Source organism: Polaribacter sp. Hel1_85 (assembly GCF_000766795.1).
GTDB lineage: Bacteria > Bacteroidota > Bacteroidia > Flavobacteriales > Flavobacteriaceae > Polaribacter.
Map to the genome: position 1 here is coordinate 692,057 of NZ_JPDS01000003.1, position 57,671 is coordinate 749,727.

Consider the following 57,671-nt stretch of genomic DNA (forward strand, 5'->3'; position numbering starts at 1 on the left):
AAATCTAAAAGCTAAAGTTCTTAAAAAAAGCATTTTACTTTTAAAGTTTGAAAAACTGAATTCTGAAAAAAATTGAATCTTAAAAATGTGGAGCACTCTCTCGCTCGTCAAAATTTGTAAAAATTGGAAAATTTTAGAAATTTAATAAAAAGGAATTTACTCAAACTCTGAAAAATCAAATTGCGAATTCTTACTCAAATTCTGAATTTAGAAAGTTTGCGGAATTGAGCTAAATACGGAAAATCAAAATTGCGGAATTATAACTCAGAATTTAAATTAAAACCGAAAATTATAAAAACTGAATCTGTTAAAATTATGGGAAAATTAAATACGCTTTTTACAACACTGTGTATAAAAAATTGCTACTTTTAGCTTAACTAAAAGTTGCTCCATTTTTGCAAACTTCAATTTTTCCTGCGGAAAATTTGCCGTTCTCAAAATTCGCAACTTTCCATAACACAAAACCGTTGGCAATAATTAGAACTAAATGAAACCAAAAGTATTCTTATCACATTCAAAAAAGGATAAAGTAATTATCGAAAAAATAGCAAATGACTTAAGAAGTTGTGGTATTGATGTTTGGTATGATGAATGGGAAATACCACCTGGAGAATCTATTAGAAAAAAAATATTTGAAGATGGAATAGTCTCTTGCGATATGTTCTTTGTTTATTTAACAAAAAATTCAATTCCATCATATTGGGTACAAAAAGAATTAGATGGAGCCTTAATTCACGAAATTGAAACTAAAAACAGTTTCTTAGTTCTATTTGTAGATGAAGATGAATCAAGGGAACATTTATCTCTTGACTTGAAAGCGTTAAATATTCCAAAGCTTAATGATGACAATTATTTAATTCCTTTCGGTAAATTAATTTCACGTACTTGGAATGCACATTCTAAAAACCAAGTTAGACTTAAAGAAAGAGATAATAAAATTCAAATATTAGAATTAGAAAAATCAAATGCTGAATTACAGAAAAAAATTCTTCAAATAGAAAAAAGTAGTATAATTGACGTTAATGGATTAAAAAAGGCTTTAGAAAATATTAAATATGAATTTAACGGAGTCGAAACTGACTTACTTAAATTTTTAATTCGTCTCAAAAACAAATTTGCTGATGGAGCTAATTTTTATGTCCTTAATGCAGAATTAAAAGATATATTTTACACAAAAGATTTTCAATGGGATTCACCTACAGTCTCAATAAGTGATAAATATAAGATATCGGATTTCACAGGGGAATTAATATTGAGGGGGATTATTGAAACAAAGACAAGCAACGACCTTGACCAAGTTTATTTGCTGACAAAACAAGGAATTGAATTTATAAATGGATTAAAATAACTATTGCCAACACCGTATAAAATTAATTGCTGGTTTTAGCCAATTTACGAAAGTCCTCGCGGACTTTCTATCTGTGATTTATTTGCTAACTTTAGTGCTTAAAACACGCAACTAATCTTATACAAACACGTTGTGTGTAATGCGAAAAACTGAACTTTCCTGAAATAGGTTGACTAAAAATTAAGCAATTAATTACAGTCACTTATGAAAACAAAAAATGAACACTGGCGAAAAAAAAGCTATCAAAAAGTAACTTTAGAAACCAAACTTTTAGTCGTTGACCAAATTCTTAACGGACAACTATCCAATAACCAAGCTTCAAAAAAATATGATGTTCCTAGAACAACCATTACCTATTGGTTAAGAAAATACAGTACCTTAGTACAACAAAATACAGGTATGAGTAAAAACGATGAAATTAAAAAGCTAAAGGAAAAGATTGAAGAACTTGAGTTTCAAAAAGACTTCCAACAGGACATTATCGCTGATATGGAACTTATTACAGGCGTTGATATGTCAAAAAAGTCATTACCCAAAACATTAGCAAAAGAGATAGAGCTAAAGAAAAAGGCACGTATAAAAGAAAGTGGCTTTATGGATGTTTTGGGGTTAGCAAACAAGCCTTCTACAAAAGACTCAAAGTACAACGAAAACAAGAAGTAGACCATCAAAAACTAATCAAATTAGTTAAGCAATACCGCAAAAAAGTAGGTTCTAAAACTGGTGGAATAAAACTTTATGCTGAGCTTAAAAAAGACTTTATAAACGCTGATATTAAGATAGGTAGAGACAAATTCTATCGATTCCTCAGACTTAATAATCTTTTGATTCCTAAAACTAAAAATTACATCACAACGACAAACTCAAACCACATGTACAAAAAATATAAAAACCTGGTTAAAGACCACGTGCCTACTCGACCTGAACAACTTTGGGTAAGCGATATTACATACATTAAAACCGAGAATGGACATAATTACCTCGCCTTAGTAACAGATGCCTATTCTAAGCAAATTATGGGGTATAAAATAGATAACCATATGAGAACATCGCTTTGCAGTGATGCGCTTGCTATGGCTATTAAAAACAGAAAGTATCACAATCAAAAAATTATTCATCATTCGGATAGAGGTTTTCAATACTGTAACCCTAAATACACAGCATTTGCTGAAGAAAATGGAATTATAATAAGTATGACTGAACAATACGATCCCTATGAAAACGCTGTAGCTGAACGAATTAATAGAACTTTGAAATATGAATATGGTTTAAAACAAAACATTAAAAACACTGAATTAGCACAAAAAATGACAGATCAAGCCGTCTATATTTATAACAATTTGAGAACTCATTTTAGCATAGATCTCAGAAAACCTGCTGAAGTCCATCTAAATCCTAACATCAAATACAAATCCTATCGAAAAAATAATGTAAATTTACCTGAACTTAAGATTTAACAACAGAACTAGTTCAAACTATTTTTTGCCTTCTAAACGGCTAAAAAAAATTGTTTGAACGGTATAAATTAAACTAAAAAAAGGTCAACCTATATCAGTATAATACAAACGAACAATTTCAAAGAAAATTAAGATATTTCGAACGAACCTAACAAAAACTAAACAACTCATTTAAAGAATATTAATAACTAAATTTCTAATATTACCAACAAAAATGAAAAATGAATTTATTCGTTTTATTTTTGGAATAATTAATATAAAATATTTAGAAATTATGAACGATTCTTACAAAAAACCAAACTTATTTTTAGAAAAAAATATAGAAATTTTCTTTCTTAAAAGTGAAAAAAAAATCAAAAACAAAATTAATAAATCCAACTACGATTTTGAAAAAACAGAAATTAAAAAAGAGGTTGAAAGACTAATTGAATGTGAAAATTTAAATGTGCCAAAACTGATTTTAAATGAGAAAAAAGAATCTGAATATGTGGAAAAACTTTTTTTAGGACAAGAATTACCTTCACCTTGTAACTTTATTGAAAATTACCCGTATAATATTGAATTTATAGTTAGGAAAGTTAAATTCAAAGGTAATTCGTCATTTTTTGAATACGGACTTTCGACTATGACAACAATATTTCAAAAAATTGATGTTTATTGTGAACATTTAGAAATTGAACAAACAAATTGGAAAGATGGAATACTAAATAATGAAAAAGGAATTAAGAAATTAAATGAAGATTTCAAAAGAACATTAGATTTATTAGAAACAAATTTAAGAGAATTAAATATTCTCACAAATGAGAAGAAAAAAATGATACGAAAAAATATAAATGAATATATTGAACAGAAAAAACAAAATATATTGAATATTAATATGAATATTGAAAGACTGAATGAATATTAAACACTACACACAACACTGTATAAACTTTATTGCTGGTTTTAGCTCACTTGGGAAATTCCTACGGAATTTCGCCGTTCGTGTTTTATTTACTAAATTCACTGCTTAACCAACGCAACAAAGCTTATACAACAACGTTGCAAGTAATAGCGGAAATCACTCAATCGAAAACAACAATGAAAAATAAAAAAGTATTCTTATTTTTAAGTTTTGGAATATTTATAATTTCATTAACTCAAAAAAGTTATTGTACAAGCGGAGGAACTTGCGAATATTTTTCAGGTTTATTAAGCCTAATATTTGGTTGGATAGGTGTATTTATGCTTCATTTACCAGCTTTTCCTTGGATTGCTAATCCAATACTTTTATTATCTTGGATCACATTTAATAAGAATCAAAAAATTTCATTTATTTCAAGTATTACTGCATTTTTATTAATGCTTTCATTTTTACTAGTTGATGAAATAATTGACAATGAAGGAGGTACTACAGCTAAAGTAATTTTTTATGATTTAGGGTATTGGATGTGGTTATTAAGTTCATTTATTATGTTAATAGGAAATTTTATTACTTATAAAAAATCAGAAAATAAAATAGGTTTAAAACAATTAAAATAAAGAAAGGAAAAAACAAAACTGGAATTTTAGTAACTTATGAAATGTATTTCTTTGCGGAATTTATTACTAAATCGGAACTCAAAATCTTTGAGGAAAATCACGTTGAAGGAATTTACTCAAACTCTGAATTAATAAAAAAACGGGATACACAAAAACTGAAAAAAAACTACTACTTGCAACACCGTATATAATTTATTGCTAGTTCTAGCCTACTTACGAAAATCCTCGCGGATTTTCTATTCGGTTTTTATTTGCTAAATTACGTGCTTAACCACGCAACAAACCATATACAAACACGTTGCAAAAAACTGGGCGAAAAATTAATCCGCAAACAAAAGTTCTTTAAAACAGCTTATTCTTTTAAAGTTTGAAAAACTAAAAAATTGCGAAAAAAACGGAAAAATATATTTGTGGAACACTCTCTCGCGAATCAAAATTCTGAAAGAATTTTGTTCTTTTTTGGAAATTTTAAAATGCTGAAAAAAAGAAAATTAATCTGAATTTATTGTGTTTGAGAAAAAAGAAAAAATGGAATTTATTCTAGCTGGAAAATTAATTTTGTGAAATTTGAACAATTTCGGAATTGAATTTCATTGTGGAATTAAAAATTGAACTCGGAATTTTTAAAAACTGAAAATTGAAAAAACAAAATTTTGGAAAAATAAAAAACACGCATTTTGCAACACTGTGTATAAAAAATTGCTATTTTTAGCTAAAACAAAGTTTGTTGCTTTTTTAATCTTGTCTTAATTTTCCTTCGGAAAATCAGCCAATCTTAAAATCGCAACTTTCCATAACACAAAACCGTTGTGCATAATTTGAGAAAACTCACGAAATGAAAAAAATAATCGGAATTTTATTAATAATCACCTCTATGAATTCCTGTAAGAATGAAGCTATTTGTGTTATAAATGAAAATAACGCTGGAAAAGAAATATATGATTTAGACGAGGCTTCTTGTTTTATAGCATTGAAACTTGACAAAAAAGAATCTGACTTGAATTTGATTCGTGAAGCTTTGATTGCGGAAGAAAACTTTATGAATAATCTTGGACTGATTGCCGAAAACTCGAATTCTGAAACCGAAACTGAATCAGATGTCGAATTAGATATTAATGAACTTGTTGAATATGCTCTGGATAAGGAAAAAGTTGACCTGACAAAAGACGAATTGCTAGAAATCTATGATACTGAAATTGAGTATTTAATGTTTATTGGAGTTGTATCTGAATAAAAAACTATGAGAATTTTAATAATACTTACTTTAATTTTCGGAATTAACTCGTGTAAAGCGCAATCTGAATATAAAGATAAACTCATCGGAAAATGGATTTTAATAGCTGAAACTGACTCTTTTGATGAAGATATTGAGCCACTTACAGAAAATAATTCTGAATCGGAATCTGACTCAAAAACAGAATTGGAAAGTACTTTGACTTTTAATATCGACAAATCGATTTTCATTAACCAACAGGGAAACGAATACAACTCGACTTATAAATTGACTGACTCAATTCTGACAATTGGAAATCGGAATTATATTATAGTCGAAATTGCCAAAAACAAATTAATATACAAAAACAAAGGTGGTTTGTTTGACAAGCGATATGAATATAAGAAAGTGGAATAAAAACTATGCACAACACCGTGTATAATTAATTGCTTTGGCAAGTGCTTATTTGGAAAATTCCTTCGGAATTTTCTCTGGTTCGTATTTGTTTACTAATTTAGTTGCTTAACCACGCAACTAACCATACACAACAACGTTGTACACAATTAAAAATAACTATGAATGAATTGTAAAATATGAAAGAACAAGAAACAAAAGGAGGTAAAACTTCTGGAATTGATAATCCAAAAGTAGATGCTGTTTCTTCAGGTTCAAAAGAGGATACTAAATCAATTTCATCTTTTGATGTTTTTGAAAAATGCTTAATTAGGGCAGAGAATTTATTATCAGTGCATGATTCTACGGAAACTATTAAAGAAATTACCGAAAAACATTATTGCGATTGTTATAGAGCTGCTGTCGTTTTAACAATATCAGCTTTAGATGCATTTGTTAGAAAAATTGTTATATCAGAAATAAGAAAAGTTGTTTCTGACACAAAAAAAACAATTAAACCTGAATTAAAAGATTATTTGAAAAAATTGTTAAACCAAGATAAATTACTTGACGCAGCTAGAAACTATAATTTCTTAGAAAAAGTGGAAAAAGCTGTGAAAGATGATTTTGAGACTAAATCGTTTCAAGGAGAATGGAAAATAACATCATTTCTTAAAATGGTAGGTCATGATAATATCTTTTCATCCGTAGCCGTAAAAGCAAACATAAATGAAAGTAATCTAAAACGAAAATTAAACTTATTTACCAGCAGAAGACATGTTATTGCTCATAGTGGTGATTATAATTTGAATCAAACTCCACACAGTGAAAATGACATAAATAAAAATTATGCAAAAGAGTGTATCGAAATTGTAAGACTGTTTGCATCAAATATTCATGAAATAATTGAACAATAATGAAAAGAGCATATATTATATCGTACGATTTAAATAGCGCAGGTCAAAATTATGAAGATGTTCTTAAAGTAATAAAGGAACATGACGGTTGGGCTAGATTAGGAGGTTCTGCGTACATTGTTATTTCCAAAAAAAGTGCCATTGAAATTAGAGATAGTTTAATGGAAGTCACGGATTCAAATGACCAAATATTTGTTGGAACTGTCAAAGCTCCTTCTGCTTGGTTTGGATTAGGTGATGAAGTATCAGATTGGTTAAAGAAAAACTTAGATTAAAACAGTGTACAACAATGTATAAAAAACATAGGGCTTTTGTGTTAAATCCAAAGTTCTATGTTTTTTTACAAAGTCCGCCAAATATAAAATTTGGCTTAGTACCAAACCGAAACGTATCGCTTGTCACCTGACCTACGTTTATTATACGAGCCGTTGGCAAACATTAAAAAAAAACTGAAATATGATACATAAAACAGATAATCCAATTCTTATAGGGGCAATAGCTCCAATAACAAATCCAGGTTGGATTGAGGCTGGTAATCATCTATTGGCAGGTCTTGAATTTGGCGTTTCTGAATTGAATAAGACAGGAGGCATTAATGGAAGACCGATTGAATTACTAGTACGAGATAGTGCTGCTAATCCTCAAAAAGCTACGGATTTAGTTGACGAACTAGTAGGTTTAGGAGTAATAGCCATTGTTGGTGAATACCATAGTTTTGTTGCTAAAGCTATAGCTAATAGAGCTGATGAACGAAATGTGCCTTTTCTCTGTACATCAGCAGTTATAGATAATCTAATTGAAAAGCCATCAAAATGGATTGCTCGACTTCCTCAAGTTCAATCGAAAGGCTGGAAAGCTTATGCAGAATTTCTTACAAATAATAAGCATACTAATATCGCTTTAGCTACATCTCCAAGTGTTTATTGGGAAGCAGGCACACATATTCTACGTGAACATTTTAATAAACAAGGTGGTTCTATCATTGAATTTGACACACAACGAATTACTCCTACTGACCTATGTGATAAACTTAATGGCAGTAATGCAACTGCTTTGCTTCTTCTTGTAGGGTATCCAGATCCTGCCGTATCTTTGGTTAAAGCCGTACGAAACGATTCTCGACTTGAAAAACTTCTGATTGGAGCTCCTGCAGGACAACCCGAGTTCAATAGTTGGATGAGTGAGTTACAGGAAAACGGTTCGGCAATTCCTTTTTTACGTTATATGCCTGAAAAACTAAACTCACTTGGACTGTATGTGCTAGATAAAGTACGCAAACATTTAGGAGAAGAACCGTCATTTGTAGCTTTGGAAGGTTATGATGCTATTCATATTTTAGCTAATATTATGAGTTTAAATGGAGTCAATCGAAATAGCATTGCCAAATCTTGGTCACAAGTAACTACAAATGGAACACGCGGAGAAATTAAATTATCACAGAATCCTGAGATGAATGTGTGGCAGTGGCAAGAAGCTCCAGTTCAAGTAGTAGATAGAGATCCTTTAAATAAAAATAAATTTAGAGTTCTATATGTGAAATAAAACGATTCTGACTTACTGATAAAAACAAAAAACGTCTGCCAACACCGTATAAAATTAATTGCTAGTTTTAGCCTTATTTACGAAAGTCCTCGCGGACTTTCTATCAGTGATTTTTTTGCTAACTTTAGTGCTTAAACACGCAATTAATCTTATACAACAACGTTGTAATTAATTAAAAAATGAAAAAAGGATGCACAATAGCAATTTTGACAATTTTAGGAATAGGAATAATTCTTATTTCACTTGTCTATTTGGCTCTTCAACCTGAATTTAAAACCGTTGAAATAAATCAGAATATTGGCGGAAAATTAGTCTGTAAAATGGAATATTATCCTGACCTTCATTCTTGGGAATACATTATTAATTATGAATACAAGTCTCAAAATGGGAAAACACTAAATCTTGGTCAAGGAATCTATTCTGGAAGAGAATGGAATGAAGACGAACAATTAATCAAAGTGAATAATTTGTACGTTTTGAAAACTGGAAATTTTCACGGTTCTGACAAAATAATTTATGGAGATTTTAAATCAAAGAAATGGAAAGAATATGAATTTACATCCAATGGAATTGAAAATGACAGCTTATGGAAAACAAAAAACATAAAATCACTATATAATTATTGGCCTCATAGAACTTTTGTGTCAGATATAAAAAATGACCAAATTCTTGTGACATATGAATATCGAATAGATTCAAATAATGCAGATTTAACTGAAAAGAAAATAATTGAATATGAATTAATTGAAAAACCAGTAATTAAAAAAATAACTAATTACAACACCGTGTATAATTAATTGCTTGGTTTTAGCCAATTTACGAAAGTCCTCGCGGACTTTCTATCTGTGTTTTATTTACTAACTTTAGTGCTTAAAACACGCAACTAATCATACACAACAACAAAAGTACACAAGCAACCAGCCGCATATTTTAGCACTTTTGGTTTTTGCCAATGCTCAATTCCAAGGCTCTAAAAACCAAAAGAGCTAAAATTTTCCACCACACCAGAACGAATAAAATAATCTGAATTAAAACTTGATAATCCAAAATGTTTTTATAAATTTGGACAATATTTGTCTAAAACAATTTTGACCAATGAAAACATTAGGAGACACTTTAAAATGTGCGAGAGAGGAAAAAGATTTAATTCTACGAAAAGTTGCGGCTGAAGTAGATATTGATCAATCTTTGATTAGCAAGTTTGAGAAAAACGAAAGAAAACCTACAAAGGAACAAATTGTAAGACTTGCTAAATTTTATGAACTTCCGGAAAGTGAACTTATCATAAATTGGTTTTCAGAAAAAATTGCAGAAGAATTAAAATACACAGAATCGACTTCTGAAATTCTGAAAGTTGCAGAAGAAAAAATTAACTATTATAAGACTCAAGAAAATGGAAAATAAGAAAATTAAAGTTACTGAATTGTTTGCAGGAGTTGGAGGTTTTCGTCTTGGACTTGAAAAAAGCAATTATGAAATTGTTTGGAGTAATCAATGGGAACCATCAACTAAAATGCAACACGCATCAAAAGTTTATGAAGAACGTTTTGGAAAAGAAAATCACTCAAACGAAGATATAAATGAAGTTGTGACGAGAAACGTAGAGGAAATTCCAGATCACGATTTATTAGTTGGCGGATTTCCTTGTCAAGATTATTCTGTTGCAACAACTCTTCATAATTCAAAAGGTTTAAAAGGTAAAAAAGGTGTTCTTTGGTGGTCAATTCATCAAATTTTAGAAAAGAAAAAAAACAAGCCAAAATACTTATTTTTAGAAAATGTTGATAGACTTTTAAAATCGCCAGCAAAACAAAGAGGACGAGATTTTGCAGTAATGTTGCAAAGTTTAAATGACTTGGGTTATGCAGTAGAATGGCGAGTAATAAATGCAGCTGAATATGGAATGCCACAAAGGAGAAGAAGAGTTTTCTTTATTGGTTATCACAAATCAACAGAAATTTACAAAAGACTTCAAAAATCTAAAAAAATAAATTGGCTAACAGAAGAAGGAACTATTGCAAATGCTTTTCCTGTTGCTAAAACAGATTCAATTCAAGAAGTTGAATTAAAAGGGGATTTAGTGGAAATAACTAATGACTTTAATAAAAACGGAAAATTATCGCCTTTTCAAAATACTGGCTTACTTATAAAAGGTAAAGTTTATACAACTAAAACAGTTCCAAATTATGACGGAGAAAGAACTGTTTTAGGAGATGTTTTACAAAATGGAGAAGTAACTTCCGAATTTTTTATTGATGAAAATGACAAGTCAAAATGGGAATATCTAAAAGGTGCTAAAAAAGAGAAGAGAACTACAAAAGAAGGTTTCGAATATAACTACAGCGAAGGCGGAATGATTTATCCAGACGCTTTAGATAATGCTTCAAGAACTATTATAACTGGAGAAGGTGGAAAATCAGCTTCAAGATTTAAACACGTAGTTGTTTCTGATCGAGGTTTAAGAAGGTTAACACCAATAGAATTGGAAAGATTAAATATGTTTCCAGACAATCATACCAAATTGGAAGGAATTACAGATACAAAACGTGCTTTTTTTATGGGAAATGCATTAGTTGTTGGAGTAATTGAAAAAATTGGGGAAGAACTTTATAAACAAATAAATCAATTTGAATATGTATAATGTAAATTCAGCAGATTCAATTATTGATTTTGCTAAATTATTAAAAGGTCAAACTTTACGAGAATCTTGTGGTGTTGAAATTGAAAAACACGGTTATAAGGGAAAAGGAAACTTTGGTCAAATATTAGAAAAATTCTATTTCGGTTACGAGCCAAACTCTGATGCAGAACCTGATTTTAAAGAAGCTGGAATGGAACTTAAATCAAGTCCATTAAAAACTTTAAAAAACGGAGAATTTAGATCAAAAGAAAGACTTGTTTTAAATATTATCAATTATTTAAAAGTACACGAAGAAAATTTTGAAACCAGTTCGTTTTGGAAGAAAAACGCACACTTACTTTTAGTTTTTTATTTACACGACAGAGATTTAGAATTACTTGATTACGTAATTAAATTAGTAGACGGTTGGCAATATCCAAACGAGGATTTGAAAATCATTAAACAAGATTGGGAATTTATCAATCAAAAAATAAAAGACGGAAAAGCACACGAATTGTCGGAAGGAGATACTTTTTATCTTGGAGCTTGTACAAAAGGTTCAACTGCACTAAAATCTTTTAGAGACCAACCATTTAATGAAGAAAAAGCAAAACAAAGAGCATATTCATTAAAACAAGGTTATGTAAATCATATCATTGCAAATATTGCTCAAGAAGAAACTGCCATTTATGGTAAAATAATTGAACGCCCAGAAATTTTAGATAAAGTTCAATCTTTAGAAGAAATAGTAATTTTAAAGTTTCATCCGTTCTATGGAAAACCAGCAGAACAGATTGAAAAAGATTTAAGTTTAGATCTAAATAAAAATGCAAAAAGTTATTTTGCAAACTTAACAAATGCAATTTTAGGACTTAAACTCGGTCAAAAAATAGAAGAATTTGAAAAAGCTGATATTCAAGTAAAAACAATTCGACTTAAAGAAAATAATTTACCAAAAGAAGATATTTCATTTCCAACATTTGAATATCAAGAACTTATTGAAACAGATTGGGAAGATTCAGACTTTAAGAATATTTTAGAAAGTAAGTTTTTCTTTGTGTTCTATCAATTTGAGGGAGAAAATTTAATTTTAAGAAAAGTGAAATTTTGGAATATGCAATATTCAGACATTCTTGAGGTAAAAAATGTTTGGAAAAAAATGGTTGAAACGGTTTCTAAAGGAGAAATAGTGAAAGAAGTAACCGAAAAAGGTATAAGAAAATCATTTTTCCCCAAAAAAACGGAAAATAGAATTAGTCACGTTAGACCACACGCAAGAAACAAAGAAGACACTTATGAATTACCTTTTGCAGATAAATTAACAGGACTAACTGAATTTACTAAACATTGTTTTTGGTTAAATGCAAGTTACGTGAAAGACGAAATATATCTGAAATAAGCCAACGCTAAAAGCCATACACATTTGCAATTCGCTTCAGCCACAACACAAGCCAAAAATTGCAAAAGAGTATGTCTTTGCCAACGCTATCAAGTTTGCGGAAAGAAAAAGCCAGTGTACAACACCGTATAAAATTAATTGCTGGTTTTAGCTTATTTACGAAAGTTCTGGCAGACTTTAAATCTGTGTTTTATTTACTAACTTTATGGCTTGGAAACACGCAACTAATCTTATACAACAACGTTGTAAGCAATAATTAACAACCGAAATCAAGAATGAAAGATCTATTATATTTAATATTAGTTTTTTTAACATTTATAAGTTGTGAAATTTGTCCTTCTGAAAATGAGTTTTTAGGAAAATATTATTCTCAAAAAGAAGGAATTGAAAATTACATTGAAATTAAAAAGAACGGAGAATTTACTCACTTTTATTCAAAAGGAGAATTAATTTTAAAACATTTTGGAACTTGGGAAAAAAGTAAAAATGGTTATTGCTGGTTAGAATTTAACGAGTGGAAAAATTTTGACGAAAATGGAGAAAAATTTGAAATACTTGGGAATAAAATTCTTTATATAAATGGAAAATATCTTGACCATTCTCCTGATGGCGAAACTCTATCAAGTTTTATCAAAATGGAAAAAAAACCATTTATAGTTGGAAATGGAAATGATGTAATTGTAACCTTAAAAATTGAGGAAAATGAAAATATTCAAAAAATTGAATTCTCTTCAAAAAATAATTTAGTTACAATTAACAAAAAACAGGTAAATTCAAATAACGAATTTATTTATAAATTTAAAAATATCGGAGAAGGAACTTATAAAACGTGTATATTTAAATTGAATGATACAATTTGTTTAGAAAGTTATGTTGAAAGAGGTTATGAACCTAAAATGGAATTCAAAAAAGACAGTATAATTATTACAGACTATTTTGGAACTAAATATGAATAAAAAAACTATTGCCAACACCGTACAAAATTAATTGCTTGCTTTTTGCCTACTTACGAAAATCCTCGCGGATTTTCTTTGTCAGTAATTATTTAGTAAATTTAGTTCTTAAACCAAGCAACTAACCTTGTACAAACACGTTGTGTGTAATTTGAACAACATTTTGCTTTTTTACCTACTAATAGGTATTGATTATAATTTCATTACAACTTATTTTTACAAATTAATTAACTAAAATCTATAAAAAATGAAAAAACAATTACTTTTTAACTTAACCTTTTTATTATTTACTATTGGAGTTTTTGCACAAAGCTCTGGTAGTTTCACAGGTACTTTTTTTAGTTCAAATCCTTCGCAAGAATCCACTTATACATTTATATCAGCAGGTAATGGAACTTATACTATAAATTTACAGTTAGATGACTCATCTTCGCTAATTAATAACCAAGCATATATTGGTGCAGTTAATAATTATACTATTGGTGGCAGTGTTAATAATTATGAAACGACTTGTGTTGAAAATGGTGAAACTATTGGAATAATTTTAAATAATGCACAATATCACGGAGCAGATGGGTTAATTAACTACACTCTTTCTTATCAATTTAATCCCACTCTTTATTCATCTGACCCAGAACCTAATGATAATTTTAATGACTCAATCACTATCAATGAAAACACACCAACAGAAGGTTGGTTCAATAATTCAGCAGACCCAAATTTTAGTGGAGAAGACTGGTATAGTTTTACGCCAACAACTAACGGAACATTATTAATAACACTTGAAAACACAAATTCTGTAAATAGTACAGATGGTGCTGGTGCTAACATACTAATAGACAATGCTACACAACAAATTTCTATTGATAATTATACAACTAATGGTTTGACAGAAACATTTACTTATAATAATTTCAACCAACAAAATAATACAATTGGTATTCAAATGTTTGGAGGATGTGAAAGTTATAGAATAACTTGGACTATAGATACAAGTACTTTAAGTTCAGAAAACTTTGATTTAAACAATTCATTCAAAATATATCCAAATCCAGTTCTAGATAATTTAAACTTTACAATCAACAACAACCTAAATATAGAAAAAGTAGAAATCATAGGAATTACAGGAAAATTAATAAAAGTATCGCATTTGATAAATAATTCAATTTCTACTCAAAACTTAAAAAACGGAATTTACTTTGTTAAAATTTATTCAGACAAAGGTATTACGACTAAAAAGATTATAAAATCGGAATAAAAACTACACACAACACCGTATAAAAATAATTGCGGTTTGAACTTTCCTGAAATAGGTTGACTAAAAATTAAGCAATTAATTACAGTCACTTATGAAAACAAAAAATGAACACTGGCGAAAAAAAAGCTATCAAAAAGTAACTTTAGAAACCAAACTTTTAGTCGTTGACCAAATTCTTAACGGACAACTATCCAATAACCAAGCTTCAAAAAAATATGATGTTCCTAGAACAACCATTACCTATTGGTTAAGAAAATACAGTACCTTAGTACAACAAAATACAGGTATGAGTAAAAACGATGAAATTAAAAAGCTAAAGGAAAAGATTGAAGAACTTGAGTTTCAAAAAGACTTCCAACAGGACATTATCGCTGATATGGAACTTATTACAGGCGTTGATATGTCAAAAAAGTCATTACCCAAAACATTAGCAAAAGAGATAGAGCTAAAGAAAAAGGCACGTATAAAAGAAAGTGGCTTTATGGATGTTTTGGGGTTAGCAAACAAGCCTTCTACAAAAGACTCAAAGTACAACGAAAACAAGAAGTAGACCATCAAAAACTAATCAAATTAGTTAAGCAATACCGCAAAAAAGTAGGTTCTAAAACTGGTGGAATAAAACTTTATGCTGAGCTTAAAAAAGACTTTATAAACGCTGATATTAAGATAGGTAGAGACAAATTCTATCGATTCCTCAGACTTAATAATCTTTTGATTCCTAAAACTAAAAATTACATCACAACGACAAACTCAAACCACATGTACAAAAAATATAAAAACCTGGTTAAAGACCACGTGCCTACTCGACCTGAACAACTTTGGGTAAGCGATATTACATACATTAAAACCGAGAATGGACATAATTACCTCGCCTTAGTAACAGATGCCTATTCTAAGCAAATTATGGGGTATAAAATAGATAACCATATGAGAACATCGCTTTGCAGTGATGCGCTTGCTATGGCTATTAAAAACAGAAAGTATCACAATCAAAAAATTATTCATCATTCGGATAGAGGTTTTCAATACTGTAACCCTAAATACACAGCATTTGCTGAAGAAAATGGAATTATAATAAGTATGACTGAACAATACGATCCCTATGAAAACGCTGTAGCTGAACGAATTAATAGAACTTTGAAATATGAATATGGTTTAAAACAAAACATTAAAAACACTGAATTAGCACAAAAAATGACAGATCAAGCCGTCTATATTTATAACAATTTGAGAACTCATTTTAGCATAGATCTCAGAAAACCTGCTGAAGTCCATCTAAATCCTAACATCAAATACAAATCCTATCGAAAAAATAATGTAAATTTACCTGAACTTAAGATTTAACAACAGAACTAGTTCAAACTATTTTTTGCCTTCTAAACGGCTAAAAAAAATTGTTTGAACGGTATAAATTAAACTAAAAAAAGGTCAACCTATATCAGTATAATACAAGAACAGCACAAAATGAACAAAATTGTATTAATAACAGGAGCAAGTAAAGGAATTGGAAAAGCCTTGACTGAAAAAATGTTGAATGAAAATTTCTTTGTTATTGGAACAAGTAGAAGCAGAAAAATTGAAAACTTTGAGCATAAGAATTTTTATCCTTTAAAATTAGACCTATCAAACACGGAAAGTATCAAGAATGCTCACAAAGAGATTTTTGGGAATTTTAAAAATATTGACTTTTTAATTAACAACGCTGGAATTGGACCAGATTTAGACACTTACATTCCAGAAAAAGAATCTTTTAATCTGACTTTTGATGTTAATGTAACTGGAACTGTATTTTTCACAGAACCCTTGATTGAATTCATAAACGAAAACGGAATTATTCTAAATATATCCTCAAAAATGGGTTCTTTAGATGTTTGTGAATTGACTGACTCTGTTGCTTATCGAATGTCGAAAAGTGCTTTAAATATGTACACAAAAATACTGACAAATAGATTGAAAAATAAAATTAGAGTTGCTTCAATTCATCCAGGTTGGGTAAAAACGTCTATAATAGAAAGCAATCTTAAAAATGGTAGATTAACACCTGAACAATCAGCGGAAAATATTTTTGAGTTTTTAACAAACAAATTTGAAAGCGGAACGTTTTGGAATTCTGAAAATGGAACTGAACTATTATGGTAAAAAAAACGATTTGCCAACACCGTATAAAATTAATTGCTAGTTCTAGCATATTTACGAAAGTCCTCGCGGACTTTCTATCTGTAATTTATTTGCTAACTTTAGTGCTTAAAACACGCAACTAATCTTATACAACAACGTTACAAACAATTAAAACGAAAATCAAATTGCATACAAGAAAGAAGTATCTGATTATTTTTTTATTCATAAGTTCAATTTCAATGAATGGACAAAACTCGAATATAAACTTTGGAATAAAAACGGGTTTAAATTACTCAAATTTTAAACTTAACTCAAGTTTAGAAAAAGTTGAATTAATAGAATCCGAGAATGAAATTGGCTTTCAAGTTGGAGGATTTGTCAATTTCAAGATTCATAAAAAGTTTAACATCCAAACTGAATTGTTATTTAATAATCTTAATACTTCTGGATTAATTCAGGAATTTATTAGAACGAGTCCTAATGAAGCTGTTTTACAAAGATTTGAATTAAATCTTAATGAAACAGGAATCAATTTTCCTGTAGTTATTCAATATTTGATTTTTAATAAATTTCATTTAGAAGCTGGAATAGAAATGAAATATATAATTCAACAAAAATTGAAGAAGGAATATCTTCCTGGACCTTTTGAACCTTTAAGTAATGAATCTCTTTACTTTGATTACAACAGTATTAATCTAAATTTAGCGTTAGGAATTAATTACAGAATCTCAAATAAATTTGGAATTAACACAAGATATTACCATAATTTGGATAATAAAAATTCAATAATTATGAGAAATTTTAACTTGGGAATAGAATATCATTTATAAAAAACTGTTTGTAACACCGTATAAAATTTATTGCTGGCTTTTTGTTCACTTACGAAAGTCCTCTCGGACTTTCTTCGTCTGTAATTATTTAGTAACTTTAGTGCTTAAACCACGCAACAAACCTTATACAACAACGTTGTAAAAAACTGGTTGAAAGAAAAATCTAAAAGCTAAAGTTCTTTAAAAAAGCATTTTACTTTTAAAGTTTGAAAAACTGAATTCTGAAAAAAATTGAATCTTAAAAATGTGGAGCACTCTCTCGCTCATTAAAATTTGTGAAAATTGGAAAGTTTTAGAAATTTAATAAAAAGGAATTTACTCAAACTCTGAAAAAACAAAATTGCAGAATTCTTACTCAAATTCTGAATTTAGAAAGTTTGCGGAATTGAGCTAAATACGGAAAATCAAAATTGCGGAATTATTACTCAGAATCTGAATTTAAAAAAAGGAAAAATAATAAAAACTGAATCTTATAAAATTATGGGGAAATTAAATATGCATTTTACAACACCATGTATAAAAAATTGCTATTTTTAGCTTAAACAAAGTTTGTTGCTTTTTTAATCTTGTCTTAATTTTCCTTCGGAAAATCAGCCAATCTTAAAAACGCAACTTTCCATAACACAAAACCGTTGCCAACAATACGAAAAATGAAAATCGGAACTAAAATATTAATCCTTTTCTTGACTTTAAATTTACTTTCCTGCAAAGGAAATGCTCAAGAAACGGAAACCAAAAATCCTAAAACTGAATTTGATTTCTCTAAAATTGAAAAAATTAAAGAGACAAAACTCAAAGGTCTGATTATTAATGATTACGACAGTATTTTCAATTCTGCTCAAAGAAAGGAATTATCTGATATTATTTACGATTACAACATAAAAACAACACGACAAATAGTTGTTGTGACTGTAGATAGTATTTCACCTTATTCTGAAATTCAAAAATACGCAGGTGATTTAATGAATTATTGGGGAATTGGAACTGCCGAAAAAAACAACGGACTGACAATAGTTGTGTGTAATCCTTGCAGACAAATCGGAATTGCCACTGGAACTGGAACTGAATTGATATTGACTGACGAAGTTTGTAAAAAAGTAATTGGCGAAAAAATAATACCTGAATTTAAAAACGGAGAATTTTATAGCGGAATTAAAAAAGGTGTGATAGAATTAATAGAAAAGTGGAAATAAGTACTGTTGGCAACACCGTGTATACTCAATGATACCCAAATGCAGTTTTACTCTGAAAGCTAAAATACCTAAAAAAACCACACCAAAAATAAAACCTAAAACTTTAGGAGAATTTATAAAAAGAGAAAGACAAAAAAGAAATTTATCTCAAGCCACAGCAGCAAAATTCTTTGGAGTAAATGGTATGTGCTTATCAAGTTGGGAGATAAACAAAAAAACAATTCATCCAAAATATTTAGAATCTATAATTGAGTTTTTAGGTTTCATACCAAAGTTAACATCTAACTTCGATAAAATTGGGATGAGAACAAAATTATGGAGAAAACAACATTCGGTTTCAATGGATGATTTTTTATTAATGGTAAATATTCCTAAAGAAGTTATTTTAAAAATAGAACAAGCCAGGTATTGTAAGGTGGATAAAAAAGTAGCTTTAAAAATCAATTTATTTTTGAAAAGAAACACTACTTTTTCCGTAAGGCATCCATAATAATATTGGTAATAGATTTTTGCTTATTCATATCTCCATCTTCTGTTTTATAATTTACTTTCACGCGATAGCCTCGAACACGTTTCTCTTTAACAATTGAAGTCGGAGTTATTGCATCCAAGTATAAAGACAATTCTTTGGAAGGGAAAAAATGGATTTTGGAATATAACTTTTTTGGAATAACTTTTAAGGATTGTTCTTTAATATTTTGCAGATGTTTTTCATCATCAGAAATCATATAAACCAGAGAATAATTACTATCTATGCATTTCTGAATATTTTGAACTTCATATTCTACAGTATTGGTTACTGAAATTTCAATAGCAATACGAATCTCATCTTTTAATAACCCAACATCAACACGCCCACCATTGTTTGCTTCTTCTTCAAGAGTCGCTTTAAAACCACGTTGCACAGCCATAGTGCGAACAAGATATTGCAATGAACGATGTTTGCGAAGTATTACTTGTTCATCAGCTTGCTGGAGATAAACTTCCTTTTGTTTTTCAAAGTTAGTGGATACTTTTTCCTCTTTCTTTGGAATTAACTTCTTCTCTTCTTTTACAATTTTAGGAAGAGATTTTATAGTCTTATTTATTTTATCTTCAGATGTTTCTTCTAAAATTTTAGTAGAAATAGATTTTTCTTTTTCTTTGGATATTTTTGGTTTAGGTAATAAACTATCTAACAACGTTTTTATTTCAGAACGATTTTTGGTGTATTTGCTTCGTGTATTTTGAATGATAAAATCTTTAACTACAGAATTTATTTGATTTGATAATTTTGATGTTGAGAGGCTAAAATCATTTGAACTACTTCCAACACGCATAATTACTTCTCCTGTACCTAAACTTTGCAAATCATTTTGTTCAAAAAAAGAAAAACCAGTTTCTAATTTACGTGCATCATTATCTCCCAATCTAAAACAGATTCGTGTAAAAGGATTTGAAATCACAGAATTCAATACTTTTTGTTCTTCAATTTGAGCAAGTTCTTGGTGTGCTAAAACAAGCCCTATTCCATACTTACGAACTCCAGAGAGCATCGCCGTTATCGAAGGTGTTATAAAATTCTGAAATTCATCCATATAAATATAAAATGGATGCCTTTTTTCTTTAGAGATTTGTTGTCTTGATAATGCTACTTGATTGAATTTAGAAATAAACAATGAGCCTAATAAATACGAATTATCTTCTCCAATCAGTCCTTGCGATAATTTGAGTAAAACGATTTTCTTTTTTTCGATACATTCTTTAAAATCAATACCTTTTTTTTGTGCCAACATATACCTAATAATCTTGGGACGTAAAAAAGTATCAATTCTTGTTAATAAAGGAGCAATACCTTTTTTTACAAGAGGGTACTCGTTTTTCCAATAATAATGAACAGAATTATCATCAATTTTTTCTAAAAAAGCATTTCTAAATTTCTCTTCAATTAAAAAACGTTTAAGTTCTATCAATGTTCCACCATAACTACTTTCTAAAAAAGCATTGATGGCATTGGATAATACAGCAGTCATATTATCTCCCCAAGCTGTGGCGTGACGTTTAAATGAAGAAACTAAATCCGAACTGAGTACTATCTTTTCCGCATCGGTTGTTGCGTGCAGTAGGTTAAATCCGATAGGAAATTCACTGTCTGAAGGATCAATTACAATCACATCTCCTTTTCGATGATTTGGAATTCGAAGTAAAATATCATCACAAATATCACCATGAGGATCAAATAGAGCGATACCATTACCTTTTTCAATATCATCCAACACCATATTGGCAATCAATGTTGATTTTCCAACCCCTGTGGCTCCAACAATATGAACATGTTTGAGGCGTTGTTTTTTGGTTAAATGAACAGCGTATTCTTCTTGTTGGTGTGAATTAATACCAATAAAACAACCTCCAGTATCTTGCAAAACAATTTGAGGTGCTTTTTTCGTCTTTTTATCATTAAAACCTAATTTAGAAGATACAAAACTTTCGTTTGGGTAATGTACAAGCGATACTAATTCATCAGTATTTAAGAGCATTCCTAATCTGTTTGTTTGTCGGTAAAACAGATTTTCTATATGGTGTTGATATTCATATCCTTCATTTGATAATGGAATCAACCGATTAAACTCGGATTTTGAAAAAGTAGAAATGGTTCGGATTATTTCAGAAGCTAAATACTCGGTACGTTCCTTGAACAATGATTGTGTAGCCAAACGTACCACAACTGCAAACAAAGGCTTAGAAACCTTGTTCTTAGCCAACTGAAGCATTTCTGGAGCATCAACAAAGAATGAATTTCCACTAGAGTCAGAAACTGCATTCATCATACTTTTTGACCATGGATTTACAACTCCTTTAAATAAAACCTGATAGACAATAACATCACCTTGTTGCAAGTTTTCAAATGTTGCAAAAATACTTGTTAAAGTATCAATATTAAAGTTTTGGGGAGTATGAATAGATCGCATAGACTCCTCTTCCAAACCAAAATCACAAACAGCAATATTATCATAACCATTAAAAGGGAGGTCTAAGGCATTTACTTCTTTAAATAAAATGGATGAAAAATAGGCTTTACAATGCGAGGTTATTCTCATTTTATCTTTTTCACTGCAAACAATCTGAATGGTAATCTTCTCGAAAGTACCAATAATCTCAAAAGAAATAGAATTTTCAGAATAGTCAAGCATATTCAATAACTCGACAAACAACGTTTTATCAATATATGGTCTTTTTGGAAAGGAAATTTCCAATCCAACCAATACAGGTTTTGAAATTACTTCTTTTGGTAAAAAAGGTTTTTCTATTTCTTCACTTTCTTCTTGCACTTTGGAAGCAAAAAGTGTTGTTAATTGTTTAAAATAGGATAGTGCTCTTCCATCATCATAATCTTGCGAATACGTTTTTATATTTTGATGATGATAAAAATGGGTAAAAGGTGGTTCTATATCCACACAAAAAGGGAAGTGGTAATAACCACGTCCCTTGTAATCAAATTCATAAAAATTAATTGTAGCCTGTTCCGCTAATGATAGCTTCATTCCATTATCGTTTGAAGATATCTTGTAGCGTAGGTTTACGTTCTTGTTCTGATAAGGCTTTTACGCCCTGTGATTTTGTAATATCATCAATTACTTTTAAAACAGCAGCCTGTGCATATGTCATAAACATCGAGGCTGTATCTATTTTATAATAGGTTACAGGATATAGTTTTCTTGCAAGCCATCCTCCAACAAACGGAATCTTTGAAATAATAAGTTGACCTATAGAATTTTTATACAGCAACCACCAAGAAATAAAAAAACCTTTCCCAAAAGGCGCCGCACAAATATCGTATTGATATTCTTTCCAAGTGGCTCTTAAATAACTTCTTCTTGATGAAAATGCATTACCTTCTTTTAAAGAGACTTGTTCAATTTCAATACGTTTAATCCCTTGATTTTGCAATTCTTCTTTAAGTAATTTATAAAATTCCTGTGTTGAAAAATTGAAATTATCAATTAAGGTATTCCATTTTGAATGATGACTTTTAAATGTAGCACTAAAAATAGATTTTAAAATTAGAAATGCTACTAATCCTTGGATTAAGTATGTTCCGTAGCGGGTTAGGTAAAATAGAAATTCGTTCATAATTATATTCTTTTATTCTTAACTAGCGACCAATAGTGCTGTCCAAGAAGAGTTAATACACAATATTTTGATTCCATAGCAGCATGGTACATATGCTCTTTACTGGCACCTACAGGAATTACAAGTCCAACACCTTCATACTTTTGAAGAATAGTAAATTTTCTTGTATTTTCTGTATTAGGGCTTTCGCTTTCTAGCTCAAATGAAGGATTCAATTGAAGTTCAGTTCCTTTTTCTTCGAATAAAGAGGTAATTTGAATTAAATCACTTAATACAACAGGAGGTTGAACAGTTCTTAAAGAAACAAAGTTTTCAATATTTGTTTTAAAAAGGGGTCTTTGTTGCCAAGGTCCAAGTGATTGATCGATATGAGCATATACGCTACCTGGTGTTATTTTACCCATTAAATTAGCAGCACCTCCATTTAAAGCATCAACTAATAATGATGTAAAAACGCCAGAACCATTTTTTTCAGTTGCGTACTGATCTTTTGAAGAAGCAGTCAAAATTGTTGTTCCTTTTGAGAGTAATGAATTGTCAGATTGATAATCCAAACCTGCATATCCACTATGACAAGAATCTAGTATGATAATTTTATTTTTAGCTTTAGATTCATTAGCGATTTTCATTAACTCTTGTATTGGCATACCTTCATCACCTTCTTTACAATCAGAAGTTATTAGATAACCTCCAGTACCTTCAATGTGACCATGCCCCGAAAAATAAAAAACAACTTCATCTTCGCTTTTAAACAGTTCTGTAATCTGTTTTTTTAGAACACTCTTCTTTACAAGGTTATCTTCTCCTGTAGCTGTTAATAATTTTACATCAAAGTTAATTGTTCCGTCTCCATGTCTTTCTAAAACAGTTTTCACAGCATATGCATCGTTGACACAACCATATAGTGAATTTTGATCCTTATAATAATTTATTCCTACTACTAATGCTTTTCTCATAATTTTATGCGTTTGAATTTCTTCTAATTGCTGAAACAATGGATTCAGTGTTCCAATTAACTATTTCTACAGCATTTTCTTGAACTGCTTTAGAAATATTAGTCTGCCCTAAAGGCCTTATGCCTATAATAGGTTTTGGTACAGAAAAACTTTGATTAGCAATTAATATTTCCTTGTTTATCCATTTACTATGAGTCGCATAAACACCTCCCATAATTAAAACCACATGGCATAGTTTTAATCGATTATATATTGCTTCTATTAATTGTTTATCAGTACCATTAGTATGAACTGGATCATCTTTAGGTACAGAAAAATTTTTATAATCAAAATAACTTCTCTGATCTAAAAGTTTGCATAAATCATCATAAGTGTCAGAATATTGCCATGAATGACTAATAAATAAATTTTGGGTTGTCAACATAATTTTTCGTTTTTAATTGTTATTACTTTATATACTCATCCAAGATTTCATTGATTGATCTCCACTAAGCCCCTGAATGTCCAAGTCATTATCATAAAATCTTGTCCCTTGACCTATTTTAGGATAAACAGATAAAAACTCTTGCCCATTAAAGGAGCTTTTTTCATAATCTGTGATTGGTAGAATGGCGCATTTTCCATTTGTATCACCGTCCATAAAACCAAGTTCCCAAGGCATCCATTTTGAAGTTGAAGCATTTTCTGAGGTGGCATAGATTAAAGATTTTGATTGCTTCATTCTCATTCGTATTCTATTTACCGTTGTTTTGCTTACATTCGTTCTTTGCAAATCTGCATCAATAATCCAATCTACATATACAGAGTATCCCTTAGAGCTCAGTTCTGTATACAATCCTTCTATATTTTTTGTCTTTGAAGCTATGTGATAAGAAAATGTCAAAACTTGTTTTATTCTTGTTTTCATTAACGGCATAAGAGAATGTTCTTGTTCCGCTCATACCTCTTTTTGATAAATTTTCTAAATATTCTTTGGTATAAAATTTCATGATATATAATTAATCTGTTAATAGTTCTTTTATAGATACTGTTTTGAATACTATTCGTGAAGTTTTAGGGGTATCTGTTAAAATGACTTTATTACCTCTATGTCTTTTACCAAAAATTTCTTCTTCAAACTTGATAAGATCCATAAAAACTGTTACATCATCTGACCAATCTTTGATAAAAACATCACCTTGTTGTTTGCTTAGAGATAAGTTAGCATCCGCTTTGAGGTTCAATTGACCAGATTGAACTCCTTTAAGACTACTTTGAATTACTAATTCTGATGTTTTGGAGCGTGATTGTGCAATAAAAGCTTTTTTAGCAACAGTAACAGAAGTTACCAAATAAGTGTTTTTCCATAACAAATTTCCCCCTTTATCATTTATTTGTTTTTCTAAGGCACTTAAATCGTTCAGTTCTTTTTTATCACAATCAATTGCTAAAAAATAGATAGCACCTTCATTTGTAAAATTGATTTTTACATTAGCTTTTCCATTTGGTAATTCTTCATTTCCTAAATCAGCATTAGTTCCTACATCAAAATTAAAGTTTACTGCATTTTTACTTGAAAAATGGTAAGTATCTGGTTTTTTAGAAAAGCTAGGTTCTTTATATTCCACACCTAAATTTTGTAATGAAGTAATTTTTTTAAAAGTTCCTAAAGGCCTTGATTTCCCTAAAAAAGAGTTCCCATTTGGGAAGGTGATGATATCACCCACGACAACTTGCTCTCCAGGTAAATACACAGCAATTTTTCCAAGTTCTTTAGCAAGTTCTTTGGAATATAGAATTTGAAGTTTTGACATTGTAGATATGTGTTTTATTTATACAAAGCAAAATTGAGACATCATCTCTATACATATTCCCTTACTTATATTGATTTTTTTATCCTCAAAAATGAGGAGTTAGAATATGTCAATATAATGGCTAAACAAAAAAGCTGATTCTCACGAATCAGCTTTTTTGTTTTATCTTTTTTTAAAAATTAATGATAGCCATTTTCAATAGCAAACTTCACAAGACCTTTTGAGTTTTTAACTCCTGTTTTTTCTAATAAATTTCTTCGGTAGGTTTCTACTGTTGAATGTGCAATATTAAGAGCGTCAGAAATTTTCGGAGTGGTATTACCATTAGCTATTAATTTTAAAACTTCTTTTTCTCGTTTTGTAAGTTGAATTTCTCCATAGACCGTAGAATTTCTTATACTTGAAAATAATGTTTTTGTAACTTCTTCTCCCAAATATTCATTTCCGCTATGTAGTGCTTTGATAGCTCTTACCAATTCTTCTTTTCCTTTGTTTTTCAAAATATACCCATGTGCACCTGCTTCAATAACTCTTCGAATAAAACCAATTTCATTGTGCATAGTTAATATTAAAATTTTAACTTTTGGATAATTACTTTTTATAAATAATGTTAAATCAACACCATCCATCTTAGGCATACTAATATCAAGTACAGCAACATCTACTAGATTATTTTCTAATAAAGGAATTACTTGTTCTCCATTATTTGCTTCCCCAATAATTGAAATTTCATTTTCAGCCTCGATTAATGAACGTAATCCTTCCACCACAATTTCATGATCATCTGCTATAAGTATATTAATCATATTTATTATTTTTTAATGGAATATCAATCGTGATGGTAGTTCCTTTTTCAAGGGTAGAATCTATTTTAAAATCTCCATGCAAACCATCTATTCTAGCATCTATATTTTTTAATCCCATACCTAAGTGTGTTGAATTATTTTTAAAACCAATTCCATTATCTTCCACAATTATATTAAGTCTTTGTTTACCTTTTAATAGTTGAATACTAATTTCAGAGGCTTTTGCATGTTTTAGAATATTGCTAATTAACTCTTGAATAATTCTATAAATAGAAATTTCCAATTCTAAAGGCAATCTATCGTTTAAACCATGGCTTATAAATTCAACTTCTAGCTGTTTGCTTTCTTCTAAAGTTTCTTTTAAATCTTCCAAAACTGCTGTTAATCCAAATTTCGTCAATACTCCTGAAGCCATATCTTGCGATATTTTTCGTACTTCTTCACAAGCCTCATCTAATAATTTGTTTGCTTTATTATATAATTTAGTATTTGAACTTTTCAAACCATCAATATCAATCTCAACAGATTTAAAATGGTTCTTAACCATAGCTAACATACTCCCTAGTCTATCGTGTAAATCTCTTGCGATGCGTTTTCTTTCTTCCTCTTGACCAACCATCATTGCATTCATGGATTTTAACTCCTGTTTTTTTAATAATTCTTCAACTTTCTGCTGTTCAATTTGTTGATTTTTTTCGGCTAACTTTGTTAATTGTTTTTGTCTATTTCCTTTAAGTATAGCAAAAAATAATAGTGAAACTAACACCAATCCTACTAACAAACTATATATTAAAATTGTTTTACGCCAGTTTTCTATTTCTTTTTTTTCAAGGCTTATCTTGGTTATCTCTTTATCCTTTTCAAGTAATTGAACTTGTTGTCGTTTCTCTTCGTAGTTCATTTTTAGACTCATAGCACTTTTATAATCGTTTTCTAAACTATCTCTTAATTCCAAATAAAACTCATTATAATGTATGGCTAGTGAATAATTTTTCAATTTTGAGTATATATCGGATAAGTTATCTAATGTAACCATTCTTTCAAATCTCTGATTAGATATTTCAGCTTCATTCAATGCTTTTTTGTAAAAGATAGATGCTTGATTATAATCATTTTTTTGAAAATAAATATGAGCTATATTGTTATAAATGTTGGCGTTTTTTTTAATTTCCAAAGCTTTTTTATAATTAAATAAAGCCAAATTTAATAATACTTTTTTATGATATATGGTTCCTAGGTTGTTATAGATGCTATTGTCTTTTTCCTTTAAGTTTAATCTTTTTTTTATTTCAATAGATTGATTGTAATATTTTAATGCTTTTTCATGTTCTTTTAATGAAAAAAATGAAAGTCCAATATTGTTGTAGGTTTTTGAAAGCTCATACTGGTCGTTAATATCTTCAAAAATGATTTCACTTTTCTTTAAATAATCGAGTGCTTTTTTATAATTTTGAAGATCAATTTGAAATATACCAATATTTTGGAGCGTAAGTGCTATTGCTTCTTTATTTCCACTTTTCTCCTTTATATTCAAACTTTTTAGTAAGTATTGCATTGCTTGTCTATAGTTTCCAAGACGACGATATAAATCTCCTATATTATTTGAAGTAATGGCAATAATATTTGTTTTATTTAGCAACTTAAATTTTTCTTCTGCTTTAAGCGTATGTGTTAAAGCTTTTGAAAATTCACCTTTTTCAGTATAAATTAGCCCTAATTGATTATAAGTTCTAGCTATTCCATAAACATTATTCCGTTTTATTTCTTTTTTAAGAATTTTTAAATATAATTCTTCAGCTTCTTTAATGTTTTTTTGATATATAGCAATTGCACCTAACCGATTAAGACTGGTAAGTGTTCCATCCAAATATGAAAGGGAATCACTCATCGTTTTAGCATTCCTTGCATATAGGGCAGCCTTTTTTGAATCTGCTTTTCGATACTCCCAAGCAAGCTCATTTAACGTTTTAATTTTTATTGTATCCTTCTGAGTCTCTAAAACTGATATTAGACTGTCTATTACAGTCATATTTTGTCCAAATATATGAACTGAAAAAAATAAGTAAAATATGAATGTCATTTGGAAAGGACACATTTTTAATAGGTTGAATAGATTTCTCATAAAAAAGGCTTTATTTTCCGTAAAGATAATAAAGCCAGAACTTTGCTCTGTTGATAAAGAAATAATACTAGCTCTTCTTTTTTGGATTCTTTTCTTTCTTTTCATTAGGCTTAATTACTTCTCCAGACGAATCTGGAGTTCCAGTAGGTTCTTTAGGCTTTTCTGTAGTACTATCTTCTGTTTCATTGGTGTTTGTAACACCCTTGTTCTTTTCTAATTGTTCATTGTACTCTTTTTTCATTGTATATAGTTTTAAAATTAATATTACAAAGATGAAACAATACATATCTGTAAAATTCGTCATAAACAAGTGTTTTGGCATCCTCATTTTTGAGGAGAAATAAATACTATTTTATATGGAGTTATTTAATAATAATATGAACTCTATTTGTCCTAATTAATTTTCAAAAATGTATAAATCTAGAGCAAAAATATTTATAGGCTCTGCTAGTGAATCCTTGAAAATTGCAAGGTCTATGGAGTATCGATTGAGTAAAAAAGCAGAAGTAACAATCTGGGATGAATACATAGTTTCTCTAGGAGAAACAACTCTTGATATTTTAATTGGAGCAGTAGAGAAATTTGATTTTGCTATTTTCATTTTTTCAAATGATGATATAATCAATAGTCGAGGTAGAGTTTTTCAAGGTCCTAGAGATAATGTAATCTTCGAATTAGGATTATTTATGTCTAAACTGGGAAAAAATAGGGTGTATATTATTAATGCAAAAAAACAATTAAAAATTCCTTCTGATTTAGAGGGAATCACATTTGGTATAATAGACCAAGATAGGGATGATAATAACTTGATCGCCGCGGTTAGTCCTGTATGTACTATTCTTGAAAATCAAATCGATAAGCTTGGGAAAAGGAAAGAGAATATCATTAAATCAATTATCGACCAAAGTTTATTAGTAAATGAACATATTCCAAAATCTCTTCAGAATCATTTTAGCAAAATTGGGATTGATAGGATTGACTATTCTTTTAAAACGGGTTTTTCAATTAAAGAAAGTATTGATACTGTTCAATTATCATTATCTTTTTTAGGAATTGCTGGTATAAAATGGGTCAATGAACGCGAAGTTTTTTCTAATATGATAAAAAGATTAGTGCTTAGAAAAACAAATAATCAGATTCGATTTTTACTTTTAAATCCAGATTCTGATTCTGCAATTTCATTTAATAAAGCAAGAAATTTCCCAATAGAAGTATTTAAAGAAGAAGTTAATAATACGATTCATTTTTTAATAGATATAAGAGAAAAATCAGGTATTGACATTCAAATAAAACTATATGATGAACTTCCTAATTGGAGAATGACAATTATTGATGGGTTTAAAATTGCACTGGGGAACTATTCTCCAATGTCAAAGGATGGTTATAATAGTCCACAATTAATATTTAAAAGCGGAGGGAATTGGAACTTCTCTCATAATTTAATAAGTTATTATGAAGAAAAATGGAATACATCTAAAATTATTTAACACAATTAATTATGAATATAGAAAAAAAAGATATTAATTTTTTAAAAACAGCCTTTATGGTTGAAATAAAAAAATATGCCGAAGCTAGACAAAGAAAAGAAGAAATAGAACTTCCTTTTCTTAATGAATCTAATTTTCAAAGTTTTTCAAAGTTTTCAAACTTAACAAATGATAGTTATTTTATTAGAAATACTATTTTTTCAAATGATTGGCCTTTATTAGTATTCGCTTCAAATTTCATGAAGATGAATAATGATAGAGTTCTATTAGAAAAATTTCCTTTGTTAAAAAAAACAAATGAAATAAAAAGAGGTGGTATTAATCTTTATAAAATAGATGGTTGGTGCACGCATGTGGTTATTGGACTTATGATTTCTAATCAATTACTAGCTAATGGAGAATGGCCAGAAACACTACCGAAAATAAAAGAACCCGACAACTTATTAAGGCTATGTAATACTATTTTTAATAAATTAAGTAAAGATGATTTATTAGTTTTTAGAATTGGTACATTAATTCATGATATTGGGGTCATTGATGGAGTTCCAGAGCACGATATCAAAGGAATAAAATATGTTAAGCGAGCATTAAAAGAATTAGGAATTAATCAAGACTGGTTGGTATCTTCTAAATCGGAATGGCAAATAAATGATTTAGAATTGGCTTTAGAAATATTTGTTGGGCAACACAGTTTACTTAGCAAGTATTATGGCGAATTGGGGTCAAATGAAATTAATGATTTAATTGAAAAGTATATTAAAAGGCAAATATTAAGTTCAAAACTTCAGCATTGGGTAACTAACACTTTAGCTGATACTCTATTTTTATTTATAATTGGTGATATCGCAGCAGTAAATGAAAATTTAATTAATGAAAATAAGATTGAAAGTTTAAAGATTGCAAAAGATGATTTTCAAAAAGCACTAATGAACGACTTAAAATCTAAAGAAAATTATTATAGCTATGGATTAGAAAGGCTAAAAAATTTTCTTGATATCTATGATGTTGATTCAATAGATAAGTTATTATTAGCTTCAAAAACTTCAAAGCACTTTATTGAATTATTGGGATCAATATCAAGGCTTGACTATTTAATTGCTCATTTGAAAAAAATTGAAAACTCCTTAGATCGAATTACTTTTCTAAATAACCTGATAATATATATAGGTGAAAATATTAATACTTCAACAACAATAAAAACTGTAGTGAAATTTGATCCAGATATGCCTACCCAGTATATTGAAAAAATAATCAATGGAAGTAAAGAGGGTTTGAATAAAATTATCACAATAAACATAGCAGATTCTGTCGCTACAATTAAGTTATAGTAATCCTTTTATAATTAAATATTGATATGAGAATTTTACATCTAATAAGCCAAAAACCTGATTTTACAGGAAGTGGTACAATCTATAAGCAATTGTCAAGTCAATCGACAAAAGCCAATCCTCAATTTTTGCTCTACGGAACTAATTATGAAGATGATGTGATGAATTTTAATACTTCTAATGTAGATTGTTTTGTATTTGATATCGATAAATTAGGTTTTAGTATGCCTGGAATGAGTGACTCAATGCCTTATAAAACAAGTAAATTCAAAGATTTAACATTGAATGATTTAACCGAATATAAAAATATAATTTCCAAAAAATTAAATTTTATAATAAATCAATTTAAACCTGATATTATTTGGAGTCATCATCTATGGATACTTAGTTCCATTGCTTCTAAAACCAAGAATAAAATTCCACAGATAGCTTTCTGTCATGGTTCTGATTTACTTCAACATATAAAATGTAAAGAAATATCTAAACACATTAAAAGTAGTTTGTTAAATATTGATGAAATAATCCTGAACTCACCAAATCAAATAAATGATGTTATCAAGATATTTAAACCAAAAACTACAAAGTTTATTGGAATACCTGTGAACGAACATTTATTTAATATTAAAGAAAAAATAATATCAAATGGAATTTATAAAATGGTTTACGCAGGTAAAATAAGTAAAGAGAAAGGAGTCCATTTTTTAATTAAATCGACTATACGATTACTTGAAGAGGGATATAATATTGAATTAATATTATATGGAAAAGGAGAAGCAGTTGAAATGGAAAAAATTAAAAAATTAGCAATAGAATATAAAGGTAATATAATATTTGGAGGATACCTTAGTCAAATAGAACTTTCAAAGGAATTGAATAAAAGTCAAATATTTATACTCCCATCTTTTTATGAAGGTTTAGGGTTAGTTATTGTTGAAGCTCTGTTATGTGGATGTCGAGTTGTATGTAATAGACTTAATAATTTATTTGATATTCTTTCAGAAGAAGTCTTTAGTAGAGGGTATATTGAATATGTTGATATGAATCTTTCAATTAATGACTCTATTCGAGAAAACTATGATGAATACTCTCAGAAATTAGAAAAAATAATTTTAAAACAAATTGAAAAACCTTACTCATTAGAAATTGCTAATGACATTAATAAATCTGTATCTCAATTTACTTTTAAAAGTTATTATCAAAAATTAATAAATATTTCAAAAAACCTTATAAATGAAAATTAATAAAATTTCTAAAGCTGGAGGCTGTGGTTGTAAAATGAGCCCATTGCAATTAAACGAATTTCTAAATGGGTTAACAGAGAATCAAGATTTATTAAATAATAACGAAGATTGTTCAGTAATTTCAATTGATAAAGAGAATTATTTATTAAAATCATTAGATTTTTTTACCCCAGTAGTAGAAGATCCATATACTTATGGTAAAGCAGCAGCTGCAAATGCATTAAGTGATATTTATGCCAAAGGAGGAGAACCTATAATGATTCAATCTATAGTAGGATGGCCTACAGATATTTTAAGTATTAAAACTTTAAGAGAAGTTTTTAAAGGTGCTAATAAAATATGTGAAGAATCTAATTTATCTATTTCTGGAGGTCATACAATAATTTCTAAAGAACCTATTTTTGGATTATCAATTACGGGTATTGTTAAAAAAGTAAATTTCAAACCAAATAATAATTTAAATGATGGTGATTTAATATTTACAACTAAACCAATTGGCACAGGAGTGCTTTCTACTACCCAGAAGTTAGATAAGTTAGATGTTGAGGGTACAAAGATATTATATGAAACAATTTCTAAAAGTAATATTATAGGTATTAAAATTTCAAAATTAGAATATGTAAAATCTGTTACAGATATTACTGGATTTGGATTGTTATGTCATCTTTTAGAAATGACTTCAACAAATAAAGTTAAAATTAAGTTGATGAAAGATAATATTCCCTTTATTCCTGAAAGCTTAAAATATTTAAATTTAGGAATTGAAACGTCTGGAGGTAAAAGAAATAGACAATATTTTGAGAAACATCAACAATCTAATGGTTTTTCGGGTTTATATTTTGATCCTCAATCAAACGGTGGTTTAGCTGTTGTTGTTAATAAAAAAGATAAACTTAAGTTTGTAGATTTTTTAATTAAAAATAATCTATCAAAACATATAAATCCAATAGCATCAGTTATAAATGAAAATAATAAGCTACCCACATTCTCGTTTTATTAAAAGTTCTAATTAATAGGGTTATTCAACGTATTTTTGTTATTGACAAGTATATTTTTGCTACATTTAACAAAAAATATATGAATATAATCTTAACCGGGGTAACTGGTACTCTAGGCTCACAAATTTTATTAGAACTTCTAAAAAACGAAACGATAGAAAAATTTACCCTATTAATTAGGGACAAGAAAAATTTATCCGCACAACAACGGTTTCAACGAATTATTGAAAATGATTTTTTTAGTACTCAAACTAGGATACTCTCTAATTTGAAACAAAGAGTACAAGTATTTAATTCTGATGAATTTTTTAATCCTTCTAAATATTTATTAGAAGAAGAAAATAATTATTTTATTCATTCAGCAGGATATGTTAATTTATCAACGGATATTTCACAAAAGGAATTAATTTTTGAAGAAAACTTTTCATTTGCAAAGAAAATATTCAAGACTTTTCATTTTTACATTAAGAAATTCACTTACATAAGTACAGCATTCGCTATTGGAGATATTGGAGGGAAAATTGAAAACAATTACCACAATAATACAACCCCTAACTACAGGAATGCTTATGAGGAATCAAAACATAAAACCGAAAAACACCTTTTAAAACAAGGGCACAAAAATAATGTTCAAATTCAAATATTAAGACCTAGTGTTATTGGAGGTAATATTATAAATAAACCAATCAACTATATTTCAAAATATATGGTTTACTATTTAGTCGGAAAGTTCTTTTATAAAAACCCTTTGTTAGAAAAGAATGGGATTAGGCTTTCTGTTAATTTTAAATCTGGTCTTAATATTATTCCTGTAGATTATGTTGCAAAAGTTATAACAATCGTTTTTCTTAAAAATATCCAAGAATTAAATATTGTTCATAATAAATGTACCAATTTAGTTACAGGTTTAACGAGAATAATAGAAACTGTTGGATACAAACAATTTTCTTTTTTAGATAATGTATCAACTCATAATATTCAAAACATGAATAAACTGGAGAAATTTTATTACTCTTCAATCGGAAATCATTTATCTCCATACACTTCGTCAAAACCTTATGAATTCAACACTAAAAAATTAGAAGGTATATTACCATTACCTCAATACAATTTAGAAGATTATTTAGAACAAACTATAATATATGCAATGGAAAATAATTTTAGAAATGAGAAATGGTAATTAATACTTCAAAGTTGGTATTCCAAATAAATTGTAAGCATGGATATCATCTAAAGTTAACTCGTTATTTTTAAAAAGTTCTTTTTTCATTTTAGTAATAACAGCACCCAAAGGTTTATTTCTATTCTTAAGAAGATAGCTAGTAATATGTTTATAGTTACTAATTTGGGAATAACCAGAAACTGATAATGAAGTTACTGAACCTTTATTTTTAAGATTTAACAAGTTCTCTGAAAATGAATTTCTTTTATGGTAAGCAAAAGTTCCAGTCCAACAAGATAAATCAATAAGTATAAATAGATTATTATTAGCTAAGGCTTCCATATCTGGTAATTCAACTTTTTTATTATCACTCCAACCAGAAAAAGAAGCATGTCCTGTAAATTGAAAAGTTTTCATATTTACTTTGTTCTCATTTATATAACTAGGAATAAAATTAAAACTCAAAAACTTCTTTAATGCATTTTGTTTTTTATATGATGTATAAGTAACTTTGTCCTTTTTATTTATGTCATTTAAAACAGAAATATCATCATAAATTACATAATTACTTTTATTACTTGTATTCAAAAAAGAAGTTGCTTTTTTAATATAATTATCTAATTCTAAAGATGTTTTAAAAGGTAGTCTAGAGATATTAAAAATAGGACTTGCAGGGTCATTTTTATACGTATAAATATAATCTGTCTCTATTCTAGTATTTCCTTTAAATTGATTGTAATAAAAGGTCGGGATTAAATTATCTTTATTTTCTTTTATATTGGCATCACCTACTAATAGGACATGTTTAGGTTTTATGTAATGTAAATACTCCTTTAAAGCTTTAGAATCTGCTGTAGAATAAAAATATTTATTGTAGATGCTTTGAACATCAATAAAGTTAAAGGACAAATTAGGGCTTATTCTCTTTAGTATTAATTTTAATTCTTTAAGATTATTTTTAAACTCCTTATTGTATAAAACTAAGAAATCTACTTTCTTATAACTCGGATATATAACATCTATAAGATTAACTTCTTCAATATCAATTTTCTTTTGAAGAATTAAATTTGATATTATGTCGTTTTTAGTTACACTTTCTAACTTATTTTTTTTAAAAGTAAAATAATAATAATGCTCATTAATCTCTTTTATAGTTTTAGGTAAAGAGAAAGTATACTTTTCAAATTTCTGATTTAATGCAATTTCATTATCGGCATAAGAGTTTATTTTTATTGATTCAATACCTACATCATGAAATAACGAAACCACTTTTAAAGTAAAAGTCTCACTTTTGATATCATTAACAGGAATACTTAAAAAATAATCCCCATTAGATTTTATACTGTAATGCTTTTCAATATTGTTTATATTGACTATTATAGGGGCATTTGAATTTTTAAAATTATAAAGTTTTAATTCAATTTTATAAGAATGTCCTTTTATTTTTTTCTTAAATCAAAAGTAGCTTTAAATGGTTTCCCATCTGAAATAATATCTGTAAACCAGTGATCACTATTTAATGAATTTGAAAGCGCATATTTATAATATTTTTTACTTTGTATAATTTTCCAAAAAGAAATAACAGGAGATTTTAACTTTCTGACAAAAGAAGATATTTTATAGTTTCCTTTAGAGGGGCAATAAAAATAGGCATAGTTCTTGTGTGTATCCAATTGATAACCTGTATTTTGATAATATAAGTAAATTTTTTCACCTTTCAAATTAGAGGGGACTTTTGCTTTGTAAAAGCCTTCTTTTTCAACATTAAAATAGAAATCATTATTTTTAGAGAAAGTAGAACAATAAGTGCCAATAAATAATAATAAAAAGAGATGTAAAAATTTCATCTTAATTTTTTATGTAAATTACTTTTTTTTGGAGAATAAAAAAATAAATATAATTTTTTGTTAAAATGAATATTTTTTAATATTTTTGGTAAACAAATTTGTTATGACCTTTGTCCTTTCTCTGAAAAGTTGCTAATTAAAATAAGTAAATTTATTAAAACTTAAATTATGAAAAAAAAGTACTACCTAATTTTAGGAGTTGCTGTTTTTTTTCTTGCTTCAGCTTTCACAACCTACATAGCTGTTATTCAAGAATACGAGATCAGTGATGTAAGTGATTTATCATTCCAAGAGCGAGTGGTTTATCACGATGATGAAATTCATTCATTAGAAAATTATTATACAAATGTGACAAGTAACACAGTAATAGTGAATGACTATAATTCTGTGATGACGGAATTTGAAGATGTTATTTTACAACAAAAACAATATATGGTGGATAATAACATTACACTTGAACAAGTTAGAAACAATCCATCTATTCTGCCTGTTAATTTTCAAATTTCAGACTTACAATATTCTAAAATAATTAATATAGTTAATACCGTTAAGCCTGATTCTTCCCCTCAATTAAGTGAATCTTTAACTACGTTAAATGAATACGTTGATTTGGCAAGAGAGCCCAGTATAAAATACTCTCAATTAGAAATATACGAAGATGCTTCTGGTGAAGACTTGTTAAACCCCTATCAATTTAAAGGAAATACATCTAAAAAGAAAGGGTTGAAATCAAAAGAAGCAGTTCGTAAATTAAGAGATTTACTTAAAATACCTTTAAAATTAACCGAAGGGAAAATTTCAGTCTACCCTAACCCTTTTACTGAGTTCTCAAAAATATCTTTTATAAATACTGTAAAGGGGAATGTTTTATTTTCAATTTACGATTTAAATGGAAAAAAAATATTTTCTACTTTAAAAGAGGTAGAACAGGGTACTGTAACAGTTAATTCACAAGATATTTTAAAGGAGAAACTTGCAAAAGGATTATTCATCTTGAAGATTAAAAATTCAGAAGGAAAAGTATTAACCCACAAAATTATATCAAAATGAGAAAGATAATATTATTTTTATGCTTTATGTTTAGTTGTAGTCTGGCTTTTTCTCAATTAAAAAAGAAGGAAAAACTTTCAAAAAAACAACTCTCTGAATATAAAATTGATTATTCTAATAAAATGGAGTTACTGAACTTGAAACACTCTGCTGACTACTTTTTTGATAACAATGTTAATGTATATAAATACAATGAATTAAAAAGTAAAGGAGTTGATTTAATACAAGTTGATAAATCTACAGAAAGGACATATAAAAGTGCTATACTATTTTCTAACACTCAAATCAAAGGAACAGTTGTAAAAAGGGTTTATTTAGACGACAAAGACTCTTTTTTTCGTACTGAAATATCAATAAAAGTTGACAAGTCTTATTATGGAACAAATCTAAAGAAAGGAGAAATAATTAAGCTAAAATTACAATCTGGTAAGATTGGAGATGATTTTTTAAAAGTGTCTAATGAACCTGACTTATTTTTAGGGGAAAGTGTAATATTATATTTAACCTCTACTGATAGTGAGAAATTTAAAAAATCATTAGAAGGAATTAATGAATTTAACAAAAATTACAAATTGAAAGGAAATAAAGATTTAAATATTATTTATTCTAAAAAAAATAGTAAAGTATCCAATTCCTTTGTCTTATATAAAAAATATACTGTAAAAAATAATATTGTTTTTAACAAAAATAAGAGAAAAATTGGTAGTTTAGATGAAGTAGAAAATAATATTGAACTAATTTCTAAAATAAATAGGTTATGAAAAGAAAATTAATTATTTTTTCGGTTGCGTTCATAGCAATTGCAACTTTATGTTCATATGTGTTATTTCCTTACACAATGAAACTTAGAACTGGAACAGGGTATATAGATTTCGAAATTACTGGAGCAATTGGTGTTCCCACTTCGTTTTCAAATTATAATGACTATGGTCCTGTATTGTACAATACTCTTATTAAAGGTGGTGGTGGAGACATCTTAGGTGATAATAATTTACCAAAATTTAATGTAACATACAATACTAGTGCTCCAACTTCCGTAATTGGGAATAATCGTAATGAGTGTGGTGTTGGATATAATTCAGACCCTGATGCAATAATGTTTACTCATAATCTATTTAACGGTTCTTACATATACGAATCAGATATAGTAGTTAATACAAATTTTCATAGTATATCATCTACAGGAGGAACTTATGACACTAATGTTGGATCTAATGAATATGACAGAGTCACCGCATCAAGACATGAAATAGGCCATGTTCAAGGTTTAGACCATAGTCTTAGCAACAGTTTTTTAATGTATGAAACAATTTCTAGAGGAAATAGAAAAACATATGATGGAGATTATAAGGCTGGTTTAAATTGTATTTATTATGATAGCTGTGCTCCTTATACAGGTACTGGTGATATTACTATAGAAACGAAAGCACAAAAATCAAATTCCGATTTAAGACAATTAAGTTGGAAAATCAGTAATAATAATTCAATTTTAGGGTTTAATATTTATTTTTCTAATAAGGAGTTAAATACAGAAAGTACTTATAATAATCAATTAATTAAAACAGAAATTGATTCTAGCAATGAATATAAATTTACTGTTATAAATAACTCTTCAAATACTTACTTTTTAGAGATTGTTTACGAAAGTGGTTTAAGAACTTATAAGAATTTTTAAAATATACATTATGGAAAAAATAAAAAAAGAATATACCTGTCCTAAAATTATTTATCAACAACCATTAGAAACTAGAGCAGGAAGTTCTGGAGGTGGTCCAAGTTAAGTAAGTTACTAAATTCTGAATACAAATAATTAAAACTAAAAAAACATGAACATAGACAAGAAAGTTTACGTTTCTCCAATAGTTTTATATCAACAACCTCTATAAACCAGAGCAGGTAGCTCGGGCAGTCCATTATAGTTAATAATGAGATTAAATTAAGTAAAAAACTCTATTAAATTATTCAAGAGTCAGCAAATGTTGGCTCTTTTTTTATTAATCTAATAAAAAATATGCTGTCAATTTTTAAAAGAAAACTTATAGATGTTTTTAACATTACACCTTCAGATTGGGTATATAGTCATTGTATATCAATCAAAGATTTTACATTTCAAGTGAACACAAATAATGAAAATCTAAACTTTTATTTAAAAGAAACCCTTAAAGAGTTTATAACCAAACAAAATTCTGATTATACTTTTAATTTTTTAAACTTTAAAAAGCATTCAAAATTTATTGATAAAAAAGATAGTTTAGTAATTAAGCATATTAGATTTTTTGATACTTTTTTTTATTACAGACAGCACAAAAACTCAAATTTAATAGATGTTTTATTGCCAAGTAAATTTGAAAATTGGGAAGTTGAGAATTTTTTTAAAATTTTTATTTCTAGTGTATCCCTTAAACATAATTGTTTATTAATTCATGCTAGTGCAATTATAATAGATAATGAAATAGTGTTGTTTTCTGGACAATCAACAGCAGGTAAATCAACAATAGCAGATTTATCAGGTTATCCAATAATCCATGATGATAATATTTTAATTTCTTACCTTGGTAATGAAATCTTTGAAATTGTAACAATACCATTTAAAACACCATATAAAAAACAATTCTTTAAAGGTAAAATTAAAGGTTTTTACAGACTTTTTCAAGATAGACAAACTTATGTAAAAGATATAAATATAGAGAAGCAGCTATCTCATTTAATATTTGGGTTGTGGGCTTTTGATCATTTTAATAATGAAAAAGACAACAACTATAATAATGAAGTTTTAAGTTATTGTATGAAAATTTTATCTTTATTAAAAGTGAAAGAATTGTATTTTACAAAAACAAAAGATTTTTTAGAAAAGATTTAATGCAAGAAATAGTATTACAAATTGCGGGTATAAGAATTCAAATAAAATCTAGTGTTACTGGAATCATTAGTAGATTTAAAGAGTTTTATCATAATTTTATTATTGATGAAGTTGTTGAGATTGATTATCAAATTAATGTGATTATCGAAGAGTTTAATATAGAATTTAAAAACCTAGAAAAAAAAGGATTTAATTTTCAAGGTTATGCTTACAAAAGTGATAATGAAAAATCAACTTTGATAATTCCAACAATTAAAAATTCTTATCAATATACTGAAGAGTTTTTGCTTTTTCTTTTCTCTAAATTATGTATCAAAAAATCTAAGCTAATTTTTCATTCTGCAACTTTAATAGATAAAGATGATAATGCCTATGTTTTTTTTGGTCCCTCTGGAGTAGGTAAAACGACTATTTCTAAAAAACTGATTGATTATGAGGTTTTTTCTGATGATATGGTAGTTTTAGAAAAAAACAATAAAGAATATATTTTACATAAAACTCCTTTTGAAAGGGCTAAAACATATTCAAAACCGAAAAGTGTAAATATAAAAGGATTTTATAGGCTAGTACAGTCTACAAATCTAGAGAAAAGAAAACTAGACAGGGGAAGTGCTTTTAATTGTTTCTTATCAAACTTATGGTTTGATAACTATGAGAAAAATGATTTAGAACCTTATTTTGAAGTCATTAAAGATATTGTAAATAATATTCCTGTTTATGAATTATATAACAGTAAATTAACTAATCAAAACGAAATAATTACTATTTTAAAACACTAATGGAAAAAATTAATTTAACAGAAGATGTACTTGTTCAAATTATTGATGAACAAGCTGTAATAGTCTCTCCTAGTGGAGGGATAATAACTACAGTAAACGAAACTGGGGCTTTTATTCTCCAATTTCTTAAAAACAACAATAATGCTAGTACAGAAAAATTAGTAGAAGCGCTACAAAGTGAATTTGATGCACCAAAAGATATTATAGAAAATGACGTTGTTTCTTTTATTGATATTATGTTAACTAATAAAATAGTAAGTAAAATTTGATATTTAAAATTAATGGAAATAGTATGTGGCCATTATTAAAAGATGGAGATGAAATTTTAGTGTCTAATGATTCATGTGTATTAAAAAAGGGCGATATTATTACTGTTTGTAACAGGTATGGTAGAATTCTAACACATAGAATAATTGATGAAGTTACTTTGGTTACAAAAGGAGATAATAATGTTTATCCCGAAAAAGCTCTTTTAAAAACTTCTTTTGAATTATTAGGAAAGGTAGATTATGTTATTAAAAAAGGAAGAAAAATAAATATAAATAAATACAATACCATTTTTTTAAAATACTCATCTTTTGAGATGAAAACGTATGCTTATATAAAAAAACATATTCCTTTCAATAGCCTTATATATAGTATAAAAAAAATAATGTATCCGATATTTATCTTTACCTTAAAAATATATTATGGAAGAGATTATCAAATTTAAAAAGAGTTTTTTAAAAGGTAGTTTTATTGAGTTTTTTGAAAATTTTAATACTGAAAATAAAGCAAAAAAACTTGAATTTATTATATACCTTAAAAAGATAAATTTAGACTTATTTTTTTATCAGGGTTTAAAAAAAATCAAAAAGGAAAATCATTTAGATGATGAATTACTAAATTTACTAAAACAAGAATTCCTTTTAGAAAAAGGTCGAGATGAATTTTATAAAAATCAATTTCAAGCTATTGTAAATAAAGCTAATTTCCCAATTCTTCTTTTAAAAGGGTGGCGGTTGAGGCAAATTATTGGTTTTGATCTTTATAAAAGAAGTTGTGATATAGATATTCTTGTTAGCGAAAAAGATTTTAAAATAGCTATTTCTTTTTTAAAAAGAGATTTTAATTTTTTTAAAAAGTCAGAATATATTGCTTATGGGCAACAATGTTTGCTTAATGAAAATAGTATGTGTATTGATTTGCATAAAAAACTGATTGCTTTTCAAACATTTGATGCATTTTTTAATTTAAGTGCTAAAGAATTATTAAAAGAATCTTATTTAGCAGAAAGAGAGCCTAATGTTAGCTATTATGTTTTCAATTTAGAAATGGAATTAATTCATCTTTGTATTCACTTTTTACTCCATCATGAGGGTTATGGCTTCATTTTGGTTTATGAGCTTAAGTGTTTATTAAATAACCACCTTTTAAATATCAACAAAGAGAGATTTATTAGTTTAACAGAAAAACATAATTGTTTGTCTATTGTGATTTATAGTCTATTAATTGTTCAAGAATTATGTAAGTTAGACGATGCTGTTAAAAATTGGATTATAAAATTTGTTGAAGAATTCGATTTGAACTTACATATTAGAAAATCCTTTAATAAAGAATTTAGTGAACATTCTTTTTATAAGGATAAAGGTATATCCAATGAAATATTAGAAAAATTATTAATAAACAACTATAAAGATAAAATTTCATTTATAAAGGCAGATATCAATTTTAAAACCTACTGTTTCTTTAAATCTTTGGGCGAAACTATAAAAGTTGTATGATAAAAAAAATACTCTCACATAAGCGTTTTTTTAAATTACTGAAAGAAAGTATGAGTAGTTTTAAAAAACGAATTATTATTTTAGTCTTTCTGATTTTGATGATAACTCTAATTAATATATATCTACCACATTTATTTGGAAGATTAACTAGTCTGTACACTAGCAATAAATTAGAAAATACGTTGATGTTATTAATTATTTCTTTGTATGTTTTAAAACTTATTATTCAATATTTTGTTTCTTTTTACACTAATTATTTTTCTGGATCTATTTCTCTTCAATTGAAATCAACCCTAATAAAACAGTATGTTCAAGCAAATAGTATTCACACGTCATATATTAAGTCTGGAGACTTTCATCAAAGAGTATTTAATGAAACTGGGCTGCTTCAAGGGAAGTTGATTTTTGGAACCATCCATTTTCTTAAAGACATAGTATTTTTTATTTTACTCTTAATTAATATTTTTCTAATTTCACCATTATTATTTTTTGACCTTATATTTTTTTCCTTCCTCCTGTATTTATTTCATAATAAAATTAGTGGTAAAGTAGAACATATAAATCAAGAGAGACAAATTGAAAATGCAGAACTCTCCAGCTTTTTTCTTGAAATATTACAAGGAAAAAACGATATAATTATATTTAACTTATTACAGAAAGTTATTAATTCAGTTCTAGATATTACACAAAAAATAAAAAAACAAATACGTTTAAGTGCAATATATCAAGGATTAGCAGATGTGTTTTTAGAAATATTGATAATTTTTTTTATTGGGTCAGTAATACTCATTTTGCTAATAAAAAGTATGGAACTCCCTACAATTATAACTACTCTTGGGTTTATTATTTTCTTATTATGGCCACTTAAAAGTATTAATTCATACTTAATGTCTTTACACATTGTATTACCATCAATCAAGAGAATAGAACAAGTACTTGAGAAAATGGAAACAACTACATTTGGATCTAGAAAAATAATTGAAACACCAAGAGACACATCTATTTCTATTAAAAATTTATCTTTTAGTTATGGTAATCAACTTATTTTTAACCAATCTAATTTTTATTTTCCGAAAGGAGTCTTTTTAATTTCAGGAAAAAATGGTTCAGGAAAATCCACATTAGCAAACTTAATCTCTGGTATTGTTCCTCACGATGAAGGTGAGATAATTATTGAAGTTCAAAAAAAGTCTAATGCAATAGGGTTAGTTTCTCAAACACCTTTTTTATATAATGATACTATCGCAGAAAATTTGATGATTGATGAGTTAATAACTGCTAAAGAATTAGATGAAATTGTTCAGATATATAGATTGAAAGAAATATTCAAGTTTGATTTGACAAAGAATGTTGGAGAAAATGGAAAAAATCTATCTGGAGGTGAAAAACAAATAATTAGTATCTTAAGAGGGGTTTTAAAAAACCCAAGTATTCTTATATTAGATGAGTTAACCAATAATCTCCCTATTGAAGTATATGAAGTATTTATTAAAAAAATTGTTTCAAGCAGAAAAAATAAAATCACAATTATAATGTCTCATCACAAAATAGATCCTGTTTTTTTTGATAAAGTAATAAAAATTTAAAGTCCTATGAATATATTTTTTGGTAGTCTATTTACGTTAGTTATTCTATCTTTTTGTTTCCTGTTGTTGATAAAAAGTATAAGGTTAAAAAAAATCATCCCACTTGTAATCTTAATTGGGACTATTTGTTTTTATCTACTTTGTTTCTTTAATAAATTTATTTTTCACATAGCTTGGATACTTTTTCTTATTCCACAAATTTTATTTCTACTCTATGTATTCCTCTTTATGATGATTTCTTTATTTAAAAGAAAAGTTACGTCTAACAACAATATTGAGGAAGAGAAAAATATTTATAAGCCTGTTTCTATTGTTGTTGCTGTTCATAATGAAGAAAACGTTGTTACTGATACAATTAATAATCTTTTAAATTTAAACTACCCTAAAGAATATTATGATATAACTTTTATTGATGATTTTTCTAAAGACAAAACAGTTGAAATTCTAAAAAGCTTTAATGATAAAATAAATGTTATTGATAGGTCTCTTGATACAGATTCTAATGTTATGAGAGGAAAGCCAGCAGGAATTAATAAAAATATAGATAAGTTAAAAGGAGAACTTATCTGTGTACTTGATGCGGACTCAATTATAGAGAAAGATTTTCTCAATAAATTAGTCCCAAAATTTGAAGATGAAAACTTAGGGATGGTACAAGCTAGAAATACTTTTTACAATAAGAACTTTAACTTTATTACACGTTTAACATCTTTGGATATTTATTCAATGCAACACACCATTTATATTCCTCTAAGTAGTTTAGGGTTTGGGATGTTTGAAGGAAGGGCTGGTATCTTTAGAAAAGAGGTTTTTAAAAAATTGAATGGTTATGATACTTCATTACCTGGAGAAGACTTTGATTTTGGTTATAGAGTAACTTTGGAGGGGTATAATTCTTATTATGACGATTCTGTATTTTCAAAAGAACAAATAACGGAAACATTTTATGAATGGTTAAAACAAAGAAAGAGATGGTTAGGAAATCATGTATTATCATGTTTTAAAAATTTAAAGCCACTATATGATAATAAAAACTTATCATTTTCTAAAAAAATTGCTGCTTTTTTCTTTATGATAAATTTATTATACGCTTTTACATTTAACTTTTTTGGTCCTTTAATACTTATTAGCGAATTTAAATATACATCATCATATTCTTATATTTTTATTTTATCGTTTAGTTTGACCGTTATTTTCTTTTGTTTTTCTTATATTTTGCGAACAATGAAAATTTGGCTAATCCTGTTAATCCCAGTAATGATAATATATTATTGGATATTTACTATTATTCAAACATGGGTATTTATTAATGAAAAAGTATTAAATTATAAGCTTTCTTATAAAAAAGCATTTCATAGAAAACCTTTAACAAATGAAATATAAAATTATCCCTTTAGTAGTATTTATTAGTTCAATTAACTTGTTTTGCCAAGAGAATCAATGGAGTGTTGGTCTTGAAGGTGTATCAACAACTAAAGGGTTATTTAATTATCCATCAGTTGGTCTTGATTTAGATAATATAAAAATTCAAGCAGGGTTTTTAATTGGAAAAGAATATATAAATAATGAGGCTGTATTAGGTGGTCAGCTAGATGTTATTTACTTCCCGAATAAAAAGAGAGATGATGCTTTCAATTTTATATTTATAGGAAATATTAACTATTTTAGAAATACAACATCGCTCAATTTTTCAGAAGTAACAACAAATTTTATACAAGGAACTTTAGGATATGGTTTTATCTACTCAATTACAAAAAAACTAAACTTTAAAAGTAATATAGGATTAGGTATGCTTTTGGAAAAAAGAGCTTTTAACTTTGATACAAACGCCCCAGTTAATAAGCTAGGATTTTCAGGAATAATCTCAATTGGAATAGTATACAAACTATGAATAAATTAAAATATTTTTTAATATTGTTTTTACTTACTTCTTGTGAAGATTTTTCTCTTTTTCAAAGAGATCAAGAAACTATTCTATTCTCAAAGAACATCAAATCCTCGTCTGTTTTTGATGAAAATATTCTCATTGCTACCTTCAATATGAAACTTGGATTTTGTCAAAACTGTGACCCATTTTCTGGAGAATTAGGAGGTGACCATCAGCAGTTAGATAGAGTTGTAGATATGATAAATCAAATGAGTTTAGATGTTGTTGCTTTTCAAGAAGTTGGATACGAATATGATACTTCAATTATTGAAAACCAAATACGTTACATAGCTGAAAGAACTCAAATGAATTACACTTATGGTATGGGAAGAGCTCTTCAAGGCAGCCATTTGTTTTTAAGAGGATTTATTGGTAATGCTATTTTATCTAAATACGAAATAACTGATATTGATAACCCAGCGATTAGGTACATTGACTATTATAATCAAAATCATTGTTTAAAGGTTAAGTTAAAACTTACAGAATCAAAAGAAATAACAATTTTAAACACACATTTTGAATCTGGAAGTACAGATGATGAAAAAAAATTACAGATTAATAGAATAAAAGAAATTGCTCAAAATATAGATACACCAATTATTTTTACAGGAGATTTAAATATGTCTTATACCATTAATAATTATTATTTAGAAATGTTTAATTCTAGTTTTTTTAATTCTTTGGAAAAGATAAATACAAATGATCGACAAAATGTTATAAATACTGGAACTTATATTAATGGCTCTGTTTTAGATTATATTTTTTTTGATGAAAATAATTTTTCAGTTTTGTCTGGAAAATTAGCCCCACAAGAATATCGAGATATTTCTGATCATTATCCTTATATATTGACGTTAGCTATTAAGTAAAAAAACACTCCTTAAAAGAAGTGTTTCAGTCTTAAATTTTGAAAATTGAATAACTCTTTAGAAAAATATTTCAAATAATTTGAATGAATTTTTTTGTTGAAATTTATACTTGTTTTAAGAGCCTTATTTTAATCAAATTTCATTGGCTTTTTCAAAACCAACCCATCTGTGATTTTCATCAAATCCACGTCCAGCCAATTCAAAACGAATCAGTTTCTCTAGTGGAATTTTACTATGTAAAATAAAGCCTAAAATTTCTCCATCAACAGTAGATAGCATTACGTTAATTTCTTCTAGATGAGGTAAAGGATATTTATCCATTACCTCATCTAGAAGAATATCTTTATAACTCATCTTCTCAATATCATTACACTTTAATTCTAAGGCTAATGATATTTTTATTTAATCAATCAGTAAATTTTAAGAAAAAATATACTTCAACATCTAAACCTCTCGCTACTTTATACAATGTCTTAATAGTTGGAGATGTATGGCTTGCTTCAAGCCTTTGTATTTGTCGTTCATCAATATTAGACGCAATAGCCAAGTCTAATTGTGTCATCTTTCTTTCAATTCGTAATTCACGAATACGAATTCCTATTTTTTTTATAAACACTTTTAATTCGGTCTCTTCCATACTCTTTAATAAACAATTTCAATATCAAAGAAAAATAGATGTATTTAATAAAAAACAACACGACAATATTGTCGTGTTTTGAAAATTAATTATATATTTGAAAATAAAATGACTCACAAATAAACTAATAACAACATTCCTTTTGAGTCAAAGGAAAATAAAACCAAATAGTAAATATTATGAAAACAAAAAATTTATTTATTTTATCGTTAGCAGTAGTACTTTTTAGTAATTGTTCAGCACGTTTAGTTGACTTTACGGTTATAAGTTCTAAAAATCATTCCATTAAATTTAATTTAGAAGATGGAAAAGCAACCAAAGGAAAAAGTATGGGAGTTTTTGGTATTGGAACAAATATTAAAGATGCAATGGACAAAGCTTTAGAAAATGCAGGAACTCAATATGACGTTTTGGTAAACGGTGTTGTTCGTTCTAAAAGTTATTATTTCTATGGTGGGTTTGAGGTAGAAGGAACAGCAGTAAATTCAAGGAAACTTATTGCTCAACTTGGAGCAGATGGTTATAAAAAATGGCTAACTGAACAAATCGTTTTTAATCCAAATAAAACAATATCCAAAGACAATTAAAACTATGAAAAAAATTAAGAATTTTTTGGTAATGACCCTCTTTTTGGGCATTACCATTTCATGTTCAACAAATGAAGAAGGTACTCTTGATTGTTCAGGTTTTACTTTAGATGTAAAAAACTGGACAAACAACTATAATGCTTGGGCTAGCCAAGATGGGGGTGAGCAACCAATTACCTATCAATGGAGTAATGGCTCAACTGATGATACTATTGGAGGTCAAGACGGGGCATTAACCGTTGGGACTTACACCGTGAACGCAACTGACGGACGAGGTTGTACTGTAACAGGAAGCATTACTATAGAGCATCAGCTAGGAATTATAGAAAGCGAAGTTACTTGTATTGGAAGTTATTCAGCAATAATAACTTCGGATGTAACTGAAATTGCAGGAAATGCAATTATTGAAAAAGGTGTTTGCTTTTCTACTTCATCAAACCCAACCATCAATCACACAAAAGTAATAGCAAATAATGTTGGGTTAGATTTTAATAGCAAATTATCATCATTAGCATTAGCAACAAAGTACTATGTTAGAGGCTATGTTATTAATCAAGGAGGTATAAGTTATTCAGAAGAAGTAAATTTCACCACCCAAAGTAGTCCGTCACCTTTTACCATTGGTCAAGAATATCAAGGAGGCATCATTGCTTATATTAATTGTGATGGTTTAAGCGGATATATTATTTATGATGATGGAGTTTTCGATACTTATTCTTGGATACGTGCAAAAGAAATTTGCGAAAACAACACGTTTAATGGATATAGCGACTGGTATTTGCCAAACATTATACAATTACAGCAGATGTATAAAAACTTACATCAAACCAATATTTTCAAATTTGAAACTGGAGCAACGATTTATGATAATTATTGGTCGTCTTCAGAAATTTACGACTCAAGTGCTTGTGGGGATAGAAAACCATATTATTTAGATTTTGATAATGGTAATGTGGAGAGATTAGAAGCGTGCTATCATTTAAACTTTATGCCAGTAAGGAATTTTTAAATTGTTAAAACTAATATAAAAGCCATTCATTTAATATTTTAAATGAGTGGCCTAATTTTTAATTTTCACTAACCCAAATTTCTCTGGCCTTATCAAATCCGCACCAACGATGATTTTTGTCAAACCCTCGTAGCACAAGTTCATGGCAAATTATTCGGTCAAGTGGTATTTTGTTTTCCAATATGTATCGAAGTATTTCTCCATCCATAGTAGTAACCATTCCAATAATAGATTCCCAGTATGGAAGAGATTCTTCATCTTGTCTAATAGCATCAAGTTTTCGGTAAGAAAGTTCAGAATAGTCTTGAGGTAAAATATCAAGAAAAGAATTTTCTATATCATCAAGAGTTGCTTGTTCACACACCGCAAAGTTTCTTTTTGTTCCTGGTATTACTCCAAAAATAATTCCTGCTATTCGATACTTAAAGTTAAGCCACATAGCGTGGTCTATCGCTTTATCTTCCGTATCAAATACATCTAAATAATTATCATCTTTCATAATACAATTATTTCTTTTTTGTTACAGGCTCTTGTTTTGGTAGTACACGTCCATTTAAAGAAATAATATCTGTTCGTGATGACTTTGGATCTGTTCCTTTTTTACGCAATAAACGTTGGGTATTAAATAGAGAACGACATTTAATGTTGAACTCGGTATAATTAACCGCATCATTTTTGTTTTTAAAAGTTTTTACATAACTCTCAAATAAATCACCATTAAGCATATTATTATCTTTTGCTTTTATAATGATATCAAGGGCAACTGAAGCAACAGTATTAATACCACGACTAGATTCTGAAAAATCAAAACCTAAAGATTCAATCTTTTCACGTTGCTTTTCATCAGCATATTTAAGGAGGGTTGAAATATCCTTTTGCTGTTCCTTTAAGCGATTTACAATACTTTGCTTTTCACTTTTGGTTTCTTCAATTTTCACCACTACTTCTTGTAGAAATTCTTGGTCTGTTTTGATGTTTTCTATTAATACATCAACAATACTTGCGTTCATAATTTTCAATTTTAATTAATATTTAATTTTTATTTATTTCGGTAATTTCCAAAGAGTATGAATTCTTAAATCTGATAATTTTAGTTTTCTCTCTTCACAGATAAGTACTAGCTCTTCTTGTGCTTCTTCCTCTGTATCAAAGAAAAAAGTAGGTGCTGTTGTCACGATATATTTATCTTCATTTGTTACGTCAGATGTAAATATGGCAAAGACTTTTTTTGAAACACCAGCTTTTCGATTCAGTGAACTAAAATTGCTATAGTCATACGAATCCCATTTTGAAATTTCTTTCGTTGCGAGGTAATGGGTATAGAGACTTAATTGCTTAAGAATTCGTTCAACTTCTGTTGGTTTTGGTTTCCTCATTTTGACTTCACAATATGAAGCAAGAGTTTCAAAAAAGTGGTCATAATCATTCAATCGTAACGCTTCTTCAATCACGATATCAATTTCTTGTGAACTCCAACCTTCTCTTGTTGCAACATGCCTAAAGAGAGCAGAGAACGTATCTACATTTGTTCTGTACTCTCCAATATCAAGATTAATAGTTTTGTTAATTTCTGTTTTCATTATATTAAGTTTTAAGGTTTGTATTAAATAGGATAGTTAGCAGTCAAAACTTCAACTTTCTTTTTACGTTTTTCTCCACTAATTCCTTTGATATTAGAAAGCGTTTCAAGAAGTCTTACATAGTCAGCTTTTGAATAATCGCTATAGTGCCCCATGTTCGAATTATAGTAAGGGGGATCAACATAGTGGAAAGCATCAACTGCATCTCTGCTTTTAATTACTTTACAGGCATCATTTGATTCAATTTGAGTTCGTTCTAATCGCTTTTGAATTAATTCATCAAAAACCAATTTCTTATTCCAAAATGCTTTGACTCGCTTTCCATATTTGTCATATCCCCAAGAGCCAATTTTACAGGAAAACCCCATATTCGTGGCAACATAGAACGCCCACGCTTGTTGTAGTTTATTAAACAAGTGTGGCATTCGGTAGATACTCCACGCAACGGTATATGTCGCACGTGAGAATAAAGTGGCTTCTATTTTTCCTTTGAGATTATCAAAATCTGTTTGGATAACCTCATAGAAATTAACTACCATATTGTTGATGTCATTAATTGTTTCTGCTTCCACTTTTTCCTTTGCAAAGAAGATTGCACCACCACCAAAAAAGGCTTCGGTATATATTCTATGTTCGGGAATTAAAGGAAGAATGGTAGAAATCATATTAATTTTTCCACCATAATACGATATGGGAGTTCTTGGCATAATGAGAGAGGGAAATAATAAATTATTACAATTCATTTTCTTCTGCCATTGAGACAAAAGATTCAGAAGTAATAACAATATGATCGAGTAAAGAAATGTCCATTAAGGTTGCTAATCGTTTAATTTTTTTGGTTTCTGAAATATCTCTTTCGGAGAAATTTAAGTTTCCACTTGGATGATTATGGGCAACAATAATGGCTGATGCATTGGTTAGTAATGCTAATTGAAATATATACTTTGTATTGGTCAAAACTCCTCTTGATGTTCCTTGTGATGTTTCAGAAACAGCAAGAACACGATTAGCATTGGTGAGTAAGATGACCCAAAAACACTCTCGAAAGTCTAATTGATTATGATTAATATATTTACGTAAAAGTGTATCTACATTTTCAGCACAAGTAATATGTTCACTTTCAGATAAAGGGGGGCGTTTATAATGGATTTCAATTTGTGAGCTACCTAGTAGCTCGTTACTTGGTAGGTTCATAGTTATTAAATTAAAGGTTCATTTGTAATCAGTATGAACGAAATCTGATTATTGATATAGATAACCTTTTTTGTAAGTGAAACAATTAAGCGAAGGTCATGTAACTCATTTTAAATAAGGGTAATACGGTTTTTAATAAGGTGTTTTTCCTTGTAATTGAACGCTAGTTAACTGCGATATTTGCATAAACATAAAACAAAAAAGCTATGAAGAAATCAAGTAATTTTATGACAAAAACAATGATTATTTTTACATTAATGGTAATTACTATTTGTTGTAAAACATTAGTAGTAGATAACAAATCATCAGTAAGTGGGAAAATTTTAAGTACTGATATGGTTCCACTCTCAAATGTTAATGTAAAAAGAGGAGAAAAAGTTATTGCTAAAAGTGATAAAAAAGGAAATTTAAAAATTAATAGAACTAATTTTAAAGATGGAGATGTATTAACTTTTGAAAAAGATAATTTTGTTAGTTTATATAAGGTAATAAAGGCTAATTCGACATTAGATGTTCTAATGAAAAAGAGAAATGATATCGTTGAAATAGAAACTGAAAAAGGAGGGTTTATAAAGTTTGGAAATGGAGGTTCTTTAAATATTCCTAAAAATGCATTTACGATTAGAGGAAAGCTTTATAAAGGGAATATTAACGTTCAAGCAACCTATATTGATGTTACCAATTCTGAAGAAGTAATGAGTGCTCCAGGGGCGTACATTGCTGAAAATAAAGATGGTAATTTATATCCCTTAACTTCTTTTGGAATTATTGAAATTAATGTTAGTGATTCTAAAAATAATATTCCTTTAGATTTAAAAAAGGGTACTGGATTAAAAATATCGTATCCTATAACAACAAAAAATACTCCAGATATAGTAAACCTATACGAATTAAATGAAGAAACTGGATATTGGTCGGAAAGAAGTTTTCTTCGAAATAATGGTTCAACTTTACAAGGTGTTGTAACCTCCGTAAATAGTGCATGGAATGCTGATGATCCTTGTTCAGATGTTCTTGTTTGCGTAAAAATTAAAGTTGTATTTACTAACGGAAACCCGGGATGTGGAATAGGCGCTAAAGGAATTTCGTATCAAGGTTATGATGGATTATATTCTCCTGATATAAATGGATATGTTCAATTTATGGTATGCCCTGATAGTGTTTTTGAATTAGGTGCTTGTCACCCAGTATGCCTAACTTGCCCTGGACCTGTTTATCAAAAAACTATTGATTTATCTACAGTCACGATGAACCCAAGTGGGTGTACTGATTTAGGAACTTGGGTGATTCAAAATTAAAATATAAACAAGAATTAAATAAGATATACAGGTTCTGAAACCTGTATATCTTATTTATCTAATAACTCATTTATCGTAATAGTCTTTGCAGAAAAAGGAGCGGGTGATTTTCCGTTAATTAATAATTTTAAATAAATATGAAAATGCTCTAGGTTAGTGAAGTCTGATGTTTGAAATATAGGATACATTTCTTGAGCCATATATTTAGCATCAGCTTGCCCCAACTTAAAACAAATAATCGTTCCAATATTTCCAAGAACAGCATTTTTAATATCTGTTTGTAATTGGTGGAGGTATTGATGAGCTAGAATGAAACCTATTTTAAACTTCCGTAATTCTGAAAACATATTGGTAAGTGATGCAGTAGTATAATTTTGAAACTCATCAAGATAAATATAGAAAGGAATACGTTTATTTTCTTCAATATTAATGCGACTAAACCCAGCTGATGAAAGGGAAGTGAGTAAGAGTGAACCAAGAAGATGTGCACCATCAGTTCCTAAACTTCCTTTTGAAAGATTTACTAAAAATATCTTATTGGAATCTATAATAGTACGAAGTGAAATTTGTTTTTTATTCTCCACTAGTATTTTATTAATCATCGGGATAGATAAAAAACTACCTACTTTATTGAGTACAGGCAAGATATCTGTTTTTGAATATTTTGGAAATTCTAATTGCCAAAAACGAACAACATTTTTATTGATAATATTTTTCAAACAATCTTTTTGAAAATTTGGTTCTAAAAGTAGTTTAGGAATATCACTAAAATCAGCTTTAGGTTGGTCAAGAAGTGTTAAAATAACATTCCGTAATATATATTCTAATTTCAACCCCCACGATTGCTGACCCCATAATTTTTGAAAGGTTTCTAATATACTTGAAGCTATTAAAGCTCGTTTTTGAAAGCTTACTTTTTTAAGAGGATTGTATCCAATTTCAGTAGTTGGGTTGGTGGCATCAAGCAGGACAATATCTTTTGTTCGATATTCTGGAATGAGAACCAATACTTCTTTTAGTAAATCACCATTAATATCAAATAAACAGAAACCTCTACTATGAATAATATCTTGGTAGATGAGTGTTTTCATAACATTTGTTTTTCCGCTTCCTGTTTTTCCAAGAAGATACATTCCCAATAATCTATCGTGCTGATAGATGCCAAAAAGATCGTTTTGGTCTCTATAATCAACTTGTGCAAAGTAACTAATGTATGGATCAAGAAAGGTTTTCATAGACATAGATTAACGTGTTTGAGTAAGGGAATATAGATAACCCAAAAAAAGAATTGACAAGATTTTTTAATAACTTCAACCAAAAATAAGCATCTGATTTTCATATATTTGTTTGAAAAGAGAATTTAACTTCTATTAACTATGAAAAATTAAAAGAATGAGTGAAATAAAAATACATTTCCAACAAGGTCTAACCGATCTATTGAAAGAAATAAAAAGTTCAAATGATGAAGTAGAAGAGAAATCTTTTCAATTAATTACTGATAAGATAAGTGAATTGTTTAATATGAAAAACATTCACTTTCTTTTTGGTTCTGGGACAAGTGCTGGTGCTATCCCTACTATGATTCAATTGTTTAATAAGGTTGAAGATAAAATCACAAAACTATCAGAAGAACAAAAATCGATTAAAGATGAATTCAATAGTATTAATAAAAGAGTTAAGGACAAGAATTTAGAAGATATTTTAGGAATTCTTTATTCTCACCGAGTGTATTTAAGTGATGATACTGATGAGTCTAAATTAAAAGAGTTTAAGGAGTGTGAGGAATTAATAAATATTATAGAAACAGTAATTTTTGAAAATATTAATGTTGATTTTAATGACTCCTCTATCAAAAAAAACATTGAAAATTACCAAAGATTTTATCGGAAAACTGCCTTAAGAAATAAAGATCTATCAAGGATAAATGTTTTTACTACCAACAATGATTTATTTAACGAAACAGCATTAGATAGCCTCAATATTCATTAAATAAATGGTTTTAATGGTGGCTTAAATAGATATTTTAATCCAGCATTATTTAATTATACATTCTCAAAACGAATGGATACAAGTATTGATAAATTTGAACCAGTTGAAAATATGGTTCATTTATATAAAATACACGGGTCTATAAACTGGGTTGAGGATGTTAAAAATGCAAATACATTTTTTAAAATAAAAGAAGTTTTTAATCCAACAAAAGAGGATAATAATGATCTAATCTACCCTACACCAACAAAGCAAAATAAAAGTTTAGGAAGCCCTTATGTAGAAATGTTTAGAGAGTTTCAACGAAAGTTAATTGAACCTTTGAGTGTATTATTTGTAATAGGTTATAGTTTTAGCGATGAACATGTTAATAACATCATTTATCAAGCATTGGCTACTAATTCAACAATGAATTTAGTAATATTAAATAATGTTTCTGATAAAGAAATTTCTAAAATTGAAGATGATAGAATTTTTAAAATTTGGGGAGAAGACTTAAAAGGTAATAAAATTCACTATTTCAATAATATAGTCGAAAAACTTTTACCAAACGTTAATGCTTTCAAGTTTGAAAGTAGTAGTTTAAATGAGTTTGTTAAATTTTATAATGAAAATCTTAACAAATGAAAATTGGTAAAATAATCACTGTTGAATATGATAAGTTCAGAGTAAAACTATTTCATACTACAAAAACATCAACAGTAAGTCTTAATGGTCAAGTCTATTATTTTGGAAATATTGGAAGTTATTTAAAGACACACAATCCTACTGGGGATGCCATAATCTGTGAAGTGGTTGCTGTTCTTGACCACAGTACTGAAAGTAAACTTTATTCTACATATAATTTGGATAGTTCAAGGGAGTTAGTAATCAAACCCATAGGAACATTAACTAAAAAAGATGAGTTTAATATGGGGGTTGGAATTTTTCCTTCAATTTATAGTGATGTAAATATCGTAACGATTAATGATATAAAATCAATCCTCTCAAGCCATAGAGTAATAGTAGAAGAATCAAAAAATAAGATTCATCAAGAAATTGAAATAGGCTTAAGTAAAAATATGATTAATTATAAAATTAGTTTAAATATCAATAAACTTTTTAATATTCATACTGCTATTTTAGGTAATAGTGGAAGTGGTAAATCTAATACTATTGCACATATTTTACAAGATGTTTTTAGAAAAAAAGAAAATGATGCACAAGGTTCTAAAACTATTTTGTTTGATGTAAATGGAGAATATACTTCTGCTTTTGAAAATTCATTACATAAAAATATCTCAACTAAATTTTATAAACCCAACCATAATTCTGAACTTTTTAAATCTTTTCATCTACCATATTATTTGATGAGTGTAGATGAGTGGCTAGGATTTTTATTAGCATCTGAAAGAACACAAAAACCATTTTGGGATAAGGTGCTTCAAGAATGTTTTAAGTTTTATAAAATATTTACAACAAGTGAAGATGATGCTAAGGAAACATTTATAAATTATTTCAAATGGAAGTTCAGATATATTTTGGCTAATATAATTTCTCAAGCAGATAGTGATACCTCAAAAATTACCGCAGCAAAAGGAATTATTATAAAGTGTAAGGAGATAAATGCAGAATATAATTATGAGGAGCTTACTGATTTTCTTGAAGAACTAGATAATCATTGCAACATCAGTTTCGGAAATAATAATGGTTCTTTAGATACTTATTTATCTGAAATTATTGTAGATGAAGAAAAAGCCATAAAAACTGATGGAGTGAGATTAAGGTCTGGGGAATTTTTTGATCATAAATTTTTAAAAACTGCTGTTGATATTGTCTTATTAGAGGAAGAAGCAAAAGGTAATACAAGAATTAGAGAGTTTACCTCTACAATGTTGAGTAGATTAGACTATTTTATTACAAATCCAGATTGTGATTTTATGAGATAT

The 57,671-nt window shown here is 28.2% G+C and carries 62 protein-coding genes and 2 pseudogenes (1 of these 64 cut by a window edge); 45 read left to right on the top strand and 19 right to left on the bottom strand.

Going from position 1 to position 57,671, the window contains the following annotated elements; genetic code table 11:
* The first annotated feature begins 487 nt into the window (after nucleotides 1-487).
* The 22 genes and pseudogenes from PHEL85_RS17510 (at nucleotide 488) to PHEL85_RS16700 (ending at nucleotide 19,252) form a co-directional block, all read left to right on the top strand.
* Nucleotides 488-1,348 (top strand): toll/interleukin-1 receptor domain-containing protein, encoded by an 861-nt coding sequence (locus tag PHEL85_RS17510; RefSeq protein WP_052108633.1) that lies wholly within the window; start codon nucleotides 488-490, stop codon nucleotides 1,346-1,348.
* 204 nt (nucleotides 1,349-1,552) lie between these two features.
* A complete protein-coding gene (locus tag PHEL85_RS16600; protein ID WP_036825498.1) occupies nucleotides 1,553-2,011 on the top strand; it encodes a helix-turn-helix domain-containing protein in 459 nt (152 codons plus the stop codon).
* Nucleotides 1,969-2,805: pseudogene (locus PHEL85_RS17835) on the top strand (IS3 family transposase); the annotation flags it as partial. The gene PHEL85_RS16600 and the pseudogene PHEL85_RS17835, both read left to right, overlap by 43 nt.
* A 214-nt stretch (nucleotides 2,806-3,019) precedes the next feature.
* The gene (locus PHEL85_RS16610) at nucleotides 3,020-3,712 is read left to right on the top strand and encodes a hypothetical protein (protein WP_036827719.1); all 693 of its coding nucleotides are present in this window, start codon (nucleotides 3,020-3,022) and stop codon (nucleotides 3,710-3,712) included.
* A 173-nt stretch (nucleotides 3,713-3,885) separates the two neighbouring features.
* The gene (locus tag PHEL85_RS16615; protein WP_036827720.1) at nucleotides 3,886-4,326 is read left to right on the top strand and encodes a hypothetical protein; all 441 of its coding nucleotides are present in this window, start codon (nucleotides 3,886-3,888) and stop codon (nucleotides 4,324-4,326) included.
* An 835-nt stretch (nucleotides 4,327-5,161) separates the two neighbouring features.
* Nucleotides 5,162-5,560, top strand: a complete 399-nt coding sequence (locus PHEL85_RS16620; protein ID WP_036827723.1) for a hypothetical protein — start codon at nucleotides 5,162-5,164, stop codon at nucleotides 5,558-5,560.
* Between the two features lie 6 nt (nucleotides 5,561-5,566).
* Complete coding sequence (locus tag PHEL85_RS16625; protein ID WP_036827726.1) at nucleotides 5,567-5,956, top strand: hypothetical protein; 390 nt, start codon at nucleotides 5,567-5,569, stop codon at nucleotides 5,954-5,956.
* Nucleotides 5,957-6,132: 176 nt separating this feature from the next.
* Entirely contained in the window at nucleotides 6,133-6,849 is a 717-nt protein-coding gene (locus tag PHEL85_RS16630; protein WP_036827727.1) for a HEPN domain-containing protein, read from the top strand.
* Complete coding sequence (locus PHEL85_RS16635) at nucleotides 6,849-7,124, top strand: hypothetical protein (RefSeq protein WP_036827728.1); 276 nt, start codon at nucleotides 6,849-6,851, stop codon at nucleotides 7,122-7,124. Before PHEL85_RS16630 ends, PHEL85_RS16635 begins: the two co-directional genes overlap by 1 nt.
* Before the next feature lie 181 nt (nucleotides 7,125-7,305).
* Nucleotides 7,306-8,391, top strand: coding sequence for an ABC transporter substrate-binding protein (locus PHEL85_RS16640; RefSeq protein ID WP_036827736.1), 1,086 nt, complete (start codon nucleotides 7,306-7,308; stop codon nucleotides 8,389-8,391).
* A gap of 179 nt (nucleotides 8,392-8,570) precedes the next feature.
* Nucleotides 8,571-9,188, top strand: coding sequence for a hypothetical protein (locus PHEL85_RS16645; protein WP_036827737.1), 618 nt, complete (start codon nucleotides 8,571-8,573; stop codon nucleotides 9,186-9,188).
* Between the two features lie 298 nt (nucleotides 9,189-9,486).
* Nucleotides 9,487-9,795, top strand: coding sequence for a helix-turn-helix domain-containing protein (locus PHEL85_RS16650; protein WP_036827740.1), 309 nt, complete (start codon nucleotides 9,487-9,489; stop codon nucleotides 9,793-9,795).
* Nucleotides 9,785-11,032, top strand: a complete 1,248-nt coding sequence (dcm, locus tag PHEL85_RS16655) for a DNA (cytosine-5-)-methyltransferase (protein WP_036827741.1) — start codon at nucleotides 9,785-9,787, stop codon at nucleotides 11,030-11,032. Before PHEL85_RS16650 ends, dcm begins: the two co-directional genes overlap by 11 nt.
* Nucleotides 11,025-12,410 carry a Sau3AI family type II restriction endonuclease gene (locus PHEL85_RS16660; RefSeq protein ID WP_036827744.1) on the top strand — a complete coding sequence of 462 codons (1,386 nt, stop codon included), beginning with the start codon at nucleotides 11,025-11,027 and terminating at the stop codon, nucleotides 12,408-12,410. Before dcm ends, PHEL85_RS16660 begins: the two co-directional genes overlap by 8 nt.
* Before the next feature lie 275 nt (nucleotides 12,411-12,685).
* Complete coding sequence (locus tag PHEL85_RS16665) at nucleotides 12,686-13,366, top strand: hypothetical protein (protein WP_036827748.1); 681 nt, start codon at nucleotides 12,686-12,688, stop codon at nucleotides 13,364-13,366.
* A gap of 244 nt (nucleotides 13,367-13,610) precedes the next feature.
* Nucleotides 13,611-14,621, top strand: coding sequence for a T9SS type A sorting domain-containing protein (locus tag PHEL85_RS16670; RefSeq protein WP_036827756.1), 1,011 nt, complete (start codon nucleotides 13,611-13,613; stop codon nucleotides 14,619-14,621).
* Nucleotides 14,622-14,712: 91 nt separating this feature from the next.
* Entirely contained in the window at nucleotides 14,713-15,171 is a 459-nt protein-coding gene (locus tag PHEL85_RS16675) for a helix-turn-helix domain-containing protein (protein WP_036825498.1), read from the top strand.
* Nucleotides 15,129-15,965, top strand: a pseudogene (locus PHEL85_RS17840) (IS3 family transposase); the annotation flags it as partial. The gene PHEL85_RS16675 and the pseudogene PHEL85_RS17840, both read left to right, overlap by 43 nt.
* Nucleotides 15,966-16,085: 120 nt before the next feature.
* Complete coding sequence (locus PHEL85_RS16685) at nucleotides 16,086-16,760, top strand: SDR family NAD(P)-dependent oxidoreductase (protein WP_036827758.1); 675 nt, start codon at nucleotides 16,086-16,088, stop codon at nucleotides 16,758-16,760.
* 164 nt (nucleotides 16,761-16,924) lie between these two features.
* A complete protein-coding gene (locus PHEL85_RS16690) occupies nucleotides 16,925-17,569 on the top strand; it encodes a porin family protein (protein WP_262501569.1) in 645 nt (214 codons plus the stop codon).
* 650 nt (nucleotides 17,570-18,219) lie between these two features.
* Nucleotides 18,220-18,762, top strand: coding sequence for a TPM domain-containing protein (locus tag PHEL85_RS16695; RefSeq protein ID WP_036827763.1), 543 nt, complete (start codon nucleotides 18,220-18,222; stop codon nucleotides 18,760-18,762).
* Between the two features lie 28 nt (nucleotides 18,763-18,790).
* Nucleotides 18,791-19,252: a helix-turn-helix domain-containing protein gene (locus PHEL85_RS16700; RefSeq protein ID WP_036827766.1), complete on the top strand. Its 462-nt coding sequence runs from the start codon at nucleotides 18,791-18,793 to the stop codon at nucleotides 19,250-19,252.
* Here the strand turns inward: PHEL85_RS16700 and PHEL85_RS16705 are convergent.
* The 9 genes from PHEL85_RS16705 to PHEL85_RS17845 all read right to left on the bottom strand — a co-directional run bounded on the left by PHEL85_RS16705 (nucleotide 19,227) and on the right by PHEL85_RS17845 (nucleotide 28,793).
* Nucleotides 19,227-22,286 (bottom strand): type IV secretory system conjugative DNA transfer family protein, encoded by a 3,060-nt coding sequence (locus tag PHEL85_RS16705; protein WP_081965176.1) that lies wholly within the window; start codon nucleotides 22,284-22,286, stop codon nucleotides 19,227-19,229. The two genes, PHEL85_RS16700 and PHEL85_RS16705, sit on opposite strands and share 26 nt — an antisense overlap.
* Before the next feature lie 4 nt (nucleotides 22,287-22,290).
* On the bottom strand, nucleotides 22,291-22,875 hold the full coding sequence (locus PHEL85_RS16710) for a hypothetical protein (protein ID WP_036827771.1): 585 nt from the start codon (nucleotides 22,873-22,875) through the stop codon (nucleotides 22,291-22,293).
* A 2-nt stretch (nucleotides 22,876-22,877) separates the two neighbouring features.
* Nucleotides 22,878-23,831, bottom strand: coding sequence for a caspase domain-containing protein (locus PHEL85_RS16715; protein ID WP_036828030.1), 954 nt, complete (start codon nucleotides 23,829-23,831; stop codon nucleotides 22,878-22,880).
* Between the two features lie 4 nt (nucleotides 23,832-23,835).
* Nucleotides 23,836-24,255, bottom strand: a complete 420-nt coding sequence (locus PHEL85_RS16720; protein WP_200882370.1) for a TIR domain-containing protein — start codon at nucleotides 24,253-24,255, stop codon at nucleotides 23,836-23,838.
* A 27-nt stretch (nucleotides 24,256-24,282) separates the two neighbouring features.
* On the bottom strand, nucleotides 24,283-24,738 hold the full coding sequence (locus tag PHEL85_RS16725) for a toll-Interleukin receptor (RefSeq protein ID WP_156109283.1): 456 nt from the start codon (nucleotides 24,736-24,738) through the stop codon (nucleotides 24,283-24,285).
* A 91-nt stretch (nucleotides 24,739-24,829) separates the two neighbouring features.
* Complete coding sequence (locus PHEL85_RS16730) at nucleotides 24,830-25,624, bottom strand: hypothetical protein (RefSeq protein WP_036827774.1); 795 nt, start codon at nucleotides 25,622-25,624, stop codon at nucleotides 24,830-24,832.
* 179 nt (nucleotides 25,625-25,803) lie between these two features.
* Complete coding sequence (locus PHEL85_RS16735; RefSeq protein WP_036827778.1) at nucleotides 25,804-26,430, bottom strand: response regulator transcription factor; 627 nt, start codon at nucleotides 26,428-26,430, stop codon at nucleotides 25,804-25,806.
* Entirely contained in the window at nucleotides 26,423-28,657 is a 2,235-nt protein-coding gene (locus tag PHEL85_RS16740; RefSeq protein ID WP_081965177.1) for a tetratricopeptide repeat protein, read from the bottom strand. Before PHEL85_RS16740 ends, PHEL85_RS16735 begins: the two co-directional genes overlap by 8 nt.
* Entirely contained in the window at nucleotides 28,620-28,793 is a 174-nt protein-coding gene (locus tag PHEL85_RS17845; protein WP_156109285.1) for a hypothetical protein, read from the bottom strand. Before PHEL85_RS17845 ends, PHEL85_RS16740 begins: the two co-directional genes overlap by 38 nt.
* Nucleotides 28,794-28,962: 169 nt before the next feature.
* Here PHEL85_RS17845 and PHEL85_RS17515 point away from each other — a divergent pair, with 169 nt between their 5' ends.
* The 5 genes from PHEL85_RS17515 to PHEL85_RS16765 all read left to right on the top strand — a co-directional run bounded on the left by PHEL85_RS17515 (nucleotide 28,963) and on the right by PHEL85_RS16765 (nucleotide 34,786).
* A complete protein-coding gene (locus tag PHEL85_RS17515; RefSeq protein WP_052108636.1) occupies nucleotides 28,963-30,039 on the top strand; it encodes a nucleotide-binding protein in 1,077 nt (358 codons plus the stop codon).
* Nucleotides 30,040-30,050: 11 nt separating this feature from the next.
* Complete coding sequence (locus PHEL85_RS16750) at nucleotides 30,051-31,367, top strand: hypothetical protein (protein WP_036827784.1); 1,317 nt, start codon at nucleotides 30,051-30,053, stop codon at nucleotides 31,365-31,367.
* Between the two features lie 26 nt (nucleotides 31,368-31,393).
* Complete coding sequence (locus PHEL85_RS16755; protein ID WP_036827786.1) at nucleotides 31,394-32,608, top strand: glycosyltransferase; 1,215 nt, start codon at nucleotides 31,394-31,396, stop codon at nucleotides 32,606-32,608.
* Nucleotides 32,598-33,608: a selenide, water dikinase SelD gene (selD, locus tag PHEL85_RS16760; RefSeq protein WP_036827791.1), complete on the top strand. Its 1,011-nt coding sequence runs from the start codon at nucleotides 32,598-32,600 to the stop codon at nucleotides 33,606-33,608. Before PHEL85_RS16755 ends, selD begins: the two co-directional genes overlap by 11 nt.
* A gap of 77 nt (nucleotides 33,609-33,685) precedes the next feature.
* Nucleotides 33,686-34,786, top strand: a complete 1,101-nt coding sequence (locus PHEL85_RS16765) for an SDR family oxidoreductase (RefSeq protein ID WP_036827794.1) — start codon at nucleotides 33,686-33,688, stop codon at nucleotides 34,784-34,786.
* On the opposite strand, the gene PHEL85_RS16770 is transcribed toward PHEL85_RS16765, so the two are convergent.
* Both PHEL85_RS16770 and PHEL85_RS16775 read right to left on the bottom strand, forming a co-directional pair.
* A complete protein-coding gene (locus tag PHEL85_RS16770; protein ID WP_036827796.1) occupies nucleotides 34,787-36,037 on the bottom strand; it encodes a C25 family cysteine peptidase in 1,251 nt (416 codons plus the stop codon).
* 170 nt (nucleotides 36,038-36,207) lie between these two features.
* Nucleotides 36,208-36,615 (bottom strand): hypothetical protein, encoded by a 408-nt coding sequence (locus tag PHEL85_RS16775; protein ID WP_036827801.1) that lies wholly within the window; start codon nucleotides 36,613-36,615, stop codon nucleotides 36,208-36,210.
* Nucleotides 36,616-36,783: 168 nt separating this feature from the next.
* Here PHEL85_RS16775 and PHEL85_RS17520 point away from each other — a divergent pair, with 168 nt between their 5' ends.
* The 12 genes from PHEL85_RS17520 to PHEL85_RS16835 all read left to right on the top strand — a co-directional run bounded on the left by PHEL85_RS17520 (nucleotide 36,784) and on the right by PHEL85_RS16835 (nucleotide 47,449).
* The gene (locus tag PHEL85_RS17520; protein ID WP_052108638.1) at nucleotides 36,784-37,665 is read left to right on the top strand and encodes a T9SS type A sorting domain-containing protein; all 882 of its coding nucleotides are present in this window, start codon (nucleotides 36,784-36,786) and stop codon (nucleotides 37,663-37,665) included.
* Nucleotides 37,662-38,426, top strand: a complete 765-nt coding sequence (locus PHEL85_RS16785; protein ID WP_156109287.1) for a hypothetical protein — start codon at nucleotides 37,662-37,664, stop codon at nucleotides 38,424-38,426. The genes PHEL85_RS17520 and PHEL85_RS16785 overlap by 4 nt, the downstream gene beginning before the upstream one ends.
* A complete protein-coding gene (locus PHEL85_RS16790; protein ID WP_036827806.1) occupies nucleotides 38,423-39,340 on the top strand; it encodes a matrixin family metalloprotease in 918 nt (305 codons plus the stop codon). The genes PHEL85_RS16785 and PHEL85_RS16790 overlap by 4 nt, the downstream gene beginning before the upstream one ends.
* 336 nt (nucleotides 39,341-39,676) lie before the next feature.
* A complete protein-coding gene (locus PHEL85_RS16795) occupies nucleotides 39,677-40,525 on the top strand; it encodes a hypothetical protein (RefSeq protein ID WP_036827812.1) in 849 nt (282 codons plus the stop codon).
* Nucleotides 40,525-41,304: a hypothetical protein gene (locus tag PHEL85_RS16800; RefSeq protein WP_156109289.1), complete on the top strand. Its 780-nt coding sequence runs from the start codon at nucleotides 40,525-40,527 to the stop codon at nucleotides 41,302-41,304. The genes PHEL85_RS16795 and PHEL85_RS16800 overlap by 1 nt, the downstream gene beginning before the upstream one ends.
* On the top strand, nucleotides 41,304-41,573 hold the full coding sequence (locus PHEL85_RS16805) for a PqqD family protein (protein ID WP_036827817.1): 270 nt from the start codon (nucleotides 41,304-41,306) through the stop codon (nucleotides 41,571-41,573). Before PHEL85_RS16800 ends, PHEL85_RS16805 begins: the two co-directional genes overlap by 1 nt.
* Entirely contained in the window at nucleotides 41,570-42,016 is a 447-nt protein-coding gene (locus PHEL85_RS16810) for a S24/S26 family peptidase (RefSeq protein WP_156109291.1), read from the top strand. The genes PHEL85_RS16805 and PHEL85_RS16810 overlap by 4 nt, the downstream gene beginning before the upstream one ends.
* Nucleotides 41,994-43,067, top strand: a complete 1,074-nt coding sequence (locus PHEL85_RS16815) for a nucleotidyltransferase family protein (protein ID WP_036827821.1) — start codon at nucleotides 41,994-41,996, stop codon at nucleotides 43,065-43,067. The genes PHEL85_RS16810 and PHEL85_RS16815 overlap by 23 nt, the downstream gene beginning before the upstream one ends.
* Before the next feature lie 50 nt (nucleotides 43,068-43,117).
* Entirely contained in the window at nucleotides 43,118-44,653 is a 1,536-nt protein-coding gene (locus tag PHEL85_RS16820) for an ATP-binding cassette domain-containing protein (protein WP_162179445.1), read from the top strand.
* A gap of 228 nt (nucleotides 44,654-44,881) precedes the next feature.
* Nucleotides 44,882-46,036, top strand: a complete 1,155-nt coding sequence (locus PHEL85_RS16825; protein WP_162179446.1) for a glycosyltransferase — start codon at nucleotides 44,882-44,884, stop codon at nucleotides 46,034-46,036.
* A complete protein-coding gene (locus tag PHEL85_RS16830; protein WP_036827827.1) occupies nucleotides 46,026-46,544 on the top strand; it encodes a hypothetical protein in 519 nt (172 codons plus the stop codon). The genes PHEL85_RS16825 and PHEL85_RS16830 overlap by 11 nt, the downstream gene beginning before the upstream one ends.
* Nucleotides 46,541-47,449 carry an endonuclease/exonuclease/phosphatase family protein gene (locus PHEL85_RS16835; RefSeq protein WP_036827830.1) on the top strand — a complete coding sequence of 303 codons (909 nt, stop codon included), beginning with the start codon at nucleotides 46,541-46,543 and terminating at the stop codon, nucleotides 47,447-47,449. Before PHEL85_RS16830 ends, PHEL85_RS16835 begins: the two co-directional genes overlap by 4 nt.
* A 132-nt stretch (nucleotides 47,450-47,581) precedes the next feature.
* On the opposite strand, the gene PHEL85_RS16840 is transcribed toward PHEL85_RS16835, so the two are convergent.
* Both PHEL85_RS16840 and PHEL85_RS16845 read right to left on the bottom strand, forming a co-directional pair.
* Nucleotides 47,582-47,803 carry a hypothetical protein gene (locus PHEL85_RS16840; protein WP_036827831.1) on the bottom strand — a complete coding sequence of 74 codons (222 nt, stop codon included), beginning with the start codon at nucleotides 47,801-47,803 and terminating at the stop codon, nucleotides 47,582-47,584.
* A gap of 52 nt (nucleotides 47,804-47,855) precedes the next feature.
* Nucleotides 47,856-48,086 carry a helix-turn-helix domain-containing protein gene (locus PHEL85_RS16845; protein WP_036827832.1) on the bottom strand — a complete coding sequence of 77 codons (231 nt, stop codon included), beginning with the start codon at nucleotides 48,084-48,086 and terminating at the stop codon, nucleotides 47,856-47,858.
* A gap of 179 nt (nucleotides 48,087-48,265) precedes the next feature.
* Between PHEL85_RS16845 and PHEL85_RS16850 the strand changes: the two genes are divergently transcribed.
* Both PHEL85_RS16850 and PHEL85_RS16855 read left to right on the top strand, forming a co-directional pair.
* Complete coding sequence (locus PHEL85_RS16850) at nucleotides 48,266-48,673, top strand: hypothetical protein (RefSeq protein WP_036827833.1); 408 nt, start codon at nucleotides 48,266-48,268, stop codon at nucleotides 48,671-48,673.
* A 4-nt stretch (nucleotides 48,674-48,677) separates the two neighbouring features.
* Nucleotides 48,678-49,682, top strand: a complete 1,005-nt coding sequence (locus PHEL85_RS16855; protein WP_081965180.1) for a DUF1566 domain-containing protein — start codon at nucleotides 48,678-48,680, stop codon at nucleotides 49,680-49,682.
* A gap of 58 nt (nucleotides 49,683-49,740) precedes the next feature.
* On the opposite strand, the gene PHEL85_RS16860 is transcribed toward PHEL85_RS16855, so the two are convergent.
* Genes PHEL85_RS16860 through PHEL85_RS16880 form a run of 5 tightly spaced genes read right to left on the bottom strand, consistent with a single transcriptional unit; the run spans nucleotide 49,741 to nucleotide 52,456 of the window.
* Nucleotides 49,741-50,181 carry a hypothetical protein gene (locus PHEL85_RS16860; protein ID WP_036827835.1) on the bottom strand — a complete coding sequence of 147 codons (441 nt, stop codon included), beginning with the start codon at nucleotides 50,179-50,181 and terminating at the stop codon, nucleotides 49,741-49,743.
* 7 nt (nucleotides 50,182-50,188) lie between these two features.
* A complete protein-coding gene (locus PHEL85_RS16865; protein ID WP_036827838.1) occupies nucleotides 50,189-50,692 on the bottom strand; it encodes a hypothetical protein in 504 nt (167 codons plus the stop codon).
* Nucleotides 50,693-50,725: 33 nt separating this feature from the next.
* Nucleotides 50,726-51,262: a hypothetical protein gene (locus PHEL85_RS16870; protein ID WP_036827840.1), complete on the bottom strand. Its 537-nt coding sequence runs from the start codon at nucleotides 51,260-51,262 to the stop codon at nucleotides 50,726-50,728.
* A gap of 23 nt (nucleotides 51,263-51,285) precedes the next feature.
* Nucleotides 51,286-52,005, bottom strand: coding sequence for a DNA adenine methylase (locus tag PHEL85_RS16875; RefSeq protein ID WP_052108639.1), 720 nt, complete (start codon nucleotides 52,003-52,005; stop codon nucleotides 51,286-51,288).
* On the bottom strand, nucleotides 51,995-52,456 hold the full coding sequence (locus PHEL85_RS16880) for a JAB domain-containing protein (protein ID WP_036827843.1): 462 nt from the start codon (nucleotides 52,454-52,456) through the stop codon (nucleotides 51,995-51,997). The genes PHEL85_RS16875 and PHEL85_RS16880 overlap by 11 nt, the downstream gene beginning before the upstream one ends.
* A gap of 206 nt (nucleotides 52,457-52,662) precedes the next feature.
* On the opposite strand from PHEL85_RS16880, the gene PHEL85_RS16885 reads away from it, so the two are divergent.
* Nucleotides 52,663-53,754: a hypothetical protein gene (locus tag PHEL85_RS16885; RefSeq protein ID WP_036827845.1), complete on the top strand. Its 1,092-nt coding sequence runs from the start codon at nucleotides 52,663-52,665 to the stop codon at nucleotides 53,752-53,754.
* Between the two features lie 50 nt (nucleotides 53,755-53,804).
* Here the strand turns inward: PHEL85_RS16885 and PHEL85_RS16890 are convergent, their stop codons facing one another.
* Nucleotides 53,805-54,989, bottom strand: a complete 1,185-nt coding sequence (locus PHEL85_RS16890; RefSeq protein WP_162179447.1) for a type IV secretory system conjugative DNA transfer family protein — start codon at nucleotides 54,987-54,989, stop codon at nucleotides 53,805-53,807.
* Nucleotides 54,990-55,146: 157 nt separating this feature from the next.
* On the opposite strand from PHEL85_RS16890, the gene PHEL85_RS18035 reads away from it, so the two are divergent.
* From PHEL85_RS18035 to PHEL85_RS16900, 3 genes are all read left to right on the top strand, one after another.
* Nucleotides 55,147-55,743 (top strand): hypothetical protein, encoded by a 597-nt coding sequence (locus tag PHEL85_RS18035; protein ID WP_052108640.1) that lies wholly within the window; start codon nucleotides 55,147-55,149, stop codon nucleotides 55,741-55,743.
* 72 nt (nucleotides 55,744-55,815) lie between these two features.
* Nucleotides 55,816-56,370: an SIR2 family protein gene (locus tag PHEL85_RS18040; RefSeq protein ID WP_052108641.1), complete on the top strand. Its 555-nt coding sequence runs from the start codon at nucleotides 55,816-55,818 to the stop codon at nucleotides 56,368-56,370.
* Nucleotides 56,367-57,671 carry the 5' portion of an ATP-binding protein gene (locus PHEL85_RS16900; protein WP_036827849.1) on the top strand. Its footprint extends 609 nt past the window's final position, so 1,305 of the gene's 1,914 nt are visible here — the first part of the coding sequence; its start codon is at nucleotides 56,367-56,369; its stop codon lies off the right edge, out of view. The genes PHEL85_RS18040 and PHEL85_RS16900 overlap by 4 nt, the downstream gene beginning before the upstream one ends.

Bases quoted from the DNA above. Each gene is read 5' to 3' on its own strand.
- PHEL85_RS17510 (WP_052108633.1), top strand. From the start codon at position 488: ATGAAACCAAAAGTATTCTTATCACATTCAAAAAAGGATAAAGTAATT.
- PHEL85_RS16600 (WP_036825498.1), top strand. From the start codon at position 1,553: ATGAAAACAAAAAATGAACACTGGCGAAAAAAAAGCTATCAAAAAGTA.
- PHEL85_RS16610 (WP_036827719.1), top strand. From the start codon at position 3,020: ATGAAAAATGAATTTATTCGTTTTATTTTTGGAATAATTAATATAAAA.
- PHEL85_RS16615 (WP_036827720.1), top strand. From the start codon at position 3,886: ATGAAAAATAAAAAAGTATTCTTATTTTTAAGTTTTGGAATATTTATA.
- PHEL85_RS16620 (WP_036827723.1), top strand. From the start codon at position 5,162: ATGAAAAAAATAATCGGAATTTTATTAATAATCACCTCTATGAATTCC.
- PHEL85_RS16625 (WP_036827726.1), top strand. From the start codon at position 5,567: ATGAGAATTTTAATAATACTTACTTTAATTTTCGGAATTAACTCGTGT.
- PHEL85_RS16630 (WP_036827727.1), top strand. From the start codon at position 6,133: ATGAAAGAACAAGAAACAAAAGGAGGTAAAACTTCTGGAATTGATAAT.
- PHEL85_RS16635 (WP_036827728.1), top strand. From the start codon at position 6,849: ATGAAAAGAGCATATATTATATCGTACGATTTAAATAGCGCAGGTCAA.
- PHEL85_RS16640 (WP_036827736.1), top strand. From the start codon at position 7,306: ATGATACATAAAACAGATAATCCAATTCTTATAGGGGCAATAGCTCCA.
- PHEL85_RS16645 (WP_036827737.1), top strand. From the start codon at position 8,571: ATGAAAAAAGGATGCACAATAGCAATTTTGACAATTTTAGGAATAGGA.
- PHEL85_RS16650 (WP_036827740.1), top strand. From the start codon at position 9,487: ATGAAAACATTAGGAGACACTTTAAAATGTGCGAGAGAGGAAAAAGAT.
- dcm (WP_036827741.1), top strand. From the start codon at position 9,785: ATGGAAAATAAGAAAATTAAAGTTACTGAATTGTTTGCAGGAGTTGGA.
- PHEL85_RS16660 (WP_036827744.1), top strand. From the start codon at position 11,025: ATGTATAATGTAAATTCAGCAGATTCAATTATTGATTTTGCTAAATTA.
- PHEL85_RS16665 (WP_036827748.1), top strand. From the start codon at position 12,686: ATGAAAGATCTATTATATTTAATATTAGTTTTTTTAACATTTATAAGT.
- PHEL85_RS16670 (WP_036827756.1), top strand. From the start codon at position 13,611: ATGAAAAAACAATTACTTTTTAACTTAACCTTTTTATTATTTACTATT.
- PHEL85_RS16675 (WP_036825498.1), top strand. From the start codon at position 14,713: ATGAAAACAAAAAATGAACACTGGCGAAAAAAAAGCTATCAAAAAGTA.
- PHEL85_RS16685 (WP_036827758.1), top strand. From the start codon at position 16,086: ATGAACAAAATTGTATTAATAACAGGAGCAAGTAAAGGAATTGGAAAA.
- PHEL85_RS16695 (WP_036827763.1), top strand. From the start codon at position 18,220: ATGAAAATCGGAACTAAAATATTAATCCTTTTCTTGACTTTAAATTTA.
- PHEL85_RS16700 (WP_036827766.1), top strand. From the start codon at position 18,791: ATGATACCCAAATGCAGTTTTACTCTGAAAGCTAAAATACCTAAAAAA.
- PHEL85_RS16705 (WP_081965176.1), bottom strand. From the start codon at position 22,286: ATGAAGCTATCATTAGCGGAACAGGCTACAATTAATTTTTATGAATTT.
- PHEL85_RS16710 (WP_036827771.1), bottom strand. From the start codon at position 22,875: ATGAACGAATTTCTATTTTACCTAACCCGCTACGGAACATACTTAATC.
- PHEL85_RS16715 (WP_036828030.1), bottom strand. From the start codon at position 23,831: ATGAGAAAAGCATTAGTAGTAGGAATAAATTATTATAAGGATCAAAAT.
- PHEL85_RS16720 (WP_200882370.1), bottom strand. From the start codon at position 24,255: ATGTTGACAACCCAAAATTTATTTATTAGTCATTCATGGCAATATTCT.
- PHEL85_RS16725 (WP_156109283.1), bottom strand. From the start codon at position 24,738: ATGAAAACAAGAATAAAACAAGTTTTGACATTTTCTTATCACATAGCT.
- PHEL85_RS16730 (WP_036827774.1), bottom strand. From the start codon at position 25,624: ATGTCAAAACTTCAAATTCTATATTCCAAAGAACTTGCTAAAGAACTT.
- PHEL85_RS16735 (WP_036827778.1), bottom strand. From the start codon at position 26,430: ATGATTAATATACTTATAGCAGATGATCATGAAATTGTGGTGGAAGGA.
- PHEL85_RS16740 (WP_081965177.1), bottom strand. From the start codon at position 28,657: ATGAAAAGAAAGAAAAGAATCCAAAAAAGAAGAGCTAGTATTATTTCT.
- PHEL85_RS17845 (WP_156109285.1), bottom strand. From the start codon at position 28,793: ATGAAAAAAGAGTACAATGAACAATTAGAAAAGAACAAGGGTGTTACA.
- PHEL85_RS17515 (WP_052108636.1), top strand. From the start codon at position 28,963: ATGTATAAATCTAGAGCAAAAATATTTATAGGCTCTGCTAGTGAATCC.
- PHEL85_RS16750 (WP_036827784.1), top strand. From the start codon at position 30,051: ATGAATATAGAAAAAAAAGATATTAATTTTTTAAAAACAGCCTTTATG.
- PHEL85_RS16755 (WP_036827786.1), top strand. From the start codon at position 31,394: ATGAGAATTTTACATCTAATAAGCCAAAAACCTGATTTTACAGGAAGT.
- selD (WP_036827791.1), top strand. From the start codon at position 32,598: ATGAAAATTAATAAAATTTCTAAAGCTGGAGGCTGTGGTTGTAAAATG.
- PHEL85_RS16765 (WP_036827794.1), top strand. From the start codon at position 33,686: ATGAATATAATCTTAACCGGGGTAACTGGTACTCTAGGCTCACAAATT.
- PHEL85_RS16775 (WP_036827801.1), bottom strand. From the start codon at position 36,615: ATGAAATTTTTACATCTCTTTTTATTATTATTTATTGGCACTTATTGT.
- PHEL85_RS17520 (WP_052108638.1), top strand. From the start codon at position 36,784: ATGAAAAAAAAGTACTACCTAATTTTAGGAGTTGCTGTTTTTTTTCTT.
- PHEL85_RS16785 (WP_156109287.1), top strand. From the start codon at position 37,662: ATGAGAAAGATAATATTATTTTTATGCTTTATGTTTAGTTGTAGTCTG.
- PHEL85_RS16790 (WP_036827806.1), top strand. From the start codon at position 38,423: ATGAAAAGAAAATTAATTATTTTTTCGGTTGCGTTCATAGCAATTGCA.
- PHEL85_RS16795 (WP_036827812.1), top strand. From the start codon at position 39,677: ATGCTGTCAATTTTTAAAAGAAAACTTATAGATGTTTTTAACATTACA.
- PHEL85_RS16800 (WP_156109289.1), top strand. From the start codon at position 40,525: ATGCAAGAAATAGTATTACAAATTGCGGGTATAAGAATTCAAATAAAA.
- PHEL85_RS16805 (WP_036827817.1), top strand. From the start codon at position 41,304: ATGGAAAAAATTAATTTAACAGAAGATGTACTTGTTCAAATTATTGAT.
- PHEL85_RS16815 (WP_036827821.1), top strand. From the start codon at position 41,994: ATGGAAGAGATTATCAAATTTAAAAAGAGTTTTTTAAAAGGTAGTTTT.
- PHEL85_RS16820 (WP_162179445.1), top strand. From the start codon at position 43,118: ATGAGTAGTTTTAAAAAACGAATTATTATTTTAGTCTTTCTGATTTTG.
- PHEL85_RS16825 (WP_162179446.1), top strand. From the start codon at position 44,882: ATGATGATTTCTTTATTTAAAAGAAAAGTTACGTCTAACAACAATATT.
- PHEL85_RS16830 (WP_036827827.1), top strand. From the start codon at position 46,026: ATGAAATATAAAATTATCCCTTTAGTAGTATTTATTAGTTCAATTAAC.
- PHEL85_RS16835 (WP_036827830.1), top strand. From the start codon at position 46,541: ATGAATAAATTAAAATATTTTTTAATATTGTTTTTACTTACTTCTTGT.
- PHEL85_RS16840 (WP_036827831.1), bottom strand. From the start codon at position 47,803: ATGAGTTATAAAGATATTCTTCTAGATGAGGTAATGGATAAATATCCT.
- PHEL85_RS16845 (WP_036827832.1), bottom strand. From the start codon at position 48,086: ATGGAAGAGACCGAATTAAAAGTGTTTATAAAAAAAATAGGAATTCGT.
- PHEL85_RS16850 (WP_036827833.1), top strand. From the start codon at position 48,266: ATGAAAACAAAAAATTTATTTATTTTATCGTTAGCAGTAGTACTTTTT.
- PHEL85_RS16855 (WP_081965180.1), top strand. From the start codon at position 48,678: ATGAAAAAAATTAAGAATTTTTTGGTAATGACCCTCTTTTTGGGCATT.
- PHEL85_RS16860 (WP_036827835.1), bottom strand. From the start codon at position 50,181: ATGAAAGATGATAATTATTTAGATGTATTTGATACGGAAGATAAAGCG.
- PHEL85_RS16865 (WP_036827838.1), bottom strand. From the start codon at position 50,692: ATGAACGCAAGTATTGTTGATGTATTAATAGAAAACATCAAAACAGAC.
- PHEL85_RS16870 (WP_036827840.1), bottom strand. From the start codon at position 51,262: ATGAAAACAGAAATTAACAAAACTATTAATCTTGATATTGGAGAGTAC.
- PHEL85_RS16875 (WP_052108639.1), bottom strand. From the start codon at position 52,005: ATGAATTGTAATAATTTATTATTTCCCTCTCTCATTATGCCAAGAACT.
- PHEL85_RS16880 (WP_036827843.1), bottom strand. From the start codon at position 52,456: ATGAACCTACCAAGTAACGAGCTACTAGGTAGCTCACAAATTGAAATC.
- PHEL85_RS16885 (WP_036827845.1), top strand. From the start codon at position 52,663: ATGAAGAAATCAAGTAATTTTATGACAAAAACAATGATTATTTTTACA.
- PHEL85_RS16890 (WP_162179447.1), bottom strand. From the start codon at position 54,989: ATGAAAACCTTTCTTGATCCATACATTAGTTACTTTGCACAAGTTGAT.
- PHEL85_RS18035 (WP_052108640.1), top strand. From the start codon at position 55,147: ATGAGTGAAATAAAAATACATTTCCAACAAGGTCTAACCGATCTATTG.
- PHEL85_RS18040 (WP_052108641.1), top strand. From the start codon at position 55,816: ATGGATACAAGTATTGATAAATTTGAACCAGTTGAAAATATGGTTCAT.